This window comes from Streptomyces sp. NPDC046831, from assembly GCF_040645305.1.
Classification (GTDB): domain Bacteria; phylum Actinomycetota; class Actinomycetes; order Streptomycetales; family Streptomycetaceae; genus Streptomyces.
This window is the reverse complement of the sequence record NZ_JBEYXZ010000004.1, coordinates 96,536-139,611: the sequence shown is the minus strand read 5'-3', so window position 1 is coordinate 139,611 and position 43,076 is coordinate 96,536. Positions and strand designations below refer to the sequence as shown.

The window sequence follows — 43,076 nt, the reverse complement described above, 5'->3', positions numbered from 1 at the left end:
GGGAACCGGCTCCGCCACGGGAATGGGCTCCGCCACGGGAATGGGCTCCGCCACGGGAATGGGCTCCGCCACGGGAATGGGCTCCGCCGGAGCAGCGGGCGGGGACCGGGTGGCCGGGCTCGTCGCCGCGCTGGCCTTTCCGGAGCGGGTGGCCCGGCTCGACGGCGGTTCGTACCTCATGGTGTCCGGGACCCGGGCCGAGCTGCCGGAGGGGTCCGCGCTGCGCGGGGCGCCCTGGGTCGCCGTCGCCGTGGCGGACCGGCCGATCGGCAGGGGCCACGCGCGGGTGCGGCTCGGCGCCGTGGTCGACGAGGACGTCGTGCGGCTCGCGGCCGGGGCGCTGCGGGAGGAGCGCGACGAGGTCCGCTGGAGCGGCGGCGACGTCGTCGCGCGGCGGGTCGAGCGGCTCGGGGCGATCGAGTCGGCCGTGCGGCCCCTGACCGCCCCCGCTCCCGCACTCGTCCGCGACGCCCTGCTGGACGGTCTGCGGCAGGAGGGGTTCGGGCTGCTGCGGTGGACACCGGAGGCGGCGGTGCTGCGGCAGCGGCTCGCCTTCCTGCGCCGGCACCTCGGCGAGCCCTGGCCCGACGTGTGCGACGAGGCGCTCCACGCGCGCGTGGACGAGTGGCTGGAGCCCGAGCTGGGCCGGGCGCGGCGGCGGGCGGACCTGGCGCGGATCGACGCCGGGCAGGCCCTGGCCCGGCTGCTGCCCTGGGCGTCCGGCGACGCCGCCCGGCTGGACGAGCTGGCCCCGGAGCGGATCACCGTGCCCAGCGGGTCCCGCGTCCGTGTCGACTACGCCCGTCCCGAGCAGCCCGTGCTCGCGGTGAAGCTGCAGGAGATGTTCGGCCTGCAGCGGTCGCCCGTCCTCGCGGGGGTGCCGGTCCTGGTGCACCTGCTCTCCCCCGCCGGGCGGCCCGCCGCCGTGACCGCCGACCTCGCCTCGTTCTGGCGGAACGGCTACCCGAGCGTGCGGGCGGAGCTGCGCGGGCGGTATCCCCGGCATCCGTGGCCCGAGGACCCGGCCACCGCGGAGCCGACGCGGCACACCAACGCCCGGCTCCGGCGCTGACGCCGGGTCCCGCGACGCGGAAGGGCGCCCCCACCCCGCTGCCGATGCGGGACGGGGGCGCCCTGAACGGACTTCCCGGGGCTAGGCCGAAGCGCCGGGCGACGGCTCGGCCGGGGTCTCGGCCGGGGTCTCGGCCGCCGCGACCTTCAGTTCCACGGTCAGGACCGCACCGCCGGTGGTCGTGACGCGGAGCAGGAACGTGCCGGTGGTGTCGTCCGCGTACAGCTTCGGCAGCGTCAGCAGACCCTCGGCGTCCGTCCGCAGGCCCTCCAGGGTGCGCACGGGCTTGCCGTCGGCGCCCTTGAAGAACGGGCCCTTGTCGTTCTCGGCGGCGTCCTCGGCCGACCCGACCAGGGTGGCGGTGGCCGCGACCCCGCCGGCGGCGGCGCCCTTGTAGGTGGCCTTGATCCCCACCTGCCCGGCGAACTCGCCGCCCGGCGTGCAGGTCAGCGGGGTGTCGCCGGTGCGGGTGAGCGTGTCGGCGGCCCTCGGGGTGACGGTGGCCCGGTACTCCAGGCCCGTGAGGGTGCGGCCCACGACGAGGGCGCGGACGGTGAAGTCGCCCGTCCGCTCGCCCGCCTGGAGCGCCGGTGCGACGGCGACGCCCGAGGAGTCGGTGAGGACCGTGGCGACCTTCTCCCCGCCGGTGAAGGCGGCGTCGGTGTCGCCGAGGACGGTGAACCGGACGCGGACCTTGGCGACCGCCCTGCCCGCCTCCGTCTCGGCGCGGGCGCTGATCTTCCGGGCGAACGTCTCGCCCGTCATGGCGGTCAGCTTGCCGGTGCCCGCGTCCTTCAGCCGGGCGACCGTGTCGGTGGGGGTCGGCGTCGGGACCGGCGTGCCGGGGGTCGACGGCGGTGTGGTGGGGGTGGACGGCGTGGTGGGAGCGGGGTGCGTCGTGCCGCCGCCCGGCTTCGCGGGGGTGGCGGGCTTGCCCGGCGTGCTGGACTTGCCGGGGTCGGGGTCCGCCGTGGACGCCGAGGGCGACGGCGACGGGTCGGGACCCGCCCCGGCGGTGCTGTCGCTGCGGTCGGTGGGCAGCGTGCCGGTGCCGTCCGGGATCGAGTGGGTGCCGTCGCGGTAGTAGTCCAGCCACGTGAGGACGAGGTTCAGGTAGTCCCGCGAGTTGTTGTAGCTGAGGACGGCCCGCTCCAGGTCGGCGCGGGTGGCCAGGTCCCAGCCGTTGCGGCACAGGTAGTGACCGGCGGCCAGCGCGGCGTCGTAGACGTTGTTGGGGTTCTTCCTGCCGTCGCCGTTGCCGTCGCGGCCCGCCCACGCCCAGGTGGAGGGTATGAACTGCATGGGGCCGACCGCGCGGTCGTAGGTGCTGTCGTTGTCGTAGGCTCCGCCGTCGGTGTCCTTGATGTGGGCGAAGCCGACGCCGTTGAGGACGGGGCCGAGGATCGGCGTCACGGTGGTGCCGTCCGCGGTGACGCGGCCGCCGCGGGCCTGGCCCGACTCGACCTTGCCGATCGCGGCGAGCAGCTGCCAGGGCAGGTTGCACCCCGGCTTGGAGGTCCGCAGTTCCGCCTCGGCCTTCTTGTACGCGTCCAGCACCGTCGCGGGGATGCCCGCCTCGGACGGGCCGCGCGAGACGGGGGTGCCGATGGTGGGCGCCGGGCTGGGGCTGTTGAGCGGCGGCAGGTCCGTGTAGTAGGGCGAGTTGCCGGTCGCGGCGCCGTCGGCGGACACCTCGGGGGACGGCACGGCGTCGGCGGTCGTCCGTCTGCCGTGGTCGTCGGCCGTCACCCCCGGTGCCTGGGAGGCGGAGAGGGCCGCGACCGCCGCTGCGGCCACGGCCGTCGTCGCCGCTCCCTTGCGCAGTCTGCTGCCGAAATGCGCCGCCATAGAGTGAACCCCTCCTGTGGACGTCCGAGCGTCCGTCTCTGTGCGTCTGTTCGCCCTGTTGTGACGGTTGACCCGTGGTGCTGGTTGCCCTCGTGGAACGTTCCGGGTGGTGTGTCCCGCGGTGCGTCTGTCCGTTCGGCGCGCCGTCGAACATCCCGTCGGCCCGTTCGACCGCCGTGGCGGCAGAGCAACCCAGGTGACCCTACGACAACTTGCTTTCTCTGGGGACCCGTTCGTGCCCGGTTTTCACCAGTTGGCCATCTTCCCTTGCGCGCGGCGTCACACAGCGCCTCCCGCATACTGGGCTGCGCTGATCGTCCGGGCCGGGCCGTCGGGCCAACACACGTCAGAGGGAGCCCCGTTGCCGTTCACACTGAGTCATGCGGCGGCCGTGCTGCCCGGGGTGCGCGGTGACGGCAGTGGGCGGGGGCGGCTCGTCCCGGCGGCGCTCGTGGCGGGCTCCTTCTCCCCCGACATGACCTATTACGCGGCGAGTGTCCGGTCCGGGGCCATGGAGTTCGGCACGGTCACGCACTCCCTCCCCGGTGTCCTGAGCGTCGACGTGCTCGTCGCCTGGGTGCTGGTGGGGCTGTGGCTGCTGGTGCGCGAGCCGCTGGTTGCGCTGCTGCCGCGGTCGCGTCAGGGGCGCGTGGCCGCGCTGTCGCGGTGCGGGGCCGAGCGGAGCCGCGTCAGCCCTTCCACGGCCGTGTGGGGTTACGTCTCCGCCGTCCTGGGCGCGCTGACGCACGTGGTGTGGGACGCGTTCACCCACCTCGACCGGTGGGGCATGCGGCTCTTCCCGGTCCTGGGCCGGGAGCTGGCCGGGTCACCGCTCTACTGGTACCTGCAGTACGGGGGTTCGGCCGTGGCGGCGGCTGTCATCGCCGGGTTCCTGGTGCACGCGCTGCGCCGGGCGCCCGGGGGCGAGCCGGCCGGGGTTCCGGTGCTGTCGGCGCGCGACCGGTGCTGGGCCGGTGCCGTCATCGGGGGCTGCGTGTTGGCGGGAGCGGTGCGGCGGGCGGCGGGGTGGTGGGCGCTGCGGGGACCGGCGGCCGGGCCGTGGGAGCTGGTGCCCACCCTGTGCTTCGGGGCGGGTGCGGGGCTGGTGCTGGGGCTGCTGGTGTACGCGGCCGGCGTCAGGCTCTGCCGTCCGGTGCGGGTCCCGGAGGATGCCGGCGGGGACGCGGTGGCGGCAGGCCGCCCGGCCGGACGGTGACGGCGGGCACGTCCGCCACGAGGTGACGGTGCGCACCGGCGCCGGCGCGGCTGCCGCGCCGCGGCCGGCGCCGCCGAGGCGGCGTGCCGCGGCTCGCCGGTCTTCTCCCGCCGCACGGCAGGCTGCGGCCCCTGCCGGGTGACACCCGGCGGGGGCCGCTCGCTCAGGTCGGCCGGAGCCGGCGAACGTTGCCTGCCGCGGCGCTAGTGGGCCGCGGACTCCCAGTCGGTTCCGACGCCGACCGACACGTCCAGCGGGGCCCGCAGCTGGACCGCGGCGGACATCTCGCGGCGGACGATCTCCTCCGCCGCAGCCCGCTCCCCCGGTGCGATCTCCAGGACGATTTCGTCGTGGACCTGCAGGAGCATGCGGGACCTCAGATCGGCCTCGCGCAGGGCGCGGTCCACGTTCAGCATGGCGATCTTGACGATGTCCGCCGCCGTCCCCTGGATCGGCGCGTTGAGGGCCATCCGCTCGGCCGTCTCTCGGCGCTGGCGGTTGTCGCTGTTCAGGTCGGGCAGGTAGCGCCGGCGTCCGAACAGGGTCTCGGTGTAGCCGGTCGCCCTCGCCTCGTCGACGACCCGGCGCAGGTAGTCCCGCACCCCGCCGAAGCGCTCGAAGTACCGGTCCATGAGGAAGCGGGCCTCCGCCGCCTCGATGTTGAGCTGCTGGGAGAGCCCGAAGGCGGACAGCCCGTACGCCAGGCCGTACGACATCGCCTTGATCTTGCGGCGCATCTCCGCGTCGACCGCCGAGCGGTCGACGGCGAACACCTGCGAGGCGGCCGTCGTGTGCAGGTCCTCGCCGGAGGTGAAGGCCTCGATCAGACCGGCGTCCTCGGAGAGGTGGGCCATCACGCGCAGCTCGATCTGGCTGTAGTCGGCCGTCATGAGCGACTCGTAGCCCTCGCCGACCACGAAACCGCGGCGGATCGCCCGGCCCTCGTCGGTGCGGACGGGGATGTTCTGCAGGTTCGGGTCCGTCGACGACAGGCGGCCGGTGGCTGCGACCGTCTGGTTGAAGGTGGTGTGGATCCGGCCGTCCGCCGCGATGGTCTTGATCAGGCCCTCGACGGTGACGCGCAGCTTGGCCTGCTCGCGGTGGCGCAGCATGATGACCGGCAGCTCGTTGTCGGTCTGGGCGGCCAGCCACGCCAGGGCGTCGGCGTCGGTGGTGTAGCCCGTCTTGGTCTTCTTCGTCTTCGGCAGCGCCAGCTCGCCGAAGAGGACCTCCTGGAGCTGCTTGGGCGAGCCGAGGTTGAACTCGTGCCCGGCCGCCGCGTGCGCCTCCTTCACGGCCTGCTGCACCGCACCGGCGAACAGCTGCTCCATGGCCTCCAGGTGGGCCCGGTCGGCGGCGATGCCGTTGCGCTCCATCCGCGCCAGCAGGGCGGAGACGGGCAGCTCCACGTCACGCAGCAGGTCGGCCGCGCCCACGTCCTGCAGCCGCTGCCCGAACACCTCGCCCAGGTCGAGGACGGCGCGGGCCTGGATCATCAGGGCCTCGGCCTCGGCGCCGTCGTCCGCTCCGAAGGCCAGCTGGCCGTCGGCCGCGGCGGCGGGCGCCAGCTCGCGGTGCAGGTACTCCAGGGACAGCGCGTCCAGGTCGAAGGAGCGACGGCCCGGCTTGACCAGGTAGGCGGCCAGGGCGGTGTCCATCGTCACGCCCTCGATCCGCCAGCCGTGCTCGGCGAAGACCCGCATCGCGCCCTTGGCGTTGTGGAACACCTTGGGGCGGCCGGCGTCGGCCAGCCACGCGGCGAACGCGGTCTCGTCCGCCTCGTCGAGCTGGGAGGGGTCGAACCAGGCGGCCGCACCGGCGCGCGGCCCGTCGGCGCCCTCCTGCGCGGCCCCTTCGGACGGCCCCTTCGCCGGCGCGGCGAGCGCCACCTCGGCCACCGAGCCCGCGCCGAGCGCCCAGGTGTCGACCGTGGCGACGCCGAGGGTCTGCGTGCCGTGCTCGGCGAGCCACGGCGCCAGCTCACCCGTGCCGAGCACCGTGCCGTCCAGCTCCACGCCGTCGGCCACGACCGGGGTCGACTCGGCCTCCTCGGTGCCGGGGTCGACGGCGAAGAGCCGCTCGCGCAGCGACGGGTTGCGGATCTCCAGGGTGTCCAGGACCATCGCCACGGCCTTGCGGTCGTACGGCAGCCGCGTGAGGTCGGCGACTCCCCTGGGCAGCTCGACGTTCCGCTCCAGCTCGGTCAGCCGGCGGTTGAGCTTGACGGACTCCAGGTGGTCGCGCAGGTTCTGCCCGGCCTTGCCCTTGACCTCGTCGGCGCGCTCGACCAGCTCGGCGAAGGAGCCGAACTGGTTGATCCACTTCGCGGCGGTCTTCTCGCCGACCCCGGGGATGCCCGGGAGGTTGTCGGACGGGTCGCCGCGCAGCGCGGCGAAGTCCGGGTACTGCGCCGGCGTCAGCCCGTACTTCTCGACGACCTTCTCCGGGGTGAACCGGGTCAGCTCGGAGACGCCCTTCGTGGGGTACAGCACCGTGGTGTGCTCGGAGACCAGCTGGAAGGAGTCGCGGTCGCCGGTGACGATCAGCACCTCGAAGCCCTCGGCCTCGGCCTGGGTGGCGAGGGTGGCGATGACGTCGTCCGCCTCGAAGCCCTCGACGGCGAAGCGCGGCGCCTGCATCGCGTCGAGCAGCTCCCCGATCAGCTCGACCTGGCCCCTGAACTCGTCGGGGGTCTTGGAGCGGTTCGCCTTGTACTCGGTGAACTGCTCCGAGCGCCACGTCTTGCGGGAGACGTCGAAGGCCACCGCGAAGTGCGTGGGCGCCTCGTCACGCAGGGTGTTGGCCAGCATCGACGCGAAGCCGTAGATCGCGTTCGTCGGCTGGCCCGTCGCGGTCGTGAAGTTCTCCGCGGGCAGCGCGAAGAACGCGCGGTAGGCCAGCGAGTGCCCGTCCATGAGCATCAGGCGGGGGCGCTCGCCGGGGTTCTTGTCGGTCGTCTTCGATGCTGTTTCTGCCACGCCCCGATCCTGCCACGCCGCGCTGACACAGGCCCCCTCCGGCGGACGTCCCGCCGGTCACGGACCCGGGCCCGGCCGGCCACGGACCGCCCTGGCCGGGCGCGCGGGCCCGGCCAGGGCCGGGTGCCCGCGTCCCGTGGCAGGATCGGGGGCGTTTCTCACAGGTGCCAGCGAAGGAGAGCGCCGCGATGGCCACGAAGCCGCCCGAGAGTGATCCGGTCCAGGACGCGCCGCTGGTCGCCGGCCCGAAGCACGTGGCGGCGGGGCTGCCGGCCATCGGCCGCACCCTGCGGACGGCGCAGCGGCAGATGGGCCTGCGGCGCACGGCGCTGACCCTGCTGCGCGTGAACCAGAAGGACGGCTTCGACTGCCCGGGCTGCGCCTGGCCCGAGGCGGACGACCGGCACACGGCGGAGTTCTGCGAGAACGGCGCGAAGGCGGTCGCCGAGGAGGCCACCCTGCGCCGGGTCACCCCGGAGTTCTTCGCGGCGCACTCCGTGACGGACCTCGCCGGCCGCAGCGGCTACTGGCTGGGCCAGCAGGGGCGCCTGACGCACCCGGTGCACCTTCCCGAGGGCGCGGATCACTACGAGCCGGTGACCTGGGAGCGCGCCTTCGACATCGTGGCGGAGGAACTCGCCGCCCTCGGCTCCCCCGACGAGGCCGTCTTCTACACCTCGGGCCGCACCAGCAACGAGGCGGCGTTCCTCTACCAGCTGTTCGCGCGCGAGTTCGGCACCAACAACCTGCCGGACTGCTCGAACCTGTGCCACGAGTCCTCGGGCTCGGCGCTGTCCGAGACGATCGGCGTCGGCAAGGGCAGCGTCCTGCTCGAGGACCTCCACCGGGCGGACCTGATCATCGTCGCCGGGCAGAACCCCGGCACCAACCACCCGCGCATGCTCACCGCCCTGGAGAAGGCCAAGGCGGGCGGCGCGAAGATCATCAGCATCAACCCGCTGCCCGAGGCCGGCCTGGAGCGGTTCAAGAACCCGCAGACCCCCAGGGGCCTGACCACGGGCACCGCGCTCACGGACCTGTTCCTGCAGATCCGCATCGGCGGGGACCAGGCCCTGTTCCGCCTGCTCAACAAGCTGGTCATCGAGACGCCCGGCGCGGTCGACGAGGACTTCGTCCGCGAACACACCCACGGCTACGAGGAGTTCGCCGAGGCGGCCCGCGCCGCCGACTGGGACGGGACGCTCGCCGCGACCGGCCTCACGCGCGAGGAGATCGAGCGGGCCCTGCAGATGGTCCTCGCCTCACGGCGGACCATCGTGTGCTGGGCGATGGGCCTCACCCAGCACAAGCACTCCGTACCCACCATCCGCGAGGTGGTGAACTTCCTGCTGCTGCGCGGCAACATCGGCCGCCCCGGGGCCGGCGTGTGCCCGGTGCGCGGCCACTCCAACGTGCAGGGCGACCGCACGATGGGCATCGTCGAACGGCCCGCGCCGGCCTTCCTCGACGCCCTGGCGGAGGAGTTCGGCTTCGCGCCGCCGCGCGAGCACGGCTACGACGTGGTCCGCGCCATCCGCGCCCTGCGCGACGGTGCGGCGAAGGTGTTCTTCGCCATGGGCGGCAACTTCGTCTCCGCCTCCCCCGACACCGAGGTCACCGAGGCGGCCATGCGGCGGGCCCGCCTGACCGTGCACGTGTCGACCAAGCTGAACCGCTCCCACGTCGTCACGGGCGCGCGGGCCCTGATCCTGCCGGCGCTCGGCCGGACCGAGCGCGACGTGCGGGCCGGCGGCGAGCAGTTCGTCACCGTCGAGGACTCCATGGGCATGGTGCACGCCTCACGGGGCCGCCTGGCGCCGGCGAGCGCGCACCTGCTGTCGGAGCCGGCCATCGTCTGCCGGCTGGCGCGGCGGGTGCTCGGCGGGCGCAGCAGGGTGCCCTGGGAGGAGTTCGAGAAGGACTACGCCGCGATCCGCGAGAGGATCGCCCGGGTGATCCCGGGGTTCGAGGACTTCAACGCCCGCGTGGCCCGACCCGGCGGCTTCGCGCTGCCGCACGCCCCGCGCGACGAGCGCCGCTTCCCGACGGCCACCGGCAGGGCCAACTTCACCGCCGCGCCGGTGGAGTACCCGCGGCTGCCCGAGGGCCGGCTGCTGCTGCAGACGCTGCGCTCGCACGACCAGTACAACACCACGGTCTACGGCCTCGACGACCGCTACCGGGGCATCAGGAACGGCCGCCGGGTGGTGCTCGTCCACCCCGAGGACGCGCGGGCGCTGGGCGTGGCCGACGGGGCGCGTGTGGACCTCGTCGGCGAGTGGAGGGACGGGGTCGAGCGGCGGGCACCGGGCTTCCGGGTCGTGCACTATCCGACGGCCCGCGGCTGCGCGGCCGCGTACTACCCGGAGACGAACGTCCTGGTGCCGCTGGACGCCACCGCGGAGATCAGCAACACCCCGGCCAGCAAGTCCGTCGTGGTCCGTCTGGAACAATCGGCGACCGACTGAGCGTTTGCTCAGCCGAGCAGAACGCATCACGACGGACGAATGGAGCCGGGCCCATGGGCGAGCAGCAGCACGTGAAGTTCCCGCAGGAGGTCATCGACGAGTACGCCGCGCTCGGTGTGGACCTGCAGGCTCTGTTCTCCGCGGGGCACCTCGGCACGCGGATGGGCGTGCAGATCCTGGAGGCCTCGGCCGCGCGGGTCGTCGGGACGATGCCGGTGGAGGGCAACACCCAGCCGTACGGGCTGCTGCACGGCGGCGCCTCCGCCGTGCTCGCCGAGACGCTGGGCTCCGTCGGGTCGATGCTGCACGGCGGCACGTCCAAGATCGCCGTCGGTGTCGACCTCAACTGCACCCACCACCGCGGAGTGCGCTCCGGCCTGGTCACCGGTGTGGCCACGCCCGTGCACCGGGGGCGGTCCACGGCCACCTACGAGATCGTGATCAGCGACGAGGAGGGGCGGCGGGTGTGCACCGCGCGGCTGACCTGCATGCTGCGTGACGTGCGCCCGCAGGACGCCGAGCACGCGACCACGGCCGGCTGAGTCAGCCCGCGCACAGGCATCGGCCCCGCACGGCAACGCGCGGGGCCGATGCGCATCCGGGCCCGGCGGGCCCCGGCACGGGCAGCCGTCGGCCGCACGCACCGCGCGCGGCCGAGAACCGGTCCGCACGGCACCCCGGCACGGCCGGAGGCTCACCCGCCACACGGCACCACACCCCGCACGGCCGGAAGGCCCCGCCCGCGACACGGCGCCACACCCCGCACGGCCGAAGCACCGGCCCACCCGCCGCACGGCACCGCACCCCGGCACGGCCGCAAGGCCCGCCCGCCACACGGCACCACACCCCCGCACGACCGAAGCACCGGCCCACCCGCCACACGGCACCCCACCCCGGCACGGCGTGCCCGCACCCCGCGGCGCCCTTGTCGGCGGCCACCCCGCGGCCTAGCGTCGAGGCATGGGGCGGGGGCGGATGTCCGGACCGGCGACGGCACTGTGCGCGGCCGGAATCGCGGTGGCACTCGTGACGGGCGCGGCGGTGACGGGGTGTGCCGCCCCGTCCGCCTCCGGAAGCGGAGACGGCACCGGACGCACCGGCCCCGCGACGGCCCGGCCCACGACGTCACCGCGTGTCACGACGGACGCGGAGCTGTGCACGCGGCTCGTCGTGCACTGGTCCGGTAAGGCACTGGACAGCGGCACGTACGGTGACTACCAGTCGATGGGGCTGTCCAACGCCCAGTACGACATCCTGCGCGACGTGGTGGCCGCCGCCCGGTCCGTGAGACAGCGACAGGGCGCCGCGGCCGCCCGGGAGCTGGTCGCCCGTCGGGCGCGGGAGGACTGCGCGGCCCGGTACCGCGACGGCCGGCCCGGCCGGGGTCCCTGGCGGTGACCGGCGTCGGTCCGGTCGAGCCGGGCGAAGGCACGTACGCGCTGGACACCCCGCCCCGGCGCCGCTCCCCTCCCGGGCGCGGACTTTCCGGACGCCTGTACCGGCGGCACCGCCGCGCCTTCCTGACCGCGCTGACCTGCGCCGTCGCCCTGACGGCCGGCTACCTCCACGCGACCTGGCCGCGGCAGCCACCGCCGCCGGCCCCGCCGTATCCGTCCCAGGTCACCCGCGTCGTCCACCTCACCCCGGGGGCCGTGAGACGGGGCGGCGCGCCCCGCACGTTCGCCTTCGACGTGGCCGTCGAGGTCGGCTCCGGCCCGCCGGTCGAGACGATCCGCGTCTCCCAGCCGTACGCGGGCCTGGCGGTGACGCCGAGCCCGGCCACCCCTTTCCGGACGAAGGCACGTGCCCCACGCAAGGTCACCATCACCATGCATGTGACGGAATGCGGGAAAGTGCCGGAGAACGCCGGACTGCCTTTCCTGGACGTAACTCTGCGTAATACGCGCGCAATGCAGGCACAGAGCTTCATCCTGGGGCCGCGGTATGCGGCAGCGCTCTCCGAGGCGCTGCGAGCGGTCTGCGGTACGACTTTCAGGTAATTAGCAAAACCGCTGATACACCTGAACGCATCCGGCCGGTTCCTGCGGTTTCTCAGCATGCGGACAGGGCGAACCGGCAAGAATTCCGGCGTTCCCCCCACGCGGTACCGCTCTGCAATACGTCGTGTCATAACAAGAGAGTCACAGCCTCGGCCAGACTCTCCTCCACGTTCCCCACACACGCCTAGAGTCACGGCCAGTCACCGCGCCGTGGATTGCCACTTCGGCCCAGCGCTCGACTCGGCCGTTTCCACGGGGATGCGGCTGTGCCAGGGAAAGGACTGATCGTGCGTCAACGTTCGCTCATCGCCATCACCGCCGCTTTGGCGGCGGGAGCACTCACCCTCACCGCCTGCGGCTCGCGCGACAGCGGCGACAACGGCAAGGACTCCGGTGGCACCACCGTCGTCATCGGCGTCGACGCCCCGCTGACCGGCGACCTGTCCGCGCTGGGCCTCGGCATCAAGAACTCGGTCGACCTCGCCGCCAAGACGGCCAACAAGCAGGACTACGTCAAGGGCGTCACGTTCAAGATCCAGGCGCTCGACGACCAGGGCCAGCCGGCCTCCGGCCAGCAGAACGCCACGAAGCTCGTCGCCGACAAGGACGTGCTCGGCGTGGTCGGCCCGCTGAACTCCTCCGTCGCCGAGTCCATGCAGAAGGTGTTCGACGACGCCAAGCTGGTCGAGGTCTCCCCGGCCAACACCAACCCGGCGCTGACGCAGGGCACCAACTGGCAGACCACCAAGGCACGGCCGTACAAGTCGTACTTCCGCACCGCGACCACGGACGCCGTCCAGGGCCCGTTCGCCGCGCAGTACCTCTTCAACGACAGCAAGAAGAAGAAGGTCTTCGTCATCGACGACAAGAAGACCTACGGCGCCGGCCTGGCCTCCACCTTCACCGCGGAGTTCAAGAAGCTCGGCGGCACCGTCGCGGGCACCGAGCACATCAACCCCGACACCAAGGACTTCTCCGCGGTCGCCACCAAGGTCAAGAAGTCCGGTGCCGACGTCGTCTACTACGGCGGCGAATACCCGCAGGCCGGCCCGCTGAGCAAGCAGATCAAGGCCGCGGGCGCGAAGATCCCCGTCGTCGGCGGCGACGGCATCTACAGCGCCGACTTCATCAAGCTGGCCGGCACCACCTCCACCGGCGACCTCGCCACCTCCGTCGGCGCGCCCGTCGAGGAGCTGCCCTCCGCCAAGGAGTTCGTCGCCAACTACAAGAACGGCGGCTACAAGGAGGCCTACGAGGCCTACGGCGGCTACTCCTACGACTCCGCCTGGGCGATCATCGAGGCCGTGAAGAAGGTCGTCGACGACAACGACGGCAAGCTGCCCGACGACGCCCGCGCCAAGGTCACCGAGGCCATGCAGGGCGTCTCCTTCGACGGAGTCACCGGCAAGGTGTCCTTCGACGAGTACGGTGACGCCACCAACAAGCAGCTCACCGTGTACGCCGTCGAGAACGGGACCTGGAAGCCGGTCAAGTCCGGTACCTACACCGGCTGATCCGACCCGCCCAGCACCACCACGAGCCGCGCGGGGCGCTGTTCCACTGGCGCCCCGCGCGCACTCGCATCCGGCCCCATCCGTCGAACTCATCCGAACGTCTCGGAGGACATGCGGTGAACGAACTGCCGCAGCAGCTGGTCAACGGCCTGCTACTGGGATCCATGTACGGGCTGGTCGCCATCGGCTACACAATGGTCTACGGCATCGTCCAGCTCATCAACTTCGCCCACGGCGAGATCTTCATGACCGGAGCCTTCGGGGCGCTCTCGGTCTACCTGTGGGTGGTGCCCGACGGCACCTCCATGTGGGTGGCCCTGCCGCTCATGCTCATCGGCGCCGTCCTGGTCGCCGTCATCGTCGCCGTGGGAGCGGAACGATTCGCCTACCGCCCCCTGCGCGGCGCCCCGCGTCTGGCCCCGCTCATCACCGCCATCGGCCTCTCCCTCGCCCTGCAGCAGGCGGTGTGGGCCTGGTACCCCAACGCCAAATCCGCCCGCACCTTCCCCCAGATCGACGGCGGCCCCTTCCACCTCGGCGACGTCACCATCCAGACCGGTGACATCTTCCTGCTCGTCGCCGCGCCCCTCAGCATGGCCGTCCTCGCCTACTTCGTCATGAAGACCCGCACCGGACGCGGCATGCAGGCCACCGCCCAGGACCCCGACACCGCCAAGCTCATGGGCATCAACACCGACCGCATCATCGTGGTCGCCTTCGCCCTCGGCGCCGCGTTCGCCGCCGTCGGCGGCGTCGCCTACGGCCTCAAGTACGGCCAGATCGACTACCGCATGGGCTTCATCCTCGGCCTGAAGGCGTTCACCGCGGCCGTCCTCGGCGGCATCGGCAACATCTACGGAGCCATGATCGGCGGCGTCGTCCTCGGCGTGGCCGAGACCCTCGCCACCGCCTACATCGCCGACCTCCCCGGCATGGACCAGTTCGGCAGCCAGTCCTGGGCCGACGTCTGGGCCTTTGTACTCCTCATCCTCGTACTGCTGTTCAGGCCCCAGGGCCTGCTCGGCGAACGCGTCGCGGACAGGGCGTGACACCGATGACCACACAGACCACCGCACCGGAAACCCCGGAAACCCCCCGGAGCACCGACGCCGCCACCGGCACGGCCACCGGCCTCATCGGCATCCCGCCGCACATCGGCCGCGCCCTGGCCACCGGCGGCGCGATCCTCACCGTCCTGTCCACCTTCCTGGCCTGGACCTGGACCGCGTCCTTCCCCGGCGACCTCACCGTCTACGGCTACCCCGGCGGCCTCCAGGTCCTCGTCCTCGTAGCCGGCGCCCTGACCGCCCTCTTCTGCCTCTCCTCCTACGGCATCCGCGGCCTGCACTGGCTGACCCCCGCGGGCGCCGACGGCGCCATCAAGTTCGCCGCCGTCGCCACCTTCGCCACCGCCTGGTACACGGTCGTCGCGATCAGCGTGAAACTCGGCGGGGTCGTCAACCTCGAACCCGGCGGCTACGTGGCCGCCGCCGCCGCCCTCGCCACACTCCTCGGCGCCCTCGCCCTCCCCTTCCAGCGGCCCCTGCCCGATCCCGTCGACCCCGACGACACCTCCTGGGCCCGCTTCACCCACCGGGCCGGGCACGGCTGGCAGACCCTCAAGGCCGCCTTCGCCTCCGGCACCGCACGCCCCGTGCCCACCCTGCCCTCCTACGCCGAGATCCTCATCATCGTCGCCGTCCTGGCACTCGGCCTGGTCGTCTTCACCTACGGCATCGGCACCGAGTACGACGAACTCTTCGTCGGCTTCCTCATCACCGCCGGCTTCGGCTTCGCCGCCCTCAACAAGTCCGGCCTCATCAGCCAGGCCTCCCAGATCACCGCCCGGCACCAGAACATCACCATCTGCGGCGCCTTCGTCGCGGCCGCACTGTTCCCCTTCACCCAGACCGACGACCAGTACGCCACCGTCGGCGTCTACATCCTCATCTTCGCCACCGTCGCCCTCGGCCTGAACATCGTCGTCGGCCTCGCCGGCCTCCTCGACCTCGGCTACGTCGCCTTCCTCGGCGTCGGCGCCTACGCCGCCGCCCTCGTCTCCGGCTCCCCCAACAGCCCCTTCGACGTCCACTTCCCCTTCTGGGCGGCCGTCCTCGTCGGAACCGCCGCCTCCCTGGTCTTCGGCGTCCTCATCGGCGCCCCGACCCTCCGGCTGCGCGGCGACTACCTGGCCATCGTCACCCTCGGCTTCGGCGAGATCTTCCGCATCACCGCCAACAACCTCGACGGCACCTCCGGCCCCGACGTCACCAACGGATCCAACGGCATCTCCTCCATCCCCAACCTGGACATCCTCGGATTCGACTTCGGCGCCCAGCACGACATCGCCGGCTTCACCATCGGCCGGTTCGCCAACTACTTCTTCCTGATGCTCCTCATCACCGCCGTCGTCGTCCTGGTCTTCCGGCGCAGCGGCGACTCCCGCATCGGCCGCGCCTGGGTCGCCATCCGCGAGGACGAGACCGCCGCCCTCGCCATGGGCATCAACGGCTTCCGCGTCAAGCTCGTCGCCTTCGCCGTCGGCGCCTCCCTCGCCGGTCTCGCCGGCACCGTCCAGGCCCACGTGACCTACACCGTCACCCCCGAGCAGTACCTCTTCGCCGGCCCCATCCCGCCCAACTCCGCCTTCCTCCTCGCCGCGGTCGTCCTCGGCGGCATGGGCACCATCAGCGGCCCGCTCATCGGCGCGGCCCTGCTGTTCCTCATCCCCAACAAGCTCCAGTTCCTCGGCGACTACCAGCTCCTCGCCTTCGGACTCGCCCTCATCCTGCTGATGCGCTTCCGTCCCGAGGGCCTCATCCCCAACCGGCGCCGCCAGCTCGAATTCCACGAAGAGGCCGAAGCGCCCGCAGTCCTCGGCAAGACAGGGGCCTGACCACCATGACCACCGACACCACCACCACGAACGCCGCATCCGGCGACGCCACCACCGGCGGGACCGTGCTCGACGCCCGCGGCGTCACCATGCGCTTCGGCGGCCTCACCGCCGTCCGCGACGTCGACCTCACCGTCAACAGCGGAGAGATCGTCGGCCTCATCGGACCCAACGGCGCCGGCAAGACCACCTTCTTCAACTGCCTCACCGGCCTCTACGTCCCCACCGAGGGCGAAGTCCGCTACCAGGGCGAGGTCCTGCCGCCCAAGTCCTTCAAGGTCACCGCCGCCGGCATCGCCCGCACCTTCCAGAACATCCGGCTCTTCGCCAACATGACGGTCCTCGAGAACGTCCTCGTCGGCCGCCACACCCGCACCAAGGAAGGCTTCTGGTCCGCCGTCCTGCGCGGGCCCGGCTTCCACAAGGCCGAGGCCGCCTCCCGCAAACGCGCCATGGAACTCCTGGAGTTCGTCGGCCTCGCCGGCAAGGCGGAACACCTCGCCCGCAACCTCCCCTACGGCGAACAGCGCAAACTCGAGATCGCCCGCGCCCTCGCCAGCGAACCCGGGCTGCTCCTCCTCGACGAGCCCACCGCCGGCATGAACCCCCAGGAAACCCGCGCCACCGAAGAACTCGTCTTCGCCATCCGCGACATGGGCATCGCCGTCCTCGTCATCGAGCACGACATGCGGTTCATCTTCAACCTCTGCGACCGCGTCGCCGTCCTGGTCCAGGGCCAGAAGCTCATCGAAGGCGACCCCGCCACCGTCCAGGGCGACGACCGCGTCATCGCCGCCTACCTCGGTGAACCCTTCGAGAACGCCCCCGGCTCCGAGGAAGTCGCGGAGGTCGAGGCCGCCGAGGCGCACGCCGAGACCACGACGGACGACGCGCCCGGCAAGGAGAACGACCGATGACCACCCTGCTCGAAGTCGAGGACCTCCGGGTCGCCTACGGCAAGATCGAAGCCGTCAAGGGCATCTCCTTCAAGGTCGACGCCGGCGAAGTCGTCACCCTCATCGGCACCAACGGCGCCGGCAAGACGACCACCCTGCGCACCCTCTCCGGCCTCCTCAAGCCGGTCGGCGGCCAGATCAAGTTCGACGGCAAATCGCTGAAGAAATACCCCGCCCACCAGATCGTCTCCCTCGGGCTCGCCCACTCCCCCGAAGGGCGGCACATCTTTCCCCGCATGACGATCGAGGACAACCTCCGCCTCGGCGCATTCCTGCGCAGCGACAAGACCGGCATCGAAAAGGACATCCAGCGCGCCTACGACCTCTTCCCCATTCTCGGAGAACGCAGGAAGCAGGCCGCCGGCACCCTCTCCGGCGGAGAGCAGCAAATGCTCGCCATGGGCCGCGCCCTGATGTCCCAGCCCAAACTGCTCATGCTCGACGAACCCTCCATGGGCCTCTCCCCGATCATGATGCAGAAGATCATGGCCACCATCGCCGAGCTCAAATCCGGGGGCACCACCATCCTGCTCGTCGAGCAGAACGCCCAGGCCGCCCTCTCCCTCGCCGACCACGGCCACGTCATGGAGGTCGGCACCATCGTCCTCTCCGGCACCGGACAGGACCTCCTGCACGACGAGTCCGTCCGCAAGGCCTACCTCGGCGAGGACTGACACCCACCACCCGGACACGGCGAGGCCCGCGCCCCTGAACACCAGGGGCGCGGGCCTCGCCGTGTGCGGCGCGCGCGGGGATCAGTCCCGGGCGTCGGCCTTCCCGCCGCCCTTCGCCGCCGCCTTCTTCTCCTCGCTGTCCTGGATGACCGCCTCGGCCACCTGCTGCATCGACATCCGGCGGTCCATCGACGTCTTCTGAATCCACCGGAACGCCGCCGGCTCCGTCAGCCCGTACTCCGTCTGCAGGATCGACTTCGCGCGGTCCACCAGCTTGCGCGTCTCCAGCCGCTGGCTGAGGTCGGCGACCTCCTTCTCCAGCTCCTTCAGCTCCGTGAACCGCGACACGGCCATCTCGATCGCCGGCACCACGTCACTCTTGCTGAACGGCTTCACCAGGTACGCCATCGCACCGGCGTCCCGCGCCCGCTCCACCAGATCCCGCTGCGAGAAGGCGGTCAGCATCAGAACAGGGGCGATCCGCTCCTCCGCGATCCGCTCCGCCGCCGAGATGCCGTCGAGCTTCGGCATCTTCACGTCCAGGATCACCAGGTCGGGCCGGTGCTCCCGGGCCAGCTCCACGGCCCGCTCACCGTCACCGGCCTCACCGACGACCGAGTAGCCCTCCTCCTCCAGCATCTCCTTCAGATCCAGCCGGATCAGCGCCTCGTCCTCGGCGATGACGACGCGGGTCGTCAGCGGAGGCACGTGGGACTTGTCGTCGTCGGACACGTCTACGGGCTGGGGCGACTCGGCGGTCACGGGGGCGCTCCTCGTTCCGGGGCGGGGCGGGTACTGCTGCCTATGCAGCCTACCTAGAGGCGGGGAGCCGAGCTCACCCGGTACACTCACGGCAGTGCCCAGCCGGGTTGGTGGAATGGAATACACGGAGGTCTCAAACACCTCTGCCCGTGAGGGCTTGCGGGTTCGAATCCCGCACCCGGCACGTTGCAGGTTGAAGCGGAGGATCACGTTCTCGTGATCCTCCGCTTTTTGCTGCGTGTCGCGCCAGTAGGTCACGCACCGTGTTCACATGACCTACCACAGCACACAAGTGCGACAGGAGGCCGTGACCCTCCTGCGGGACGGCGCAAGGAACGCGGACGTCGCACGGCGCCTGAACGTCCCGCCCGGCACCGTCGGCTACTGGAAACACGTCGACCGGATGAAGCGAGGCGAGTGCCCGGGCAGGCACGGGGGCGAGTGTCCACGGTGCGACGGCCGCGACCTGGATCGCGCGGCATACAGCTACTTGCTCGGCCTGTACCTCGGCGATGGGCACATCAGCCACTACTCCGGCCACCGCGTACCCACCCTGTCGATCACGTGCGCCGAGGCATGGGCAGGGCTCATGGACGACTGCGAACTGGCCATGCGGGCCGTGTTCCCCGACAACTCCGTCTGCCGCCGCCGACGCACCGGATGCCGCGAGGTCAAGGTCTACTCAAAGCATTTGGTCTGCCTCTTCCCCCAGCACGGCCCCGGCAGGAAGCACGAGCGGCTGATCGTCCTCGAGTCCTGGCAGCAGGAGATCGTCGACGTGCATCCCTGGGACTTCATCCGCGGCCTGATCCACTCCGACGGCTGCCGGATCACGAATTGGACGACCCGGCTCGTCGGCGGCGAGCACAAGCGGTATGAATACCCCCGTTACTTCTTCACCAATGTCTCCGACGACATCCGGCGGCTCTGCACGGACACCCTCGACAAGGTGGGTGTGGAGTGGACCCGCTGCACCCGGAACGGCAATCCGTACAACATCTCCGTCGCCCGCAGGGCCTCCGTGGCCCTGATGGACGCCCACGTCGGCCCCAAGTACTGAGACGTCCTACCTCGGGCCGTCGTCCTCGCCGATGCGGTGGACGCGGACCATGTTCGTCGAGCCGGACACCCCCGGGGGTGAGCCGGCGGTGATGACGACCATGTCGCCCCGCCGGCAGCGGCCGTACTTCAGCAGCAGTTCGTCGACCTGCTCGACCATCGCGTCGGTGGAGTCGACGTGCGGGCCGAGGAAGGTCTCGGCGCCCCAGGTGAGGCTGAGCTGGGAGCGGGTGGCCGGTTCGGGGGTGAAGGCCAGCAGCGGGATGGGTGAGCGGTAGCGGGAGAGGCGCCGGGCGGTGTCGCCCGACTGGGTGAAGGCGACGAGGAAGGTGGCGCCGAGGAAGTCGCCCATCTCGGCGGCGGCGCGGGCGACGGCGCCGCCCTGGGTGCGGGGCTTGTTCTTCTCGGTGAGCGGGGGCAGGCCCCGGGCGAGGATGTCCTCCTCGGCGGCTTCGACGATGCGGGCCATGGTGCGGACGGTCTCGACGGCGTACTTGCCGACGCTGGTCTCGCCGGAGAGCATGACGGCGTCGGTGCCGTCGATGACGGCGTTGGCGACGTCGCTGGCCTCGGCCCTGGTGGGGCGCGAGTTGTCGATCATCGAGTCGAGCATCTGGGTCGCCACGATGACCGGCTTCGCGTTGCGCCGGGCGAGCTTGATGGCGCGCTTCTGGACGATCGGCACCTGTTCGAGGGGCATCTCGACGCCGAGGTCGCCGCGGGCGACCATGATGCCGTCGAACGCGGCGACGATGTCGTCGATGTTCTCGACGGCCTGGGGCTTCTCGACCTTGGCGATGACGGGGAGCCGGCGGCCCTCCTCGTCCATGATGCGGTGGACGTCCCTGATGTCCCGCCCGCTGCGGACGAACGACAGGGCGATGACGTCGAAGCCGGTGTTCAGGGCCCAGCGGAGGTCTTCCTCGTCCTTCTTGGACAGGGCGGGGACGGAGACGGCGACGCCGGGGAGGTTGAGTCCCTTGTGGTCGGAGACCATGCCGCCCTCGGCCACGCGGGTGTGGACGCGGGGGCCGTCGACCCGGGTGACTTCGAGGCAGACCTTGCCGTCGTCGACGAGGATGCGTTCGCCGGGGGTGACGTCGTCGGCGAGGCCGGAGTAGGTGGTTCCGCAGATGTGGCGGTCGCCTTCGACGCCTTCCTCGACGGTGATGGTGAAGGTGTCGCCGCGTTCGAGGAGTACGGGCCCTTCGCGGAATCGGCCGAGCCTGATCTTCGGGCCCTGAAGGTCGGCGAGGACGCCGACGCTGCGGCCGGTCTCGTCGGCGGCCTTGCGGACGTGCTGGTACCGCTCCTCGTGTTCGGTGTGTTCGCCGTGGCTGAGGTTGAAGCGGGCGACGTCCATTCCGGCTTCGACCAGTGCCTTGATCTGGTCGTACGAGTCGGTGGCTGGTCCCAGGGTGCAGACGATTTTGGCTCGGCGCATGGTTCGAGACTAGGGCTTACCGACCGGTAGAGCCGGGGACTGACGTGACTACTCAACGTCTCTTGGGTGAAGGGACGTTGACAAGTGTTGAAGTGTGCGAGGGCTCGCTCCTTCGAGCGGGTGACGGCTGTTGGAGTGACCTCGACGGCCGCCCCGCGGTGGCCGGAGGCGGCCGTGTCGTGGTGGGCTGCGCGCTGACCTGCACGTGAACACGGTGCGACCGGGCGGCGCGAGGACGGGGGCGCACGGCGGCCGTAGGGCAGTCATATGTGCCGGTCTGTCACCCGTGGCCGGTTTTCGCCCCTCTGCCGGTCACCGGATCGCAACCTGACGGGCCTGTTGTCGCTGGTCATGACCGGGTCAGAATCTACGCGCGTTGTCGTCCTTTTCCCGAGGAGAACCACAGATGCCTTTCAATCGCCGGAAGTTCCTGAGAAAGTCCGCGGTGACCGGGGCGGGGGTCGCGCTCGCCGGCACGGCGGCGGCTCCGGCGGCGCAGGCTGCCGAGGCGAAGAAGCCGGGCAGGCCCGAGAAGCGGTACTCCCTGACCGTCATGGGCACCACCGACCTGCACGGTCATGTCTTCAACTGGGACTACTTCAAGGACGCGGAGTTTTCCGACAAGGCCGGCAACGCGCTCGGCCTGGCGCGCGTCTCGACGCTGGTCGACGAGGTCCGCAAGGAGAAGGGCCGCGGCAACACGCTGCTCATCGACGCGGGTGACACGATTCAGGGCACTCCCCTGACGTACTACTACGCGAAGGTGGACCCGATCACCGCCGAGGGCGGTCCGGTGCACCCGATGGCGCAGGCCATGAACGCGATCGGGTACGACGCGGTGGCGCTGGGCAACCACGAGTTCAACTACGGCATCGAGACGCTGCGGAAGTTCGAGGAGCAGTGCGACTTCCCCCTGCTGGGCGCCAACGCGCTGGACGCGAAGACGCTGCGGCCGGCGTTCCCGCCGTATGTCATGAAGACGTTCCACGCGCCGGGGTGCGCGAAGCCGGTGAAGGTGGCGGTGCTGGGTCTGACGAACCCGGGCATCGCCATCTGGGACAAGGCGTATGTGCAGGGGAAGCTGACGTTCCCGGGTCTGGAGGAGCAGGCCGCGAAGTGGGTGCCGAAGCTGCGTTCGATGGGTGCGGACGTGGTCGTGGTGTCGGCGCACTCGGGTGCGTCGGGGACGTCGTCGTGGGGTGACCAGCTGCCGTACGTGGAGAACTCGGCGGCGAACGTGGCGCGTCAGGTGCCGGGCATCGACGCGATCCTGGTGGGACACGCGCACCTGGAGATCCCGGAGCTGAGGGTCGTCAACGAGCGCACGGGGAAGACGGTCGTGCTGTCGGAGCCGCTGTGCTACGCCGAGCGGATGACTCTGTTCGACATCGAGCTGGTGTTTGACAAGGGGCGCTGGGAGGTCGAGTCGGTCTCCGCGTCGCTGCGCGACTCCAGGACGGTCGCCGACGACCCGAGGATCACCAGGCTGCTGACGGACGAGCACGCGAAGGTCGTGGAGTACGTCAATCAGGTCGTCGGCTCCGCGACGCAGACCCTGACGACGGTGGACGCGCGGTACAAGGACGCCCCGATCATCGACCTGATCACGAAGGTCCAGGAGGACGTGGTCAAGGCGGCGCTGGCGGGCAGCGAGTACGCGTCGCTGCCGGTGGTGTCCCAGGCGTCGCCGTTCTCGCGGACGTCGCAGATCCCGGCCGGGCAGGTGACGATCCGGGACCTGTCGAGCCTGTACGTGTACGACAACACGCTGGTCGCCAAGCTGATGACGGGTGCGCAGCTGCGGGCGTACCTGGAGTACTCGGCGGAGTACTACGTGCAGACGCCGGCCGGCGCGGCGGTGGACGTGGACAAGCTGACGAACGCCAACGGCCGTCCGGACTACAACTACGACTACGTGTCGGGCTTCTCGTACGAGATCGACGTGGCGCAGCCGGCGGGTTCACGGATCCGGAATCTGACGTTCGGCGGCGCGGCGGTGGACGACGCGCAGCAGTTCGTGCTGGCGGTGAACAACTACCGTGCCAACGGCGGAGGCGCGTTCCCCCACGTGGCGTCGGCGAGGGAGCTGTGGGCGGAGTCGACGGAGATCCGTACGCGGATCGCGGAATGGGTGACCGCGAAGGGTGTGCTGGACCCGCGGGACTTCGCGTCGGTGGACTGGAGGCTGACGCGGAACGGTACGCCGGTGTTCCCGTGAGGGCCGCCGCGGTGACGCGGGGGTGAGGTGACCGGCCGACGGCGCCGGCGCGCGATGTGCGTGCCGGCGCCGTGGTGCTGTTCCCGGCGTGTGCCGATCGCCCGCAGCCCGGCGGAGCCGGTCTACCGGTGGTCGACGAGGGGGACGAGGGCCGGGGTCTGCCGGGTGGAGGGGAGCTGCGGGTGGGGCTGGAGACCGAAGGTGGTGAAGGCGGTGCGGGCGGGCAGGGGGTAGGGCTGGTCGCCGGTGAGGGCGTTGAGCACGGTGGCGCTGCGCCAGGCGGCGAGGCCGAGGTCGGGGGCGCCGACGCCGTGGGTGTGGAGTCCGGCGTTCAGGACGTGGATCGCGCAGCCGGTGGTGGCGATGGACGGGTCGAGGACGAGGCGGTGGTGCTCGTCGACGCGGGGGCGTCCGCCGGCGTCGCGGACCAGGTGGGGGTCGAGGGCGGCGAGGAGGCGGGTGAGGGGGCGTTCGCGGTATCCGGTGGCGAGGACGACGGCGTCGGTGGTGAGGCGGGTGCGGGTCTCCTGCTCGACGTGTTCGAGGTGGAGTTCGATCCGGGTGGTGGCGACGCGGCCGGCGGTGCGGACGCGCACGCCCGGGGTGAGGACCGCGTCGGGCCAGCCGCCGTGGGGGGTGCGCCGGTAGAGCTCGTCGTGGATGGCGGCGGCGGTGCCGGCGTCGATGCCCTTGTGCAGCTGCCACTGGGCGGTGGCGAGCCGGTCGCGGACGGGCTCGGTGAGGGCGTGGAAGTAGCGCGTGTAGTCGGGGGTGAAGTGCTCCAGGCCGAGTCGGGAGTACTCCATGGGGGCGAAGGCCGGGGTGCGGCCGATCCAGTGGAGGCGTTCGCGGCCGGCGGGGCGGTGGCGGAGCAGGTCGAGGAAGATCTCGGCGCCGGACTGGCCGGAGCCGACGACGGTGACGTGGCCGGCGGCGAGGAGGGTGTCGCGGTGGTCGAGGTAGTCGGCGGCGTGGACGACGGTGCTGCCGGGGGCGTCGACGAGGGGCCTGAGGGGTTCGGGGACGTACGGGGCGGTGCCGATGCCCAGGGCGATGTTCCTGGTGTGGGTGCGGCCGAGTGCCCGGGCGTCGCCGTCGGCGTCGAGTTCGGTGAAGTCGACCTCGAAGCAGCGGTGTTCGGGGTTCCAGCGGACGGCGTCGACGTGGTGGCCGAAGCGGAGGCCGGGGAGGTTCTCCGACACCCAGCGGCAGTAGGCGTCGTACTCGGCCCGCAGGACGTGGAAGCGCTCGGCGAAGTAGAAGGGGAAGAGCCGGTCGCGGGCCTTGAGGTAGTTGAGGAAGGACCAGCGGCTGCTGGGGTCGGCGAGGGTGACCAGGTCGGCGAGGAAGGGGACTTGGACGGTGGCGCCGTCGATCAGCAGGCCGGGGTGCCAGTCGAAGCGGGGGCGCTGGTCGTAGAAGACGGTGTCGAGCGCGGTGAGCGGGTGGGCGAGGGCGGCGAGGGAGAGGTTGGACGGGCCGATGCCGATGCCGACCAGGTCGCGGGGCGTCTCGGGGATGTGGGGCGCGGGGTGTTCGGTGGGGGTCGTCAGCATGTGGTTCCTTCCACCAGTTTCAGGAGGGCGGCCAGGTCGTCGGGCTGGGCGTCCGGGTTGAGGAAGGTGGCTTTGAGCCACAGCCGGTCGCCGAGCCGGGCGCGGCCGAGGACGGCGCGGCCTTCGGTGAGGAGCCGGCGGCGGGCGGCGGCGACGGCGTGGTCGGGGGCGTCCGCGGGCCGGAAGAGGACGGTGCTGATGGTGGGCCGGTCGTGCAGCTCGAAGCCGGGGTGGTCACGGACCAGGCCGGCGAACTCGCGAGCGCGGGCGCAGACCTGGTCGACGAGGGCGCCGAGGCCGGTCCGGCCGAGCGTCCTGAGGGTGACGGCGACCTTGAAGATGTCGGGGCGGCGGGTGGTGCGCAGGGAGCGGCCGAGGAGGTCGGGGAGGCCGGCTTCGGTGTCGTCGTCGGGGTTGAGGTAGTCGGCGCGCTGGTGCAGGACGTCGAGGTCCTGGGGGCGGCGGACGGCGAGCAGTCCGGCGGCGACCGGCTGCCAGCCGAGTTTATGCAGGTCGAGGGTGACGGTGTCGGCGGCTTCGAGGCCGGTGAGCTTGTCCCGGTGCCGGGGGCTGAACAGCAGGCCGCCGCCGTGCGCGGCGTCGACGTGGAGGCGGGCGCCGTGGGCGGCGCACAGTGCGGCGATCTCGGGCAGCGGGTCGATGAGACCGGCGTCGGTGGTGCCCGCGGTGGCGGCGACGAGGAGTGGACCGCGCCGGCCGGTCAGGTCGGTGAGCGTGGCGTGGAGGGCGGCGAGGTCGAGGGTGCCGGTGGGGGCGGGGACGACGACGGGGCCGGGCAGGCCGAGCAGCCAGGCGGCGCGGGGCAGTGAGTGGTGGGCGTTGGCGCCGTGGACGAGGTGGACGGTGCCGCCGTGCGCCTCGCGGGCGAGCAGGAGGGCGAGGTGGTTGGACTCGGTGCCGCCGGTGGTGACGACGGCGTCGGCGAGGCCGGCCTCGTGGGCGAGCCGGCGGGTGACCAGGGTCTCCAGTACGGAGGCGGCGGGGGCCTGGTCCCAGGAGTCCAGGGAGGGGTTGAGGGCGGTGGCGGCGAGGTCGGCGGCGGTGGCGACGGCGAGGGGCGGGCAGTGCAGGTGCGCGGCGCACAGGGGGTCGGCGGGGTCGGCGGCGCCTTCGGCGAGGGCGTGCACGAGGGTGCGCAGGGCCTCGGGGTCGCCGTGCTCGGGGAGGATCTCGCCCACCGCGTCCCGCAGCCGCGCGGCGACCGCCCCGGGCCCGCCGGCGGGCAGCGGTCCCCCGCGGGCACGCCGGCCGCTGTCCAGGGCGTCGAGCACGGTGTCGACCAGGGGCCGCAGGGCGAGAAGGCCCTCGGGGGCCGAGGCGAGGGGCGGAGTCCTCATGGGCCGTCCTCCGGGAGCGCACGGGGCAGTGGGACATACAGCTTGTACGCACGGGACCCGACGCGCCCGGAATGCCCGGCTGTGGGAACCCGAAAGGAGGTACTGCCGTGTGCGGGGTCCGGGGTGGAGCGGCGTGGAAGGCCGTGCCGGGCAGGTGGCTACACGCGCGGCGTCAGACCACCTGGCCGCCCTCCCGCCGGAGGACCGGGGTCGCCGGTTCGCAGGGCGCGGCGGCGGACGGCGGGACACGGCGGGACGGCAGGCGGCGCGACGCCAGACGCAGCACAGGCACCGCGACGTCGGCATGCGGACCACGACACAAGACGCAGCACAGGCCGCGGCATCGACACGCGGAACACGACGCGGTACGCAGCACAGGGCGCGGCGCGGGCAGTGGGGCGCGGCGCAAGACGGCAAGCGGAGCAGGGCGCGGCGCGGCATCGGACGGCGGCACGCGGCGCGGCACGCAGCACAGCGCGAGACGCGCGACGCGGAACGGCACGCAGCACAACCCGGAACAGGACACGGTTGCGGCACGCAGGGTGGCGGCACGCGGCCGGGGCGGGTGCCGCCGCACCCGGTACGGAACGCGGTCCCCGGCGGATGCTGCCGCATCCGTCCGGGGCCGGGTTTCGCGGTGGCGGGGGCGGCCGGGTGGCGGCCGCGCCCGTGGGTGTGGTCCTACGCCTCCCTGACCCGCAGCGCCCGCGCCAGGTCGTCGAGTTGGTCGGTGAGCTTGCGGCGCAGGGCGGGGATCGGGTCGGCGTCGCGCAGGCAGGCCCGGCCCAGGCGCAGGTTCTCGGCGTCGACGGCGTGGGCGGGGAAGGCCCAGCGGCCGGCGGCGTCGGCGATGGCGGCGCCACGGCGGGCGGCGACGGCGACCGCGTCCCGGTAGTACCGGGGCACGTACTCCCTGACGAGGTCGGCCTGTTCGGGCTGCCAGAAGCCCTGGGCGGTCGCGGTGAACAGGTAGTTCGACAGCTCGTCGCCGGTGAACATCTCCTCCCAGGCGCGGCGCTTGGCGTCCGCGTCGGGCAGGGCGGCCCGGCAGCGGGCGGCGCCCTCGCGGCCGGTGGCGCTGGGGTCGCGTTCGAGTTCGGCGGCGATGGCGCCCTCGTCGGTGGCGCCGAGGACGGCGAGGCGGGACAGGATGCGCCAGCGCAGTTCGGGGTCGAGCTCGGGGCCGCCGGGGACGGTTCCCTCGGCGAGCCAGGCGGCGATGGTGTCGGGGTGCGCGGCGACGTCGATGAAGTGGCGGACCGCGGTCAGGCGCAGGCCGGGGGCCTCGCCGTCCTCGGTGCGGCGGATGAGGGCGCGGCACAGGGAGGTGAGGGAGGTGAGTGCGGCGGGGCGTTGCCCGGCGCCGACGAACCGGTCGGCGAGCTGTGTGGTGGCGAAGCCGAGGACGCCCTCGACGACGGCGAGTTCGGTCTCTTCGCCGAGGTGGGCGGCGGCGGTCGCCAGGTAGTCGGCCGGGGCGAGTTCGCCGTCGCGGACCATGTCGCGCAGGGTGTTCCAGACGACGGCGCGGGTGAGTCCGTCGGGGATGCCGGACAGGCCGCGCAGGGCGGTCTCCAGGGACGTCCCGTCGAGGCGGATCTTGGCGTAGGTCAGGTCCTGGTCGTTGGGGACGACGAGGGCGGGGTGGGTGCCGGAGCGGGGCTGCGGGGCGCCGGCCGGCGGGATGTCGCTCTCGTGGCGTTCCCGCAGGACCAGGGTGCGGCCGTCGCCGAGGTCGCGGTCGTACACGCCGACGGTGACGCGGTGCGGCCGGCTGCCGTCGCGGTCGAGGGCGAGGGTCCACTGGCCGGGGCGGGATGCGACGGAGGCGGTGATCGTGTCGACGCCGGTGGTGCGCAGCCACGCGTCGGCCCAGGCGTGGACGTCGCGTTCGGTGGCGGAGGCGAGGGAGTCGATGAAGTCGGCGAGGGTGGCGTTGCCGAAGCGGTGGCGGGCGAAGTGGGTGTTGATGCCGGCGAGGAAGTCCTTCTCGCCGAGCCAGGCCACCAGCTGGCGCAGGGCGGAGGCGCCCTTGGCGTAGGAGATGCCGTCGAAGTTGAGCAGCGCGGAGGCGGTGTCGCCGACGGCTTCGGGGGCGACGGGGTGGGTGGAGGGACGCTGGTCGGCGTCGTAGCCCCAGGACTTGCGGGCGACGGCGAAGTCCGTCCAGGTGTCGGTGAAGCGGGTGGCCTCGGCGGTGGTCTGGTAGCCCATGTACTCGGCGAAGGACTCGTTGAGCCAGATGTCGTCCCACCACCGGAGGGTGACGAGGTCGCCGAACCACATGTGGGCCATCTCGTGGGCGATGACCATGGCGCGGTTCTGCCGCTCGGTGTCGGTGACGGCGGAGCGGTAGACGAACTCGTCGCGGAAGGTGACCAGGCCCGGGTTCTCCATGGCGCCCTCGTTGAACTCGGGGACGAACGCCTGGTCGTAGGAGTCGAACGGGTAGGACTCCTCGAACTTCTCGTGGTAGCGGTCGAAGCAGGCCCGGGTGACGCCGAGGATCTCGTCGGCGTCGGCGTCGAGGTGGGGGGCCAGGGAGCGGCGGCAGTGGATGCCGAAGGGCAGGCCGCGGTGCTCGGTGCGCACGGAGTGCCAGGGGCCGGCGGCCACGGCCACGAGGTAGGTGGCGATGGGCGGGGTGGTCGCGGCCCGCCACCGGCCGTCGCCGAGGTGTTCGGTCACGCCGTTGGCGAGGACGGTCCAGCCCGCCGGGGCCGTCACGGACACGTCGAACGACGCCTTCAGGTCGGGCTGGTCGAAGGCGGCGAAGACCCGCTGCACGTCGTCCAGGAAGAGCTGGGTGTAGACGTAGGTCTCGCCGTCGGAGGGGTCGGTGAAGCGGTGCATGCCCTCGCCGGTGCGCGAGTAGTGCATGGCGGCGTCGACGCGCAGCTCGTGCGCGCCGGGCGTGAGGTTCTTCAGGAGCAGGCGGTTCCCGGTCAGGGCCGCCGGGTCCAGGGGCTGCCCGTCGAGGGCGGCGGAGCGCAGTTCGGCGGGCTTCAGCTCGACGAACGTGTCCGTGACGTCCTGGCCCGCGCGCACGGTGAACCGGATGACGGTCAGGGAGCCGAAGGTCGCGTCCCCGGCCGTCAGATCGAGTTCGATCGTGTAGTGGTGGACGTCGAGGAGCTGGGCACGGGTCTGCGCTTCGTCGCGCGTGAGTACGGACATGGACGACATGCTGCCTGATGGCGGTGACCGGGGACGAGGGGGTTACCGCAACGCCGCGCCCGTTCGCGGGGGCGGGGGCGGGCGCCGTGCGGGACCGGTGCGCCGGAGCGGGCGCGGCGGGGGCCGGCGGGGGCGCGGCGGCGCGGGGCCGGGCCGGAGCGCGGCGGGGGCGCGTGCGCCGGGCGCCGGCCGGGTCAGGGCGCTGTCGCCGGGGCCGTGCCGTTGCCGGTGTCCTCGGCGATGCGCTCGTGGTGGCGGATCACCTCGGCGATGATGAAGTTGAGGAATGTCTCCGCGAACGCCGGATCGAGCTTGGCGTCCTCGGCGAGCGCGCGCAGGCGGGCGATCTGGCGGGCCTCGCGGGCGGGATCGGCGGGCGGCAGCCGGTGGACGGCCTTGAGCCGGCCGACCTGCTGGGTGCACTTGAACCGCTCGGCGAGCATGTGGACGACGGCCGCGTCGATGTTGTCGATGCTGTCGCGCAGCCGCGCGAGCTCCGCCCGGACGGCGGGATCGGCGTCGCTGGTGCTGCTGGTGCTGCTGGTGGTCATGGTCGTCACCCTACGGCGTGCGCCGGCGTCCCCTGGCGGGCGGCGGCCGGGGCCGGGGCTGCCGGGCCCCGGCTGTGGCGGCGCCCCGGGCTCCCGGGTCGCGCGGCCGCTCCGGACGCCTCGCGGCCATGGTGGGGTGTCCCCCGGTCCCGGTGGGGTGTCCCGGTCCCGGTGGGGTGCCGGGATGCGTGGCAGCGTGGGCGGCGGCCGGGGCCCAGGAGTGCCGGTGGCCGTGGCGGCGCGCCGGGCCCCAGGGGGGCACGCGACGGCCGGAACGCCTCGCGGCCCTGGTGCATGCCCCCCGGTACCTGGGGTGCCGGGAAACGTGGGCGGCGGCCGGGCACCGGGATGCCGGACCACGACCCTGGCGGCGCGCCGGGCCCCGGGGCACGCGACGGCCCGGATCACCTCGCGGCCCTGGCGCGGGCCCCCCGATACCGGTGGCGTGCCCCGGTACCGGGGGCGTGCCGGGCAGCGTCGGCGCCGTGGGCGGCGGCCGGGCACCGGGATGCCGGACCACGGCCGTGGCGGCGCGCCGGGCCCCGGAGCACGCGACGGCCCGGATCACCTCGCGGCCCCGGCGCGGGCCCCCCGATACCGGTGGCGTGCCGGGCAGCGCCGGCGCCGTGGGTGCCGGCCGGGCACCGGGGTACCGGACCACGGCCGTGGCGGCGCGCCGGGCCCCGGGGCACGCGACGGCCCGGATCACCTCGCGACCCCGGCGCGGGCCCCCCGATACCGGTGGCGTGCCCCGGTTCCGGTGGGGTGCCGGGGAGCGTGGGCGCCGCAAGTCGGCGCCCTCGGGGACCATGCCGTGGCCGCGAGGGCGACGGACGCCGGGTGCGAGGGCCGCGCGCCCGTGGTCCGGCCGCCGGGACTGGGCCACGTCCGGTGACCCGGCGGCCGGGCACGCCCGTCGCCGGGTCACCGGCAAACCGCTCCCACCGGCCTAGAGTGAGAGGACGGTGCTGGGCGTCTTTGGGGGTTCGGGCGTGGTGAACGGCGGACCGGTCGAGCACGGGTACCCGCACCTGGAGACGGTACGGGCCGCGATCACCGCGTTGTACAGGCGGCTGTCGTACGACACCGTGCAGACCTTCGCGACGAGCGTGGCCCCCGCGGACGTCGCCTTCTGCGACACCGACGACCTGCACCTGGGCGCGCAGCGGGTGGCCCGCGAGATGGTGCGGCACTACCGGCTGCCGGACGCCCGTCTGGTCGTCGGCTTCCGCGAGATGGAGCACGCGGCGAACGTCGAACTGGCGGCCGGACCCGAGTACTTCGTCGAGCTCAACGACCGTTTCCGCACCCACCGGCGGGACATCGGCGCGGCCCTCGCGCACGAGGTCACGCACGTCTATCTGCACCGCCTGGACCTGTCCTTCCCCGGGACCCGCGCCAACGAGATCCTGACGGACACGGCGGCGACGTACCTGGGCGCGGGCTGGCTCCTGCTGGACGCCTACCGGGAGGACGCCGTGTCCTCGCAGAAGCTGGGCTACATCACGCCGGAGGAGTTCGGGTACGTGCTGGCCAAGCGTGCGCTGGTCTTCGGTGAGGACCCCTCGGTGTGGTTCACCAGCCCGCAGGCGTACTCGGCGTACGCGGACGGCCTCGCCCGGGCCCGTCACGACGAGCAGCAGCCGCCCCTGACGGCGGCGGGCTGGGCGGGCCGCCGCCGCTACGCCCGCGACCGGCGGCACGCGCAGGAGCGTGTGCCGCGCGGGCAGCAGGACGCTCCCTACTCCTTCAGCCCGGCCGGGGACGGCCCGCTGCGGGTGTCGTTCTCCTGCCCGACGTGCCATCAGCGGATCAGGGTGCCGGTGCGGGGGCGGCTGCGGGCGCGGTGCGCGCTGTGCCGGCGGGTGCTGGAGTGCGACACGTAGGACGTGGGGCCGGCCCCCGGTGCCGCCCGCCGACCGCGTCCGTGTCCTTCTTCGCAGCGGACCGGCCCGGGGTGGCCTCGGGGCAAGCGGCTCCCGGACAAGCGGCGGCGCCTGCCCCGTCGTCCGGTCGGGGACAGGGGAGCAGGCGCCGTCTCGGGGGTCTGTGCGATCCCCGATCACCGTCCGTACGCCGTTGTACGGGACGTGGGTGAGTGACCGTCGGACCGGAGCGTCACCGGGTCACGGGCTGTCCGTCAGACCGCCAGCGCGCGGTCCGTCGGACGGATCGGGGCCGGCAGGTCGCTGGCGCCCGTGAGGAAGCGGTCGACGCCGCGGGCGGCCGAGCGGCCCTCCGCTATCGCCCACACGATGAGGGACTGGCCGCGGCCGGCGTCACCGGCGACGAACACACCGGGCACGTTGGTCTGGAAGTCGGCGTCGCGGGCGATGTTGCCGCGCGCGTCGAGCTCCAGGCCGAACTGCTCCACCAGGCCGTTGTCCTGGTCGGTGCCGGTGAAGCCCATGGCGAGGGTGACCAGCTGGGCCGGGATCTTGCGCTCGGTGCCCGGCTTCGGGGTCAGCCGGCCGTCGACGAACTCGACCTCGCTCATGTGCAGCCACTGGACGTTGCCGTCCTCGTCGCCCTCGAAGTGGGTGGTGGAGACGGAGTAGACCCGCTCGCCGCCCTCCTCGTGCGCCGAGGTGACCTTGTACAGCATCGGGAAGGTCGGCCAGGGCTGGGTGACCGGGTTCCGCTCCTCGCCCGGCCGGGGCATGATCTCCAGCTGGGTGACGGAGGCCGCGCCCTGGCGGTGGGCGGTGCCCACGCAGTCGGCGCCCGTGTCGCCGCCGCCGATGACGACGACGTGCTTGCCCTCGGCCGAGATCGGCGTGGTGACGTAGTCGCCCTCCTGCACCTTGTTGGACAGGGGCAGGTACTCCATGGCCTGGTGGATGCCGTTGAGCTCCCGGCCCGGGACGGGCAGGTCGCGCGCCGTGGTGGCGCCGACGGCCAGCACGACCGCGTCGTAGCGCTTGCGCAGGTCGCCCGCCTTGATGTCGCGGCCGACCTCGACGCCGGTGCGGAAGCGGGTGCCCTCCGCGCGCATCTGCTCGATACGGCGGTTGATGTGCCGCTTCTCCATCTTGAACTCGGGGATGCCGTAGCGCAGCAGGCCGCCGATGCGGTCCGCGCGCTCGTACACCGCGACCGTGTGGCCGGCCCGGGTCAGCTGCTGGGCGGCGGCCAGGCCCGAGGGGCCCGAGCCGATGACGGCGACCGTCTTGCCGGACAGGCGCTCGGGGATCTGCGGCGCGACGTCACCGGTCTCCCACGCCTTGTCGATGATGGAGACCTCGACGTTCTTGATGGTGACCGGCGCCTGGTTGATGCCGAGCACGCAGGCCGACTCGCACGGCGCCGGGCACAGCCGGCCCGTGAACTCCGGGAAGTTGTTCGTCGCGTGCAGGCGCTCGGAGGCGGCCGTCCAGTCCTCGCGGTAGGCGTAGTCGTTCCACTCGGGGATCAGGTTCCCGAGGGGGCAGCCGTTGTGGCAGAACGGGATGCCGCAGTCCATGCACCGGCTGGCCTGCTTGCTGATGATCGGCAGCAGCGAGCCGGGGACGTAGACCTCCTTGAAGTCCTTGACGCGCTCCTCGACCGGCCGGGACGTGGCGACCTCACGGCCGTGGTTCAGGAAGCCCTTCGGGTCAGCCATTGATCGCCGCCTCCATCATCTTCTCGGTGATCTCGGTCTCGGACAGACCGGCTCGCTCGGCGGCGTCCTTGGCGGCGAGCACTGCCTTGTACGTGCTGGGGATGATCTTGCTGAAGCGTGCCGCGCCGCCGTCGGGGCTGTCCCACTCGGCCAGCAGCTTCTCGGCGACGGTGGACCCCGTCTCCTCCTGGTGGCGGCGCACCACCTCGCGCAGCCACTGCTTGTCCGCGTCGTCCAGCGCCTCGATCGACGCCAGGTTGCCGGCGTTGACGTTGTCGCGGTCGAGGTCGACGACGTAGGCGACGCCGCCGGACATGCCGGCCGCGAAGTTGCGGCCCGTCTCGCCGAGGACCACCGCGTGACCGCCGGTCATGTACTCGCAGCCGTGGTCGCCCACGCCCTCGGAGACGACCAGTGCGCCGGAGTTGCGGACGCAGAACCGCTCGCCGGTCCTGCCGCGCAGGAACATCTCGCCGCCGGTGGCGCCGTAGGCGAGCGTGTTGCCCGCGATGACGCTGTACTCGGCGAGGTGGTCGGCCGCGCGGTCCGGGCGGACGACGATCCGGCCGCCGGACAGGCCCTTGCCGACGTAGTCGTTGGCGTCGCCCTCCAGGCGCAGCGTGACACCGCGCGGGAGGAAGGCGCCGAAGGACTGGCCGGCGGAACCGGTGAAGGTGATGTCGATGGTGTCGTCGGGCAGGCCCGCACCGCCGAACTTCTTCGTCACCTCGTGGCCGAGCATGGTGCCGACGGTGCGGTTGATGTTGCGGATGGGGACCTGGGCGCGCACCGGCTGGGCGTCGGTGGCGGAGTTCGCGGCCAGGGCGTCGGCGGCGAGCCTGATCAGCTCGTTGTCGAGTGCCTTCTCCAGGCCGTGGTCCTGGGCGACGATCCGGTGGCGCACCGCGTTCCCGGGCAGCTCGGGCACGTGGAGCAGCGGCTCCAGGTCCAGGCCCTGCGCCTTCCAGTGGTCCACCGCGCGGGTGACGTCGAGGACCTCGGCGTGGCCGACGGCCTCCTCGATGGAGCGGAAGCCGAGCTCGGCGAGGAGTTCGCGGACCTCCTGGGCGATGAACTGGAAGAAGTTCACGACGAACTCGGCCTTGCCGGCGAACCGCTCGCGCAGCACCGGGTTCTGCGTGGCGATGCCGACCGGGCAGGTGTCCAGGTGGCACACGCGCATCATGACGCAGCCGGAGACGACGAGCGGGGCGGTCGCGAAGCCGAACTCCTCGGCGCCGAGCAGCGCGGCGATGACCACGTCGCGGCCGGTCTTCAGCTGGCCGTCGGTCTGCACGACGATGCGGTCGCGCAGGCCGTTGAGCAGCAGGGTCTGCTGGGTCTCGGCGAGGCCGAGCTCCCAGGGGCCGCCGGCGTGCTTCAGCGAGGTCAGCGGGGAGGCGCCCGTGCCGCCGTCGTGGCCGGAGATCAGGACGACGTCCGCGTGCGCCTTGGAGACGCCCGCGGCGACCGTGCCGACGCCGACCTCGGAGACCAGCTTGACGTGGATCCGCGCCTGCGGGTTCGCGTTCTTCAGGTCGTGGATGAGCTGGGCCAGGTCCTCGATGGAGTAGATGTCGTGGTGCGGCGGCGGCGAGATGAGCCCCACACCCGGCGTGGAGTGCCGGGTCCTGGCCACCCACGGGTACACCTTGTGGCCGGGCAGCTGGCCGCCCTCGCCGGGCTTGGCGCCCTGGGCCATCTTGATCTGGATGTCGTCGGCGTTGACCAGGTACTCGGACGTCACGCCGAAGCGGCCGGAGGCGACCTGCTTGATCGACGAGCGGCGCGCCGGGTCGTACAGGCGCTCGGGGTCCTCGCCGCCCTCACCGGTGTTGGACTTGCCGCCCAGCTGGTTCATGGCGATGGCGAGGGTCTCGTGCGCCTCCTGGGAGATGGAGCCGTAGGACATGGCGCCCGTGGAGAACCGCTTGACGATCTCGGAGACCGGCTCGACCTCCTCGACGGGGATCGGCTCGCGGTCCGAGGTGAAGCCGAACAGGCCGCGCAGCGTCATCAGGCGCTCGGACTGCTCGTTCACGCGGGAGGTGTACTTCTTGAAGACGTCGTAGCGGCCGGTGCGCGTGGAGTGCTGGAGGCGGAAGACGGTCTCCGGGTCGAACAGGTGCGGCTCGCCCTCGCGGCGCCACTGGTACTCGCCGCCGATCTCCAGCGCGCGGTGCGCCGGGGCGATGCCGGAGGCCGGGTAGGCCTTGGCGTGGCGGGCGGCGACCTCGCGGGCGATGACGTCGATGCCGACGCCGCCGATCTTGGTGGCGGTGCCGTTGAAGTACTTCTCGACGAAGGTCTCGTCGAGGCCGACGGCCTCGAAGACCTGGGCGCCTCGGTAGGAGGCGACGGTCGAGATGCCCATCTTCGACATGACCTTCAGCACGCCCTTGCCGAGGGCGTGGATGAGGTTGCGGATGGCCTTCTCGGGCTCGACGCCGGGCAGGAACGTGCCGGCGCGGACCAGGTCCTCGACGGACTCCATGGCCAGGTAGGGGTTGACGGCGGCGGCGCCGTAGCCGATGAGCAGGGCGACGTGGTGGACCTCGCGGACGTCGCCGGCCTCGACCAGCAGGCCCACCTGGGTGCGCTGCTTGGTGCGGATGAGGTGGTGGTGGACGGCCGCGGTGAGCAGCAGCGACGGGATCGGTGCGTGCTCGGCGTCGGAGTGCCGGTCGGACAGGACGATCAGCCGGGCGCCGTTGTGGATGGCGGCGTCGGCCTCGGCGCAGATCTCCTCGATCCGCGCGGCCAGTGCCTCCCCGCCGCCGCCGACCCGGTACAGGCCGGACAGGGTCGCGGCCTTGAAGCCCGGCATGTCGCCGTCGGCGTTGACGTGGATGAGCTTGGCCAGCTCGTCGTTGTCGATGACCGGGAAGGGCAGGACGACGCTGCGGCAGGAGGCCGCGGTCGGCTCCAGCAGGTTGCCCTGCGGGCCCAGCGACGAGCGCAGGGAGGTGACCAGCTCCTCGCGGATCGCGTCCAGCGGCGGGTTGGTGACCTGCGCGAACAGCTGGGTGAAGTAGTCGAAGAGCAGGCGCGGGCGCTCGCTGAGCGCGGCGATCGGCGAGTCGGTGCCCATGGAGCCGATCGGCTCGGCGCCGGTCTTGGCCATCGGCGCGAGGATGACGCGCAGCTCCTCCTCGGTGTAGCCGAAGGTCTGCTGGCGGCGGGTGACCGAGGCGTGGGTGTGGACGATGTGCTCGCGCTCGGGCAGGTCGCCCAGCTCGATCCCGCCGGCCTCCAGCCACTCGGCGTACGGCTGCTCGGCGGCGAGGGCGGCCTTGATCTCCTCGTCCTCGATGATGCGGCCCTCGGCCGTGTCGACGAGGAACATCCGGCCGGGCTGCAGGCGGCCCTTGCGGACGACCCTGGCCGGGTCGATGTCGAGGACGCCGACCTCGGAGCCGAGCACGACGAGCCCGTCGTCGGTGACCCAGTAGCGGCCGGGGCGCAGACCGTTGCGGTCGAGCACGGCGCCGACCTGGGTGCCGTCGGTGAAGCAGACGCAGGCCGGGCCGTCCCAGGGCTCCATCATCGTGGAGTGGTAGGCGTAGAACGCGCGCCGGGCCGGGTCCATGGAGTCGTGGTTCTCCCACGCCTCCGGGATCATCATCAGCACGGAGTGCGGCAGGGAGCGGCCGCCGAGGTGCAGCAGCTCCAGGACCTCGTCGAAGGAGGCGGAGTCGGAGGCGTCCGGCGTGCAGACCGGGAAGATCCGCTCCAGGCTGTCCCTGCCGCCGAAGAGGTCGGAGGCCAGCTGGGACTCGCGGGCGGCCATCCAGTTGCGGTTGCCCTTGACGGTGTTGATCTCGCCGTTGTGCGCGACGAAGCGGTAGGGGTGTGCCAGCGGCCAGCTCGGGAAGGTGTTCGTCGAGAAGCGCGAGTGGACGAGTGCGATGGCCGAGGCGAAGCGGCGGTCGGACAGGTCCGGGAAGAAGGGCTCCAGCTGGCCGGTGGTGAGCATGCCCTTGTAGACGAGGGTGCGCGCCGACAGCGACGGGAAGTAGACGCCGGCCTCGCGTTCGGCGCGCTTGCGCAGCAGGAACGCCTTGCGGTCCAGGGCGATGCCCGTGCTGGAGCCGTCGGCGACGAAGAGCTGGCGGAAGACGGGCATCGTGGAGCGGGCGGTGGCGCCGAGCAGCTCGGGGGCGACCGGCACCTCGCGCCAGCCGAGGACGGTCAGGCCCTCGTCGGTGGCGATCGTCTCGATCTGCGAGACGGCGTCGTCGGTGCCGTCCTCCGGCAGGAAGGCGATGCCGACGGCGTAGGCGCCCGCCTCGGGCAGCTCGAATCCGGCCACCTCGCGCAGGAAGGCGTCGGGCACCTGGGACAGCAGGCCCGCCCCGTCGCCGGAGTCGGGCTCGGAGCCGGTGGCGCCGCGGTGCTCCAGGTTGCGCAGCACGGTCAGCGCCTGCTCGACCAGCGCGTGGCTCGCCTCACCGGTGAGCGTGGCCACGAAGCCGACGCCGCAGGCGTCGTGCTCGTTGCGGGGGTCGTACATACCCTGCGCAGCAGGGCGAGCATCCATGAAGGACCAGTTCTGGCCATCCGTGGAGTGCTTGGACGGCTGGCGCGGCGTACGCATCGGCTCTCCCGTCGTCGTCATCTGGCGTGGAATTGCTCCCGGGCCGCCTTGGGCCCTGGTGGAGCAGGTGCCGAGGGACGACGTTGGCCCTCTGCGTGTGGCGAAATTTCGTGCAGGTTACATGATGGAGAGTTTCTCGAAAACCGGAAGACGTGTTCCAACATGCGGACACCATCCGGGCGCGGCACGGGTTGCGCGTCCGGCGGTGGAAGCTGGGGACCGGCACGGACAGATCGGTGTCCGGCGGCCCGGGAAGGCGGGGCGGGCGGTCGCGCTCGCCCCGGTGCGCGCGGCGGGCCTCATTGCTCACAGCGCTTACGGGTATTGCCCGGTGGCCACACGCTCGAAACCAGCGGGTAACACATGTCCCGTCGGCGCGTGGCGGCCACTTGTGCGGAACGACGCAGAAGTTCCGGCCACGTCATCCTACGGCCGTTCCGAACAGGGTGCCCAGGGCGTACGTCACACCGGCCGCGGCGCCGCCCAGCACGAGCTGCCGCAGACCGCTGAACCACCAGGACCGCGCCGTCACCCGGGCCACCACCGCCCCGCAGGCGAACAGGCCGAGCAGCGCGAGCAGCACGGCGGGCCACAGGGCGGCCGCGCCCAGCAGGTACGGCAGGACGGGCAGCAGCGCGCCCAGCGCGAAGGACGCGAAGGACGACACCGCGGCGACCAGCGGCGAGGGCAGGTCCCCCGGGTCGACGCCCAGCTCCTCGCGGGCGTGTATCTCCAGGGCCTGCTCGGGGTCGGCCGACAGCTGCCGGGCCACCTCGCGCGCCAGGTCCGGCTCGACGCCCCGCGCCACGTAAAGGGCGGCGAGCTCCTCCTCCTCGTCCTGCGGGTGCCGGCTCAGCTCCTTGCGCTCGACCTCGAGCTCGGCCTCGACCAGCTCGCGCTGCGAGGCGACGGAGGTGTACTCGCCGGCCGCCATCGAGAAGGCACCGGCGGCCAGGCCCGCGAGGCCGGTGAGGACGATGGTCCGGCCGCCCACCGCGCCGCCCGCGACGCCCGTGATGAGGGCGAGGTTGGAGACCAGGCCGTCCATCGCGCCGAAGACCGCCGGGCGCAGCCAGCCGCCGTTCACATCGCGGTGCGTGTGGTTGTCGCGGTGCGCCTCGTGCAGCGTCGCCTCGGTGTCGATGACGGCCATGCCGGGTCCCCCAGAGTGAGCGTGAAGGGCTTCTTGGACGAGTTCTACTTTTCGACAACACAGAACGTACGCCGGAAAATCCCCCGCCGCCAGCAAGGAAAGGCTGGGCTAACCTGCGCCTTTGCCCCCACGCGCTCATGCGTGAGGGTCCCTGCACAGACGTCGTACGGGTGATGCCGGGGCCGCTCCGGCTGCGGCGTCCGCTCCACCGGGGGATGGTTCCGCATAGGGTTCCGCGCCGTCGCCGGCGCCGTGGAGAGGAGGACCCGCCCATGGCATCGACCGCCCGCACGGCCCCGGCCCGGCCGGACGGCACCGCCGCAGCGCGCGAACGGGCGCGGGGAGCGCTGCTCGGTCTCGCCGTCGGCGACGCGCTGGGAGCGCCCGCGGAGAACCTCAAGCCCTCCGAGATCCGTGCCCGGTGGGGCCGGATCACCGGCTACGTCACCGAGCGCCCGTGCGGCACCGACGACACGGAGTACGCCATCTTCTCCGGGCTGCTGCTGGCCCGGCACGGCTCCGCGCTGACCCCGGCCCATGTCGAGGCGGCCTGGCACACGTGGATCGCGGACCGCGCCGAGGGGCCGTTCCGGGGCGCCGGCTTCAGTGAGCGGGGAACGCTGGAGAACCTCCGCCGGGGCCTGGCCGCGCCGATCTCGGCGCAGCACCGGCATGCCTGGAGCGACGGCCTCGCCATGCGGGCGGCGCCCTTCGGGGTGTTCGCCGCCGGGCGCCCGGCGGAGGCGGCCCGCCTGGTGGCGGTCGACGGCTCGGTCAGCCACGACGGCGAGGGCATCTACGGCGGCCAGGCGGTGGCGGCCGGGGTCGCCGCCGCGATGGCGGGCGCGCCGCCGGTCGCGGTGGTGACCGCAGCCCTGGCGGTCCTCCCGGACGACTCCTGGACGGCACGCTCCCTGCGCCGGGCGACGGCCGCCGCCCGGCGCGGGGAACGCGCGGTCCGATCCGCCGTGGTCGTCGGCGGCTACCCGTGGACCGACCTGGCGCCGGAGGCGGTGGCCCTCGCCTTCGGGGCGTACGCGGCCGCCGACGGCGACTTCCGGGACGCGGTCCTCACGGCCGTGAACATGGGCCGCGACGCCGACACCACGGCCGCGGTCGCGGGCGCCCTGGCCGGTGCCACGCAGGGCGTGCACGCCATCCCCGGGGAGTGGGCGGCGGCCATCGGCCCGGCACGGGGCAGCTGCCTGCCGTCGATGGCCGGCCACCACGTACTGGAGGTCGCGGACCTGCTGGTACGCGGCGAGCCGGCCCGCGCGGGACAGCCGGGCCGCGACGGGGCCCCGCGCGGACCGGGCGTGCCCCGCCTTCGGGTGGCGGGGTGCGTACCGGTGGTGCCGGGAGCGCCGGAGGTGCCGGCCGCGCCGGAGGTGCCGGTCGTGCCCGTCGTGAAAGCCGTGTCCGAGGCGCCGGTCGCGGGGGCCCTGCCCGAGGTGGCGTCGCTCGTGACAGCCCCGCCCGAGGCGCCGGTCGCGGGCGCCCTGCCCGAGGTGGCGGCCGCGCCGGTCGTGGCGGCCGTGACGGAGGTGCCGGGCGCGACAGCCCCGCCCGAGGCGCCGACCGTGTCGCTCGTGGCAGCCGTACCCGAGGTTCCGGCCGTGCCAGACCTCCCCGTCGTCACAGCCCCGCCCGACGCGCCGGGCGCGCAGGCCCTGCCCGAGGTGGCGACCGCGCCGGTCCTGACAGCCCTGACGGAGGTCCCAGGCACGGCAGCCCCGCCCGAGGCACCGACCGTGTCGCTCGTGGCAGCCGTACCCGAGGTTCCGGCCGTGCCAGACCTCCCCGTCGTCACAGCCCCGCCCGACGCGCCGGGCGCGCAGGCCCTGCCCGAGGTGGCGACCGCGCCGGTCCTGACAGCCCTGACGGAGGTCCCAGGCACGGCAGCCCCGCCCGAGGCACCGACCGCCGGCGCCCTGCCCGAGGTGCCGGTCCTGGCGGGAGTGCCCGGGGTGCCGGTCGTGCCCGTCGCGAAAGCCACGCCCGACGCGCCGGTCGCGGGTTGCCTGCCCGAGGTGCCGACCGTGCCGGCGCTGACGGCCGTGCACGACGTCCCCGTCGTGACACCCGCGCCCGAGGCGCCGGGCGCGGGCGGCCTGCCCCAAGTGCCGGCCGCGCCAATCGCGGGCGCCCTGCCCGAGGTGCCGGTCGTGCCGGTGCTGAGGGCCGTGCCCGGCGTCTGCGACGTCTCCGCCGTGCCGGCCGTGGCCCTGGGCGCCGCTCCAGAGGGCCGACCGGTGCCCAGGGCACCGGCGGACCAGGTGCCGGCGCCGGCCCCGGCGGTGGGCGCGGCGGCCCTGACGGCGGCGGCCGCGCCGGCCTTCCCGGAGCCGGCGGAGGACGTACCGGTCGCCCGGCAGGAGCCGGCGGGAGACGTGCCGGTCGCCCGGCAGGAGCCGGCGGAACCGCCGGCCGGGACACCCGTCGCCCCGGTGCTCGCCGACGAGCGGACGGCGGGGCCGTGACCCGTCGGATCGAGGGGCTGCTGCTCGGGCTGGCCGCGGGGGACGCCGCCGGGTGGCCCGCCGCGCGGCACCGGGCCGCGCGGATGCCGGAGTGGACCCGCCGCCTCACTCGCGAGCTGGACACCTTCGCGGAGCAGAACGCCACGACCACGCTGCCCGTGCCGATCGCCCTCAACCAGCCCCCCGAGCCGCTGCGCCTCGGCCCCTCCGACGACGCCGAGTGGGCGGCGTTCGCGGCCGAGGCCGTCCTGCGCGCCGGGGACGACGGGGCGCTCGGGGACCTCAGCCGGGAGCGCCGCACGCGGGCCGCGATCGATCTGACCTGGAACGCCGTGGCGGGCGAGGTCGCGGCGGCGGCCGAACGCGCGCCGGAGGTCGAGTCGGCGGTGCTGCCGCTGCGCGCCCGCATCTCCGTCCGGGCCGGCCTCGGCAACCTCGCGGCCGGTCTGCGCCCGCCCGCCAGCGGCCACGACAACCCGCACTACTTCGACGACGCGGCCTGCGTCCGCGCCTGCGTCCTGGCCGTCGCGCACCCGGGCGACCCGGACCGCGCCGCCGCCCTGGCCGAGTTCGACGCCCGCTACACCCAGGACGGCGACGGGGTGCACGGCGCACGGGCGATGGCGGCGGCCCTGGCCCTGGCGCTCGCCGGAGCGGAGGCCGACGCCTGCGTCGCGGCCGCGCTCGCCGAACTGCCCGAGGGCACCGAGATCGGCCGCAACGCCCGGCACGCGCTCGCGCTCGCCGGGGCGGCGGACAGCGCGTTCGCCCTGGTCCCGCCCCTGGAGCACGAGATCGTCGACCACGTCTACAGCTACGGCGTCGCCGCCGCGGAGACGGTCCCGGTCGCCCTCGCGCTCACGACCGCCTCCCGTGGCCGGATCGCGGAGGCGGTGCCGGCGGCGGCCTGCCTGTCCCGGGTCGCCGACTCGGCCCCGGCCCTCGCGGGCGCCCTGACCGGTGCGCTGGGCGGCGGCGCGAGCGTTCCGGCGTCCTGGCGGGACGCCTGCCGCGTGCTCTCCGGCTGCGCGCTGCCCCGGCTCACCGGGACGGACCTCGTGGAACTCGCCGAGCTCCTGGAAGCCACGCGAGCGGCCCCACCAGGAGGATGATTCGGGCATGACACCCATGGAGGAAGAAAACCGACGAACGACCGCCCGGGTGGCGGACGCGACCGCCGGCCGGACAGCGGACCGGGCCACCGGTGGCCGGACGGCGGAAACGACCGCGGGCCCGGCGGAGACCGCGACCCCCGGCCGGGCATCGCACGCAGCCGGCAGCGCGGCGGAGACCCGGGCCACCGGCCCCACCCCGGGCCGGGCCGACGACCAGGCCACCGGCCGAGGAGCGGACACGACCGACAACCGCGCGCAGACCCGGCCCACCGGCCCCACCCCGAGCCGGGCCGACGACCAGGCCACCGGCCGAGGAGCGGACCCGACCGACAACCGCGCGCAGACCCGGCCCACCGGCACCACCCCGAGCCGGGCCGACA

Annotated in this window: 26 protein-coding genes, 1 tRNA gene and 2 pseudogenes; 18 read left to right on the top strand and 11 right to left on the bottom strand. The window is 72.9% G+C overall.

Annotated elements, in window-relative coordinates; genetic code table 11:
• A partial coding sequence (locus ABZ920_RS05610) for an ATP-dependent helicase C-terminal domain-containing protein (protein ID WP_361499113.1) occupies nucleotides 1-1,072 on the top strand: 1,072 nt, incomplete at its 5' end.
• 81 nt (nucleotides 1,073-1,153) lie between these two features.
• Here ABZ920_RS05610 and ABZ920_RS05605 read toward each other — a convergent pair.
• Complete coding sequence (locus ABZ920_RS05605) at nucleotides 1,154-2,920, bottom strand: lytic transglycosylase domain-containing protein (RefSeq protein WP_361499111.1); 1,767 nt, start codon at nucleotides 2,918-2,920, stop codon at nucleotides 1,154-1,156.
• Between the two features lie 361 nt (nucleotides 2,921-3,281).
• On the opposite strand from ABZ920_RS05605, the gene ABZ920_RS05600 reads away from it, so the two are divergent.
• Entirely contained in the window at nucleotides 3,282-4,136 is an 855-nt protein-coding gene (locus ABZ920_RS05600) for a DUF4184 family protein (RefSeq protein ID WP_361499109.1), read from the top strand.
• A gap of 203 nt (nucleotides 4,137-4,339) precedes the next feature.
• Here the strand turns inward: ABZ920_RS05600 and polA are convergent, their stop codons facing one another.
• Entirely contained in the window at nucleotides 4,340-7,114 is a 2,775-nt protein-coding gene (gene polA / locus ABZ920_RS05595) for a DNA polymerase I (protein ID WP_361499107.1), read from the bottom strand.
• Nucleotides 7,115-7,302: 188 nt separating this feature from the next.
• On the opposite strand from polA, the gene ABZ920_RS05590 reads away from it, so the two are divergent.
• From ABZ920_RS05590 to ABZ920_RS05550, 9 genes are all read left to right on the top strand, one after another.
• The gene (locus ABZ920_RS05590; protein ID WP_361499106.1) at nucleotides 7,303-9,582 is read left to right on the top strand and encodes an FdhF/YdeP family oxidoreductase; all 2,280 of its coding nucleotides are present in this window, start codon (nucleotides 7,303-7,305) and stop codon (nucleotides 9,580-9,582) included.
• A 53-nt stretch (nucleotides 9,583-9,635) separates the two neighbouring features.
• On the top strand, nucleotides 9,636-10,124 hold the full coding sequence (locus tag ABZ920_RS05585) for a hotdog fold thioesterase (RefSeq protein ID WP_361499104.1): 489 nt from the start codon (nucleotides 9,636-9,638) through the stop codon (nucleotides 10,122-10,124).
• A 475-nt stretch (nucleotides 10,125-10,599) separates the two neighbouring features.
• Nucleotides 10,600-10,980 carry a hypothetical protein gene (locus tag ABZ920_RS05580; RefSeq protein WP_361499102.1) on the top strand — a complete coding sequence of 127 codons (381 nt, stop codon included), beginning with the start codon at nucleotides 10,600-10,602 and terminating at the stop codon, nucleotides 10,978-10,980.
• A 293-nt stretch (nucleotides 10,981-11,273) separates the two neighbouring features.
• Nucleotides 11,274-11,582 carry a hypothetical protein gene (locus tag ABZ920_RS05575; RefSeq protein WP_361499100.1) on the top strand — a complete coding sequence of 103 codons (309 nt, stop codon included), beginning with the start codon at nucleotides 11,274-11,276 and terminating at the stop codon, nucleotides 11,580-11,582.
• Between the two features lie 287 nt (nucleotides 11,583-11,869).
• The gene (locus ABZ920_RS05570) at nucleotides 11,870-13,096 is read left to right on the top strand and encodes a branched-chain amino acid ABC transporter substrate-binding protein (RefSeq protein ID WP_361499098.1); all 1,227 of its coding nucleotides are present in this window, start codon (nucleotides 11,870-11,872) and stop codon (nucleotides 13,094-13,096) included.
• A 116-nt stretch (nucleotides 13,097-13,212) separates the two neighbouring features.
• Nucleotides 13,213-14,145 carry a branched-chain amino acid ABC transporter permease gene (locus ABZ920_RS05565; protein ID WP_361499096.1) on the top strand — a complete coding sequence of 311 codons (933 nt, stop codon included), beginning with the start codon at nucleotides 13,213-13,215 and terminating at the stop codon, nucleotides 14,143-14,145.
• A gap of 5 nt (nucleotides 14,146-14,150) precedes the next feature.
• A complete protein-coding gene (locus tag ABZ920_RS05560) occupies nucleotides 14,151-15,992 on the top strand; it encodes a branched-chain amino acid ABC transporter permease (RefSeq protein WP_361499094.1) in 1,842 nt (613 codons plus the stop codon).
• A 5-nt stretch (nucleotides 15,993-15,997) separates the two neighbouring features.
• A complete protein-coding gene (locus ABZ920_RS05555) occupies nucleotides 15,998-16,909 on the top strand; it encodes an ABC transporter ATP-binding protein (protein WP_361499092.1) in 912 nt (303 codons plus the stop codon).
• Nucleotides 16,906-17,622: an ABC transporter ATP-binding protein gene (locus ABZ920_RS05550; RefSeq protein WP_361499090.1), complete on the top strand. Its 717-nt coding sequence runs from the start codon at nucleotides 16,906-16,908 to the stop codon at nucleotides 17,620-17,622. The genes ABZ920_RS05555 and ABZ920_RS05550 overlap by 4 nt, the downstream gene beginning before the upstream one ends.
• 81 nt (nucleotides 17,623-17,703) lie before the next feature.
• Here the strand turns inward: ABZ920_RS05550 and ABZ920_RS05545 are convergent, their stop codons facing one another.
• Nucleotides 17,704-18,384, bottom strand: coding sequence for a response regulator (locus tag ABZ920_RS05545; RefSeq protein ID WP_361499088.1), 681 nt, complete (start codon nucleotides 18,382-18,384; stop codon nucleotides 17,704-17,706).
• Nucleotides 18,385-18,485: 101 nt separating this feature from the next.
• On the opposite strand from ABZ920_RS05545, the gene ABZ920_RS05540 reads away from it, so the two are divergent.
• Together ABZ920_RS05540 and ABZ920_RS05535 are read left to right on the top strand one after the other, a co-directional pair.
• Nucleotides 18,486-18,568, top strand: a tRNA-Leu gene (locus tag ABZ920_RS05540).
• Nucleotides 18,569-18,655: 87 nt separating this feature from the next.
• The gene (locus ABZ920_RS05535; protein WP_361499086.1) at nucleotides 18,656-19,444 is read left to right on the top strand and encodes a helix-turn-helix domain-containing protein; all 789 of its coding nucleotides are present in this window, start codon (nucleotides 18,656-18,658) and stop codon (nucleotides 19,442-19,444) included.
• Nucleotides 19,445-19,450: 6 nt separating this feature from the next.
• Here ABZ920_RS05535 and pyk read toward each other — a convergent pair whose 3' ends face one another.
• Nucleotides 19,451-20,887, bottom strand: coding sequence for a pyruvate kinase (gene pyk, locus ABZ920_RS05530; RefSeq protein WP_361499084.1), 1,437 nt, complete (start codon nucleotides 20,885-20,887; stop codon nucleotides 19,451-19,453).
• Between the two features lie 406 nt (nucleotides 20,888-21,293).
• Here pyk and ABZ920_RS05525 point away from each other — a divergent pair, with 406 nt between their 5' ends.
• Nucleotides 21,294-23,105 (top strand): 5'-nucleotidase C-terminal domain-containing protein, encoded by a 1,812-nt coding sequence (locus ABZ920_RS05525; RefSeq protein WP_361499082.1) that lies wholly within the window; start codon nucleotides 21,294-21,296, stop codon nucleotides 23,103-23,105.
• Between the two features lie 122 nt (nucleotides 23,106-23,227).
• Here ABZ920_RS05525 and ABZ920_RS05520 read toward each other — a convergent pair whose 3' ends face one another.
• The 4 genes from ABZ920_RS05520 to ABZ920_RS05505 all read right to left on the bottom strand — a co-directional run bounded on the left by ABZ920_RS05520 (nucleotide 23,228) and on the right by ABZ920_RS05505 (nucleotide 29,747).
• Complete coding sequence (locus tag ABZ920_RS05520; RefSeq protein WP_361499080.1) at nucleotides 23,228-24,661, bottom strand: SidA/IucD/PvdA family monooxygenase; 1,434 nt, start codon at nucleotides 24,659-24,661, stop codon at nucleotides 23,228-23,230.
• Nucleotides 24,655-26,019, bottom strand: coding sequence for an aminotransferase class V-fold PLP-dependent enzyme (locus ABZ920_RS05515; protein WP_361499078.1), 1,365 nt, complete (start codon nucleotides 26,017-26,019; stop codon nucleotides 24,655-24,657). Before ABZ920_RS05515 ends, ABZ920_RS05520 begins: the two co-directional genes overlap by 7 nt.
• Before the next feature lie 681 nt (nucleotides 26,020-26,700).
• Nucleotides 26,701-29,205: an aminopeptidase N gene (gene pepN, locus ABZ920_RS05510; protein WP_361499076.1), complete on the bottom strand. Its 2,505-nt coding sequence runs from the start codon at nucleotides 29,203-29,205 to the stop codon at nucleotides 26,701-26,703.
• A 185-nt stretch (nucleotides 29,206-29,390) separates the two neighbouring features.
• Nucleotides 29,391-29,747, bottom strand: coding sequence for a chorismate mutase (locus ABZ920_RS05505; protein WP_361499074.1), 357 nt, complete (start codon nucleotides 29,745-29,747; stop codon nucleotides 29,391-29,393).
• A gap of 992 nt (nucleotides 29,748-30,739) precedes the next feature.
• Here ABZ920_RS05505 and ABZ920_RS05500 point away from each other — a divergent pair.
• Entirely contained in the window at nucleotides 30,740-31,633 is an 894-nt protein-coding gene (locus ABZ920_RS05500; protein WP_361499418.1) for a hypothetical protein, read from the top strand.
• Between the two features lie 254 nt (nucleotides 31,634-31,887).
• Here the strand turns inward: ABZ920_RS05500 and ABZ920_RS05495 are convergent, their stop codons facing one another.
• From ABZ920_RS05495 to ABZ920_RS05485, 3 genes are all read right to left on the bottom strand, one after another.
• Entirely contained in the window at nucleotides 31,888-33,351 is a 1,464-nt protein-coding gene (locus tag ABZ920_RS05495) for a glutamate synthase subunit beta (RefSeq protein ID WP_361499072.1), read from the bottom strand.
• Nucleotides 33,344-37,864 (bottom strand): glutamate synthase large subunit, encoded by a 4,521-nt coding sequence (gene gltB / locus ABZ920_RS05490; protein WP_361499416.1) that lies wholly within the window; start codon nucleotides 37,862-37,864, stop codon nucleotides 33,344-33,346. The genes ABZ920_RS05495 and gltB overlap by 8 nt, the downstream gene beginning before the upstream one ends.
• A gap of 505 nt (nucleotides 37,865-38,369) precedes the next feature.
• Nucleotides 38,370-39,101, bottom strand: a complete 732-nt coding sequence (locus tag ABZ920_RS05485; protein WP_361499070.1) for a VIT1/CCC1 transporter family protein — start codon at nucleotides 39,099-39,101, stop codon at nucleotides 38,370-38,372.
• A gap of 272 nt (nucleotides 39,102-39,373) precedes the next feature.
• Here ABZ920_RS05485 and ABZ920_RS05480 point away from each other — a divergent pair.
• From ABZ920_RS05480 to ABZ920_RS05470, 3 genes and pseudogenes are all read left to right on the top strand, one after another.
• A pseudogene (locus ABZ920_RS05480) lies at nucleotides 39,374-40,354 on the top strand (ADP-ribosylglycohydrolase family protein); the annotation flags it as partial.
• A gap of 1,223 nt (nucleotides 40,355-41,577) precedes the next feature.
• Entirely contained in the window at nucleotides 41,578-42,693 is a 1,116-nt protein-coding gene (locus ABZ920_RS05475) for an ADP-ribosylglycohydrolase family protein (RefSeq protein ID WP_361499068.1), read from the top strand.
• A 7-nt stretch (nucleotides 42,694-42,700) separates the two neighbouring features.
• Nucleotides 42,701-43,076: pseudogene (locus tag ABZ920_RS05470) on the top strand (hypothetical protein); the annotation flags it as partial.

What these genes read in the sequence shown, in the direction of transcription:
- ABZ920_RS05605 (WP_361499111.1), bottom strand. Translation starts at nt 2,920, where the DNA reads ATGGCGGCGCATTTCGGCAGCAGACTGCGCAAGGGAGCGGCGACGACG.
- ABZ920_RS05590 (WP_361499106.1), top strand. Translation starts at nt 7,303, where the DNA reads ATGGCCACGAAGCCGCCCGAGAGTGATCCGGTCCAGGACGCGCCGCTG.
- ABZ920_RS05585 (WP_361499104.1), top strand. Translation starts at nt 9,636, where the DNA reads ATGGGCGAGCAGCAGCACGTGAAGTTCCCGCAGGAGGTCATCGACGAG.
- ABZ920_RS05560 (WP_361499094.1), top strand. Translation starts at nt 14,151, where the DNA reads ATGACCACACAGACCACCGCACCGGAAACCCCGGAAACCCCCCGGAGC.
- ABZ920_RS05555 (WP_361499092.1), top strand. Translation starts at nt 15,998, where the DNA reads ATGACCACCGACACCACCACCACGAACGCCGCATCCGGCGACGCCACC.
- ABZ920_RS05550 (WP_361499090.1), top strand. Translation starts at nt 16,906, where the DNA reads ATGACCACCCTGCTCGAAGTCGAGGACCTCCGGGTCGCCTACGGCAAG.
- ABZ920_RS05535 (WP_361499086.1), top strand. Translation starts at nt 18,656, where the DNA reads ATGACCTACCACAGCACACAAGTGCGACAGGAGGCCGTGACCCTCCTG.
- pyk (WP_361499084.1), bottom strand. Translation starts at nt 20,887, where the DNA reads ATGCGCCGAGCCAAAATCGTCTGCACCCTGGGACCAGCCACCGACTCG.
- ABZ920_RS05525 (WP_361499082.1), top strand. Translation starts at nt 21,294, where the DNA reads ATGCCTTTCAATCGCCGGAAGTTCCTGAGAAAGTCCGCGGTGACCGGG.
- ABZ920_RS05520 (WP_361499080.1), bottom strand. Translation starts at nt 24,661, where the DNA reads ATGCTGACGACCCCCACCGAACACCCCGCGCCCCACATCCCCGAGACG.
- ABZ920_RS05515 (WP_361499078.1), bottom strand. Translation starts at nt 26,019, where the DNA reads ATGAGGACTCCGCCCCTCGCCTCGGCCCCCGAGGGCCTTCTCGCCCTG.
- pepN (WP_361499076.1), bottom strand. Translation starts at nt 29,205, where the DNA reads ATGTCGTCCATGTCCGTACTCACGCGCGACGAAGCGCAGACCCGTGCC.
- ABZ920_RS05505 (WP_361499074.1), bottom strand. Translation starts at nt 29,747, where the DNA reads ATGACCACCAGCAGCACCAGCAGCACCAGCGACGCCGATCCCGCCGTC.
- ABZ920_RS05495 (WP_361499072.1), bottom strand. Translation starts at nt 33,351, where the DNA reads ATGGCTGACCCGAAGGGCTTCCTGAACCACGGCCGTGAGGTCGCCACG.
- gltB (WP_361499416.1), bottom strand. Translation starts at nt 37,864, where the DNA reads ATGTACGACCCCCGCAACGAGCACGACGCCTGCGGCGTCGGCTTCGTG.
- ABZ920_RS05485 (WP_361499070.1), bottom strand. Translation starts at nt 39,101, where the DNA reads ATGGCCGTCATCGACACCGAGGCGACGCTGCACGAGGCGCACCGCGAC.